This is a genomic window from Pararobbsia silviterrae (assembly GCF_003628125.1).
GTDB classification, from domain to species: domain Bacteria; phylum Pseudomonadota; class Gammaproteobacteria; order Burkholderiales; family Burkholderiaceae; genus Pararobbsia; species Pararobbsia silviterrae.
Genome location: NZ_RBZU01000007.1, coordinates 363 through 58,033, shown reverse-complemented (window position 1 = coordinate 58,033; position 57,671 = coordinate 363). Strand labels below are relative to the sequence as shown.

The following is a 57,671-nucleotide window of genomic DNA, read 5'->3' as shown; positions in this document are numbered from 1 at the left end:
CCACGGCGGTATGGAAAACCAGGCCGATCCGCGTGTGCCCCAAGCTCAGCAGATATCGCGTCAGGCTTTCATAGGCGGCGTACTGATCGAAGCCGACACACGGATGCTCGCTGCCTTCGCGCGCGCCGAACGTGATGACAAAAGGTGTCTGGCGCTGGTGCAATGTGCTGAACAACTCAGGCGGAAAATCGTCGCCAAGCAGCGCGAGCGCATCGACACCGCGCGAGAGCAGGCTGCGCGCTTGCCGATAGCCTTCGCTGGGGTCATAGCCCGAACACGAGACGAAAACCGAGAATCCGTGCTTGCCCATCTCGGCTTGGAAGGCCTGAACTTGCTGGTGAAATTTCTCGTGCATGAGCGTCGGCACGACGACGCCGACAGCGTTGGAACGGCGCGAGACGAGCGATCGCGCGGCCGCATTGGGAATCCATCCCAGTTGCTCGACGGCCGCGCGCACGCGCGCGTGCGTTTTCGCCGACACCTTGTGCGGATCGTTCAGATAGCGCGAGACCGTTGCGGTCGACACGCCCGCCGCCGCAGCGACATCAGCAAGCAGCGGCTCGCTGTTCGACGCGCCATGCTCGATATCGAGTGCGGCTTCGGGCGCTCGCCCTGCTTGATTTTTTTTTGCGACCATCACGTATCGAAGGACGCCCGGAGGCTATATCGAAAGGAAGAAATATAGCAAACGTCGCATGCCTGTTGATGTGCGTCCAAAGTGGCCCCGCCTGGACGAGTCAGGATTGAGCGCACATCCATCGCATACCCGCCCTATGACTCACCGGAGCACCGAGTTGGCACCTTTAGTTGGCACCTTTAACGCGTCCTGGTCCTGCGGCAAGGGATGGCGCACAAAGTCCAAAGGCCAGCCGCCCCTCAAATCCCGTTAGGCCGGGAGTTTGAACGAGGCAACCGACCGTACCAGTTCGCCGGCCTGGCTTTGAAGCGAACTCGCCGCGGCCGCGGCCTCTTCGACCAAGGCGGCATTCTGCTGCGTGACCTCATCCATCTGCGATACCGCAAGATTGATCTGGTCGATGCCGTTTGCCTGCTCCTGTGTCGCTGTCGAGATCTCGCTCATGATGGTCGTGACATGCCGGACGGAACGCACGACCTCCTCCATGGTCGCGCCCGCCCGTTCGGCTTGCTGCGCGCCGATTTCGACCTTGCCGACAGACTCTTCGATCAGTTGCTTGATTTCCTTGGCCGCCTGCGCGGAACGTTGCGCGAGCGTGCGCACTTCGCCGGCGACGACAGCAAATCCTCGACCCTGCGCGCCCGCGCGTGCGGATTCCACCGCGGCGTTGAGCGCCAGGATATTCGTCTGAAACGCGATCCCGTCGATCATGGAGACGATCTCCGATATTCTCGATGAACTATCGGAGATGTCGTTCATGGTCGTCACGACCTCGGACACCGCGAGGCCGCCGCGCTGCGCAATGTCCGAAGCGTTGGCGGTGAGGCGGTTGGCCTGGTTCGCATTGTCCGAGTTCTGCTTGACGGTCGCCGCCAGTTCCTCCATCGAAGCGGCGGTTTCCTCGAGGGAGGCGGCCTGCTCCTCGGTGCGTGAAGACAGATCGATGTTGCCGGCAGCGATCTGCCCGGATGCGCTCGATATCGTTTCTGCCCCCGTGCGAATCTGCGAGACCATGCCACCGAGGTGATTGTTCATGGCATTCAGCGCGTGCAGCAACTGGCCAACCTCATCAGTGGTTCGAGCTTCGATCCGACTCGTGAGATCCCCTTTCGAAATGGTCTGTGCGATCTTCACGGCTTCGTTGATCGGACGGGTAATCGATCGTGTAATCCAGACGGCAAAGCCGGCGCCCAGCAAGATGGCCAGCGCGCCCACGGCGATCATCAGGTCGCGCGCGGAGGCAATCGCCGCCTTCGTCTGACTGCCTTTCTCCTGAACCAGCTTGCCTTGCAAATCGACCAGACTCTGAAGCGACTTGGAGGCGACGTCGAGGCGAGGCAGCGTTTCGGCCAGCACAAGCTGTCTGGCCTCGTCTTGTTTGCCGTCCTTCGTCATCTGCCCGACCTCCGTGAACGACGCGACGTACTGCACGCGATCCTGCTTGAACTGGTTCAGAAGCGCCACGCCCTCCGGCAGATAGATGAGCTTCTCGAGCGTTTGTACGCTGTCGTCGATCAACGCCTTGTTTCGCGCGATGTCGCGAAAGATCTCGTCGCGCTGATTCTGATCGGTCGTGACGATTAATTCCAGCGTGCGGCGCGCATTGGACCGCATCGTGAGGTTGATTGAATTGGCGGCCTGAGCCTTGACCCAGTCGGAATCGATCAACTGCTCATTCATCGCGCCGATTCTCGTGAAGCTCGACAGACCGGCAGCGATCAGCACGACCATCAATATCATGACGAGCCCGAACCCCAATCCGAGCCGAGTACCGATCTTCAAATTTTCAGCGTTCATCTATTTCTCTTCTTATAGGTTGGATAAGACAGATCGTTCACGCTCCGTGACGAGACACTGCATGCGAGGCTTCGGCATCCATGCCGTTGCACGCGTCGACAGAACTCAACCGGCGTTGCTGACGAGCGCCGGCCGATCGATCGATTCGGGTGGCGTCGCCCATGCCATCCATGACTTGCGCAGCATGAGAAGCGCGACAAAAGCGAAAGCCGCCAGCGAACCGAACGTCGCGAATCCCATTTGATAGCTGCCCGTGCTTTGCTTCGCGAGCCCCATTGCGACCGGAAGATAAAAGCCGCCGATGCCGCCTGCCGCGCCGACGATGCCCGACATGAGGCCCGTACGGCCTCGCCATCGATGGGGAACGAGTTGAAACAGCGCGCCGTTACCCAAACCAAATGCCAGGTACAGGCCCGTCAATAGCGCGATGCCCGCAGCGACCGGCGGTATGGCCGCAGCGAAGGCAAGATCTGCGACTGCGATCGCAGCGAGCAGCACGAGCAGCGCATGCACGCCCGACACCTTGTCGGCGATCAGACCGCCGAGCGGCCGCGCCAGAGCACCCGTCGCGGCGAGGAGCGCCATCACGAATCCCGCCTCGATTGTCGAGAACTGATAGAGGTTCATGAGCAGCAGCGACACATACGACGACATGCCGACGAATCCGCCGAACGTGATGCCGTAAACAAGCATCATGACCCACGCGTCGCGTTCGATGAGCACGGCACGCGCCTGTCGCGGCAACACGGCAACCGCGAGCGCCACGCCGAATACCGGCATTAGCAGCACGCGCGCACCGCCGCCGCCCAGGAACCCGGCATCGAACAGCAAGGCGATGGCGATCAAGCCGAATAGCGTGAGCACAAGGCCCGCGAACGCCCGCGCCGCGCTTCCCGACTTCGGGCTCGCATCGCTCGACCAGACATAGAGCGCCAACGCAGACACAGCCAACACCGGAAATGCGGCGCCGACCGCGATGCGCCAGCCGAAGTGCGTCGCCAACGGCGGCAGAAAGAATCCGTCCAGCACCGCGCCGATATTGCCCGCGGCTGCGATGCCGAGCACGAGTCCCTGCACCTGCGGCGGGTAATTGCTGCCCGCCATCGGCAAGGCGACTGAAAAGCTTGCGCCGCCCACACCGAGGAGCACACCCAGCACGAGGAGTGCGCCATACGTCGGCTCGAACGGCATGAGCGGGAGAACGACGGTCGGAATCGCGCACAGCCCCACGCCGAACAACGCGATGGCCCGCCCATCCGCGGACTGGTAGAGGTTGCCGAGCGGCACGCGCAGGATCGCCGCCGAAAGCACGGGCACGGCCACGAGAAAGCCTTGTTCGGCCGCCGTCATCTTGATGGTTCTGGCAATGAACGGCGCAAGCGGCCCAAACAAGACCCACGCCGTAAAGCCGCTACCGAAGTACAGAAAGCAGGCAACCAGCGCGCGCCAGTTTCCGCTTTTAAGGGAGTCAGTCACGTCCTTCATTCGACCTCTCTAAGGCAGTGGATTTCTCGCCGACCGGACCCGTGCTCGTCGAAGCAAACTCGACGAGACACCATGATCAAGAGGCGACCAACGTTGTCGATTCCGTTTCGGCCAGAAGCTTCTTGAGTTCCGGCAGGCATGATCCGCAGTTGCTTCCCGCCTTGAGGCTGGCGGTGATCTGAGCCGCGCTCGTCAGACCCTGTTCGCGAATGGCCGCGCAGATCGTCGTGCGCCCGACACCGAAACACGCGCATACCGTCGGCCCCGTGTCGGCACCCGAGAAAAGCGGCTCGCCGACCAGCAGACCGAGCCGTTCGTCCGCGTCGAGTGCATCCTTCGCGAACAACCCCGCGAGCCATGCGCGCGAGGACGACTCCGGACGCGCCGAGATGAACACGCAACTCTCGATGCGCCCTTCGCGGACATGGACAGCCCGATAGACGCCCGCATGGCGGTCGATGTATTCCGGCAGGTCGGCATTCGGATCGTCGACGCCCAATAGCCTTCGCGCCCAGTCGCCGTAGTCGCCGATCGGTTCGCGGCCGGCCAGCTCGTACCGCACGTTTGCTTTGCCCTGGATGCGCGTCCAGTACGCGATGCCTTCGAGTGCCGGCTCGGCGCGGCTGAGCGTGAAGCCGTACCACGCGCACTCGAACGGTTCGATACGCACGGGCGTGTGCTTGAATTCGGGCTCTCCGGACACCGGGCAGACAGCGGGATTCACGACCGCGCCGACACGCGCGTCGGATGCGACCTGATCGTTCCAGTGAATCGGCACGAACACGCTGCCGCGCGACATGCCTCCGCCCATCTGAACGCGGGCGAGCATCGAGCCCCAGCGCGTGGACACACGTGCGAGTTCGCCTTCCCTTACGCCGCTTCGCGAAGCGTCGTCGGGATGCATGTCCACGAACGCTTCCGCCACATGGCTCGCGAGCGTGGCCGATTTTCCCGTTCGGCTCATCGTGTGCCATTGGTCGCGTACCCGTCCCGTGTTCAGCGTCAACGGGTAGTCGCAATCGATTGCGTAGACGGGCGAACGAGGCGCTGTCGCAATGAAACGCGCCTTGCCGTCCGGATGCGAGAATCGCAGATCGCTCAACAGGCGCTCCGTGCCGCGCGGCGTTCCATCGTCGAATGTCCGCACGGGCCACTGCACCGGTTGCAGCGCGTCGTAACCTGCGCGTCCCAAACCGATGAGGCCGGTCAGATTGAAGACGCGAGACGCGCCGTTCGCGCCGCCCCCGTCATCGCCCTCTTCGCGTGTTCCGTTGCCGCCATCGCGCTCGTGCGGCACATTGCCCCACGCGCTCAGCCTCGCATGCTCATCGAAGACGTCGAACGGGTGCGCGAAATCGAACCCGGCATAGCCCATGCGTCGAGCCACATCGCAGACGATCTGCCAGTCGGGTCGGCCTTCGCCCGGCGCATCGAGCAGCGGCCGCTGACGAGAAATACGTCGCTCGGAGTTCGTCACCGTCCCGTTCTTTTCGCCCCAACCGAGCGCGGGCAACAAGACATGCGCGAACGCATGCGTGTCGGTGTGCTCCATGCAATCCGAGCTCACGACGAGCTCGCAGCGTTGCAGGGCGCGCTTGACTTGATTGCTGTCCGGCATGCTCACGACGGGGTTCGTGCACATGATCCAGATGGCCTTGACCCGCCCGGCTTCGATGGCCTCGAAGAGCTCCACTGCCTTGAGTCCGGGCCGATCGGCGATCGTCGGTGAGCCCCAGAACCCCTGGACCAGGCTACGATGCCGCGGGTTGTCGAGTTCCATGTGCGCGGCGAGCATATTCGCGAGGCCGCCCACCTCGCGGCCACCCATGGCGTTCGGCTGCCCCGTGAACGAAAACGGCCCCATGCCGGGCTTGCCGATGCGCCCCGTCTGCAAGTGACAGTTGATGATGCTATTGACCTTGTCGGTCCCGGCGCTCGACTGATTCACGCCCATCGAATACACCGTGATCACGCGCTCGGTGCGCGCATACATGCGATAAAAGGCAAGCAAGGTCTGCGGGTCGACGTTGCATCGCCCCGCGTAATGCTCGAGGTCGAATGCACCCTGCACACCCTGCGTCCCCGATCGAGCGACTTCCAGTGCTTGCGCATGGCCGACCGTGTGGTCGTTGATGAAAGTCGCGTCAGCGACACCTCGGTCGGCAAGAAATGCGAGAAGCCCGTTGAAAAGCCAGACGTCCGTTCCCGAAGCCAGCGGCAGGTGCAGGTCGGCGAGTTCGCAGGTCGCGGTGCGACGCGGGTCGATCACGACGACCTGCAACGCCGGCCGAGCGGCCTTTGCCTTGACGATCCGCTGGAACAGAACCGGGTGGCACCACGCGGTATTCGATCCCACGAGCACGATGAGATCCGCGAGTTCAAGATCCTCGTAGCAAAGCGGCACCAGGTCCTCGCCGAAGGCTCGCTTGTGCCCCGCGACCGACGACGACATGCAAAGACGCGAATTCGTATCGATGTTGGCGCTGCCGATGTACCCCTTCATCAGCTTGTTGGCAACGTAGTAGTCTTCGGTCAGCAGTTGCCCCGAAACGTAGAACGCCACCGCGTCGGGTCCGTGTTGCTCGATGACACGGCGAAAACCGGACGCCACGGCATCGAGCGCCTCGCTCCACGAGGCAGCGTGCAAGGCGCCGCCGCCGCACGCGCGCATCTTCGGATGCAGCAGGCGCCCTTCAAGCCCGGTCGTTTCCGCGAGCGCCGATCCCTTCACGCAGAGCCGACCTCGATTGGCGGGGTGGTCTTCATCGCCGGCGATGACGATCCGACCATCGGCGGACCGAGTCGCACGCACGCCGCAACCGACGCCGCAATAAGGGCATGTGGTCCGAATGTGTTCGACGGGGCCGGGAGACGCGCGTTGGAGTGTGGGCAAGTTCACGTTCGGCTCTCGTTCACGCGGCTTTCGACTCGCACAGCGTCTGTCCGAAGAGCAGATAGCCGCGAAGCCGGGAAATGTCGGTCTGGTTCCGGATCAAGTCGGCGTACCACGCGCCGTCGTCGACGTCGCCAAAGAGCACGGCGCCGATCATGCGGTCGCGCTCGAGCACGAGGCGCTTGTAGACCGCGCGCCGCGGATCCCTGAGCACCATGTCCTCGGTACCCGGTCCTCCCTTGAAATCGCCGGCGGAGAAAAGGTTCACGCCGGTCACCTTCAGGCGAGTCGCCGTCGACTTTTGCTCATAGGGCGCGACGTCGACGCCGGCGAGCTGCGCGCCGCACACGCGGGCCTGGTCCCAGATCGGAGCCACGAGCCCAAACGTCGCCCCGCGATGTTGGACACATTCGCCGACGGCGTAGATATGCGGATCGCTGGTTTGCAAAGCGTCGTCCACGACGATCCCACGTTCGCAGTGCAGTCCGGCCTGTCGCGCAAGCTCGATGTTCGGGCGTACGCCCGCCGTCATCACCACCAGGTCGGCGGCAACTTCCCGCCCGTCTTCGAAACGCACGGCGCTCACGCGGTCATCACCGACGATCTGCGCGGTGCGCGCGCTCATCACGAAGCGTATTCCCTTCGCTTCGAGCGCCTGTTGCAGCAGTGTCGACGCGCTTTTGTCGAGTTGGCGCTCCATCAGCATGTCGATGTGGTGCACCACGCTCACCTTCATCCCCTGTTGCAGCAAGCCGTTCGCTGCCTCAAGGCCGAGCAGTCCCCCGCCGATGACCACCGCACGGCACGCCTCGCGCGCCGCGGCAATCATCCGTTCCACGTCGGAGATCGCCCGAAATGCCACGACGCCGTCGAGGGTGTGACCCGGCACGGGTAGCACGACCGGGTTCGAGCCGGTCGCGATCAGCAGCCGGTCATAACCGACCTCCGCGCCCCCTTGCGAACGGACGACGCGATGCGCGCGATCGATCGACACGACGGGATCGCCCGCGCGAAGATCGATGCCGTTGGCCGCATACCACTCCGGCGCGTGGAGCGTGATGTCGGCGATACGCTTTTCGCCGGCGAGCACCGATGACAGCAGGATGCGGTTGTAGTTGCCGTGAGGCTCGGCGCCGAACACCGTGATGTCGTAGCGCTGCGGCGCCGTCGCGAGCATCTCTTCGACCGTGCGCATGGCTGCCATGCCATTGCCGACGACGACGAGCCGAGCACGCGAATGCGGTGCGTCGGACGGATGGCCGAGGGGGGTCATGCCTGAACCTGTTTGCGCGTCCGGCCGCGCGCGCCATCCATTGAATAGTGGCGGATCGCATGCCGGATTTCGCATTCACGAGCCGCATCATCGGCCCGGCGATTCAGTCCAAAGATCTCTCGCATCGCTCGCCCCCGTGCAAACCGATCTCATCGGAGCCCTATTCACACCGATATAGGCCGATCCCATTCATTCGTGGTCGTGCGAAATGTCGATCGATGATGATTCACGCCGAGGTCCGGGCCGATCATTCAAATGCGCACTTTATTTTTAGCTCCGAAGCGACAGCAATCGGATGCCCGCAAACACTAAATCAATCGAATGTCATTTTTAAGATTCTCCTTTCGATCGATTGCAATGACAAAATCCAATCATTACAAATAATTTCAAATTCACTATTTGAAACTGACACTCCTGTTCAATGTGAAATTAATCCGCCGGGACATCAATATCGACATCAGATTCAAAAACTTTAGACACAGAAATACACCCTTGGGGATTGCAATTTTTCAGGGCTCATCTAATGGCATCAATGAATCGGACGTTCCGCCCATGGATCGAGCGCATGCGGAGCCCAATCTCGGCTTGCATCGTGATTAGTCGCTCTTGCAGCCATCCGCGGACTTCGGACACGATTCATATCGTGCGGCTGAAACCTCGTTCTCAATTATTTCGACGTCCATTCGTTTCCATCGTTGCAAATGTCGATATCGCGCGGATTTGAATCCGCCATCAGAAACTCCGAGGCTCGCTCAAGCTTCGTACGCACTGCACACGAATTGACGCGTGCGACTAAATTTGACTGAAGCGTCAACGCATCCAGATTCTCGCGTTGGGCATGCGCGACTGCGCGGAATCCGGCGGCAGTCATCGTGCCTACGCCTCAGGAATGTGCGTTTTCAAATGGACGCGTCAACGGATTTCTCACAAAGCATTCTCATCATCTTTTAGCTTGGACTCCTCCGGATTCAAATTTCCCGACGCCGCCTGACGTCGCAGGAAAATCCCGTTCAAGCAGTACGCCCCTTCATGCGCTTCACTCGCGGATGCGTATCCAACCCGAGCAAGTTCGAGCCTTCATCAAAAACCCTAGCCACCGTCTTTGAAGGTCGGCGTGGTTGCGCGGACGACGCGCGGCACGAAGGGCGACGATCGCGGATCGACGCGGATTCATCACCGAGAACATCCGAGTTCGATCGCATCGACGTCATCCTGACCGTCGCCGATCGCGGGCCGATGCCTTGGCGTGCTGCCGAGCGGCGAGTCGCCGATGGGGCGGCGGCCGCGCAGTTCAGCCATCGAACTAACGGGTTGCGGAAATTTTACATTTCGAGTTATAAATGAAAACAATTCTTATTCACAACGCCGTTCGTGTCGGATTGAAGCCGGAAAGAGTGTTCCATGACCGCCGCCCAGCTTGTCGTGCATCAGGAGGTGCACACCCTCTATCGTGATCACCACAGCTGGTTGCAAAGCTGGCTGCGCAGAAAACTCGGGAACACGTTTGATGCCGCGGATGTCGCGCAGGACACGTTTGTCAGCGTCCTGGCGGCCGGAACGGCCGCCGATATTCTCGAGCCGCGTCCCTTTCTGGTCACGATCGCGCGTCGTTTAATGGCGCATCGCCACCGTCGGCAGTTACTCGAATCGAGCTATCTGGAGATGTTGGCCGCCTTGCCGGAGGAACTGGCGCCGTCCCCGGAATCCCAACTGCTCGCCATCGAAGCTTTGCAGCAGCTGGATCGCGCGTTGGACGGCCTGCCGGCCAACGTCAAGGAAGCCTTCCTGCTCGCCCACCTGGAAGAACTGAGCTACGCCGAAATCGCCGGCCGACTGGGCGTGTCCATCAGCTCGGTCAAGCAGTACCTGGTCCGCGCCAATCGGCAGTGCCTGTTCGCGCTGGCCTGAACACCCCGCTCCCCTCGCCATGCCTTTTCCCTATGCCTCTGACGGTTTCGCGTCTGCGCCCATGGCGGGTGGCGCACCGATCAGCGAGGCCATTGCAGATGCCGCGGCGGAGTGGCTGACGCTGCTGATGTCAGGCGAGGCAACGGATGAGGAACGTCGACGCTGGCAGGCGTGGCGCGGCGCCCACGCCGATCACGAGCGCGCCTGGCTGCATATCGAATCGGTGATGGGGCGGCTCAAGTTCATGGAGCCGCAGGCGGCGTACAAGACGCTCTCGCCTTATTCCGATCTGAAATCGCCCGTGCGGCGCAAGGCCCTCAATCTACTGCTTTGGGGTGGCGTCATCGGCGCCGGCGGATTGCTGGCGTCGCACACCCGCACCTGGGAAACCGTGGCCGCCGACTATCGGACCGGGACGGGCGAGCGGCGCACGGTGATGCTCGATGACGGCACGCGGATCGTGCTCAATACCGCCACCGCCATCGACGTGCGCTTCGATGCCCGGCAACGCCTCGTGCGGCTCGCCGCGGGCGAGGTCCTGGCGGTCACCGGGCATCCCGTGGTCGGCGGCGTCGCCGATCCGCGTCCTTTCATCATCGCGACGAGAGAAGGCCGCATTCGCGCCTTGGGTACGCGTTTTACCGTGCGGCAGGACAAAGGGCGAACCGACGTCGCCGTACTGGAGAGCGCGGTGGAAATCACGACGGACGATGCCCAGGCGCAGCTCGCCGTGCTTCATGCCGGCGAACGCACGACCTTCACCCGCGAGACGATCGATGCCGCGCAGCCCGCTTCCGAGCAGGACGCGGCTTGGACGCGCGGCCAGATCGTGGCCGACAACATGCGCCTCGCCGACTTCCTTGCCGATCTGGCCCGCTACCGACCCGGCATTGTGCGCTGTGAAGCAAGCGTCGCCGATCTGCGCCTGTCCGGGGTGTTCCCGCTGAATGATCCCGACCGCATCCTGGCCACCCTCCCCACGGTCCTGCCCGTCCAGGTTCGGCTGCGCACCCGCTACTGGGTGACGGTCGAGGCCGCTTCGTAGCCCACAGCGCATCCCCTTGTCGCGCAAGTCGTCATCCGCCTCGCACGAAGGGATGGGCTCGTCCGGCGGCAGGAATGGCAGGAATGGACGGCCCGTTGCAACTTTTTTAACTTTTTTTGATTTTGGACTGCCCGATTCGGATTCTCGGGGCACCCCCGAGTAAGGACTTCAATTTCAACATCCGACTTGCGGGGAAACCATGTCGAATCCGGGGCGTCTGCCAACACTGTCCATCATCGATCACGCCGGGACTTCGCGAGGCACGGCCACGTCGTTTCGGCCGCGCCCGCTCGCTTTTGCAGTGGCCGCGGCCCTATGCGGCGCGGGGCTTCTCGCCGCGTATCCCGCGACGACCTATGCGCAGACCGCCGCGAACCAAGCAGCGCCGGCGACGGAGCAGACGTTCGACATCCCCGCGGGGCCGCTGGCCCCCGCGCTTCGAACGCTGGCGAGTTCGTTCAACGTCCTGTTGACGTTTACGCCGGATCAGACGGAAGGCAAGCGCACGGCGGGCATCAAAGGACGTTACGCCCCGCAAGCTGCGCTCGAAGCACTGCTGGCCGGCAGCGGTCTGGAGGCTGTGCGACTGAGCAACGGGGGCTATGTGTTGAAGGCCAAGCCCGTCGGATCGAACGCGTCCACCGTTGACGAGGGGGTGTTGCCGATCGTGACGGTTCGTCCGTCCGGCGAAGGATCGGACAGCGGCAATACGGCCGAGCGCCTCAATCCGTCATCCACGATTGGTTCGAAAATTCCTGTGAGTCAACGCGAGATTCCCCAATCGGTCAGCGTGATCACTCAGGAACAGATCCAACAGCAGCAGATGAACACGGTCGATGATGCACTTCGCTATGTTCCCGGCCTTAAAACTTTTGATGGTCAGTATTTCTCGAGGGGATACGAAATAACGACCGAGATGCTGGACGGTGTGCCCACGACGTTTCCGACTTCGATCTATGCCGGCGATCCCGCGCTTCTGGGGCAATACGATCGCGTCGAGATTCTGCGGGGGCCGTCCGGGCTATATAACCTGTTTGGCGGCGCGGGCGGAACGTTGAACCTGGTTCGAAAGATGCCGACCGACGATTTTCACTTTTCGGGTCAGTTGTCGGGCGGAAGCGACTCGACGGCGATTGGGCAGATGGATGTCAGCGGGCCGCTGAATTCGACGGGAACGCTGCGTGGCCGATTCGTTGCTTCCGGACTCACCGAGAATCTCGATTCGGACGGCCGGTGGAAGAATGATCAGCAGTTCTACGGTGTTGTTCAGGCGGACCTCGCCCCTCGCACGACGCTGACGCTCGGAGCAAGCTACGACCGGATGGAAGAGAAATCCGCGCTCTTCAGCGGCGTGCCGGGATATTCGGACTATCGCCTGTGGAATGTATCGCCGACGCGAAATTTATCGCCGAGCTGGAATGTTCAGCGCGCTGAAACGACCAGCGTTTTTTCGAATCTTGAAACGAAGCTCGACAACGGTTGGAAGGGCGAGATCGCATTCAATTATCAGAATCAATCGCGGATGTCGAAGTACTCATCGATCCCCGGAGCGATCGACGCAACGACGAACACGGTGGGGATTTATAGTGCGATGAATCATGTGGACGACCAGCAATATGGCGTCGACGGATTCCTGTCCGGGCCTATCGAACTCTTGGGACGTACGCACATCCTCACAGTCGGGACCACGTACAGTCGTGAAACCACCGCGACGCGAATCAACTACTGTTCGCAAGCCAGCCTGTTCTGCGCGACGACGTTGAGTTTGAATGATCTGGGACCCAACGCCATCCCGGAGCCGGATTTCGATGGTCCGGTTCTGGGTCAGCGCAGAACAACCGAGCAGTACGGTGTCTATGGCAATGCTCGGATCAGCCTGCTCGATGCATTGACGCTCGTCGTCGGAGCACGAGGGACGTGGTGGAAAACAAACCTCGGCTACGTCGCGGGAGAAAATCCGTTCGACGGCAGCTCATCCGACGGCAGCTATGACGGCAAAGTGACGCCCTATGCCGGGCTCATTTACGACATCAACAACAATCTTTCGGCGTACGTCAGTTACACGAGCGTCTTCCAGCCTCAGACTTCGTACACCTCATCCGATCAACTGCTCAAGCCTGTTGAAGGGAACCAGTACGAAATCGGGTTGAAGGGCGAGTTCTATGGCGGAAAGCTCAATACCTCTGCCGCGCTGTTCCAGATTACTCAAGAAAACCAGGCGATGCAGGACCCGAACGATCCGACCGGACAATATTCGGTGGCATCGGGTAAGTCGCGCAGCCAAGGGTTGGAATTGACCGCATCCGGTGAGGTCTTGTCCGGACTCACCTTATTTGGCGGCTATACCTATACCGATACCCAGCTTTTGGATGACAGCGGCACAGGCTTTGGGACCGAATTCAATGCGGTCGCGCCGAAGCATCTGCTCAAGCTTTGGACCGCCTATCAGTTGCCCGGACAATGGAACAAATGGACCATCGGCGCAGGCACGTATGTATCCAGCAAAATTTCATATACCGATGGCATCGGAAGCTGGGTGCAGGGTGGCTACGCGACCGTCGATGCGATGGTTTCCTATCGACTCGACAAGCGCACCACGCTCGCCCTGTCCGGAACCAATCTGTTCAATCGCACGTATTACGACACCGTTGGCGGAGATGGCAACAACCTGTTCGGCAACTTGAGGCGCGTGCTGTTTACCGTGCGGTACCAAATGTAAGCCTCTCGCCATCTGTCGAATTGACCGCTGTCGATGGTGCTTAAAAATGCCAAGGGATTTGACGAGGAGGAAGCGCGCTTGGCGATATGAGTCGACCTGCAGCCGTCAAGAGGATGACGCATCTCGCGCGACGATGATGGGGGCAGCCGCCGCCCCCATCGCGTGTCGAATCCAGTGCGTCAGAAATCCGTGCGCACAGTCAGCATCGCATTCCGCAGATCGCCAAACTGACCGAAATACGTGCCCGGAGTCCGCGCGTAATATTCGCGGTTGAATATATTGTTCAGACTCAACGTCGCGTTGACGTGCTTGTTGAACTGGTAGCCCACTTGAGCATTGAAGATCGCGTAACCGCCCTGCTCATAGATCGTGCTCAACCGGCTCGTCGCGCTTTGTGCATACATCCCGCCCCCCACCGACCATCCGCGCATCGCCCCTTGCTGGAAGCGGTAGGTCGTAAAGAGCTTGAACTGATTTTGCGGCTCCTCCAGGCCCGCCCCTTGACCGGCGGCTTCGGCACTCGCGCCGGACGTGTAGTCGAGGTTCAGCAACGTATAGCCCGCGTAGACGTTCCAGCCCGGAAGCGGCTCGCCGTTGACTTCAGCCTCCCAACCCTGACTACGTACCTGTCCGGCATCGAGGTAATAGCCCAGATTCACGGGATCGCTGATCTCGTAGTGGTCGTTATCGATGCGGAAAGCCGCGACGGTCGCATTAAGCCGCCCATTCAGGAATGTGCCCTTGAAGCCTGCCTCGTACTGCTTGCCGGATGCGGGCTGAATCCCCTGACCGCCGACGGTCGTCCCGGTCTGGGGCTCGAAAACCGCTGAATAGCTCACGTAGGCCGAGAGATTCGGGAGGATGTCGTAAACAAGACCCGCATACGGAATGAATTTGCCGTTCAGGCGTGTGTCGACGCTCCAGGGTTCACCGATACCGGATTCCGACGTCTCTTGAAACCAGACTTCCCGGCCGCCTAAGGTCACCGAAAGCGGATCGGTGATCTTGATGCGCGCCTGTCCGTACACCGCGCCCTGTTCATAGCGATACGCAGAGTAACTCTCGGCCGAATAGGGAATATCGGGCCTCGGAATGTCATTGGGATTCAGGACGTCATACGTCCCAAGCAGTGCACTACCAAACTCTTCCGACGCGTTGAGCTGACTGTAGCTCGCGCCGAAGGTCAAGGTGTGATCCCGCCCGAATACATGCACGGGCCCGGAAATATTGGTGTCCGCTCCGAACCAGCTATACGTGTCCCTTTGTGCTTCGCCCAGATACAGCTGATTGTATGGGTCGGCGCCCGTGGCCCCGAAAGGAAAAGCGTAGAGCGAGTCGGTACTGTAGTAGCGATAAAGCACCGTCGTCGTCGACTTCCAGCCGTTCTCGAACCGGTGCGTCAGATCGAGGTTGACCTCGTCGAGTATGTTGCGGTTGTAGTTCCAGTCCGGACTGAAGTTCTGCGAATAGGAAGTCGGCAAGCGTAGACCATCCTTCATACCGCCGACACCGAAATCAAGTCCGGAATCCGGATTCACTTGATGTGCCGCCGACAGCGAAACGGTGGTGCGCGGATCGATATCGTATTCGAGGATTCCATAGAATCCCGCTTCCTTGGTGCGATAGCGATCAATCGATTGATGCTCGTCGGCGCCCACGATCACAGCCCGTCCGCGCAGCGTACCGTCCTGGTTCAGCGGCCCGGTCACATCCACCACCTGCCGTACACCGCCGAAGGACGACACCTGGGTTTCCGTGTCGATATGAAACGTGTCCAGAGGGCGCTTGCGCACCATGTTCACCGTCCCGCCCGGGTTGCCCACGCCATCCGTCACCCCCGCCGGACCACGGAATATCTCGATGCGATCGTAGAAAGCCAGATCCAGTTGCGGCATGTACTGAATGCCTTGCATGACGGATATCCCGTCGAACTCGATGCCCAGTTGGTAGCCTCGCGCCGAATAGTACGCAGTATCGCCGTATGAGACGGATTCGACACCCGTCGCGTACTGCATCGCGTCCTCAAGCGTCGCCATGTTCTGGTCGTCCATGCGCTGACGCGTGATCACTGAGACGGAATTCGGAATTTCATTGAGCGCTTGTGGAACCTTGCCCGCGATCGTCGCCGCCTGCGCGCCATACGAACCCGATCCCTCAGTGGTCGCGTCGACGTCGGGCTTTGAAGTCACCGTCACCGTAGGGAGCGTCGTCGTGGTTGCCGAACCGCTATCCGAGGCGCCGTCCGCCGACACGCTCTGCGCATAAGCGCTTCCCATCCACGCAGCGGCCACGGCCATTCCAATGACGCTTCGCCTGAAGTTATTAGTTGTCCAAATTGAATGCATAGCGTGCTGGTTCTTCATCAGTCTTTCCTCTTTTTTAAAATTGGAAGCGAGGAATTCGGCCTGCCGAAATTCCCATTCCCCGCCTGGGCTAGCGATTCGAAAATTCCGCCACCTGACACATCCGCGCCCGCGTCGGCGTTCGTCATCCGAGCTCATCGCTCACGATGTCAAACGGGTCTCCTTGCGCGAATGAATGCGACTTATTTCCATTTCCACGTCTGATACCGCAATGTTTTCTTGATCCGTCGTCCAACCCGTTCGATGCGTTGCGCTATGTCCTTCGGCGCAACACCATCGCAATGAAATAGCTGCTGCCCACCAACGTCGCGATCAGGCCCGCCGGCATCGCCTCCGGATACATGATCTGGCGGCCGAACCATTCCGAGAAACCCATGAGCACGCCGCCGATCAACGCGGCGATACGCGCCTGCTTATCGGGCCTGCGCGCGCCCGACAATCTCGCAAGATGCGGGGCGATCAACCCCACGAAAGTCAAAGGCCCGGCGACCAGCGTCGACGCCGCGGTCAGCACCGAGGCAAACAGCAACACCGCAAAGCGCGCCGAAACGACCGGCACGCCGATGCCGTGCGCAAACCGGGCGCCCAATGCGAGGGCCTCCAGCCAGCGGCCCAGAAGCGGAACAAGCATCAGCGCCACAAGCGCGAGCACGGCGGCGCAATATGCCGTGGCAGGCTGAACGAAGTACGTGTTGCCGAGCATCAGATTCAACAACAACGCGGCGCGCGAATCCCCGCCGGCCATGACTGCGCCGACCACCGACTGGAAAAACGCACTCAACGCAACGCCGACGAGGACCATTCGTTCGGGTGCGAATCCCGCCCGACCTCCCAGCCAGAGCAGCAGGCCGAGCGCTGCGACGGCGCCGCCCACGCAGCCGCCGAGCAGCCCCATGGGGCTCACCTGTGTCGCGGCAAACAAGACAACGACCATGCCGAGCGCACTGCCCGAGCTGACGCCCAGCAAGTCCGGGCTCGCCATCGGATTCGCCGTCATGCGCTGAAGCAGGGTGCCGGATAGCCCCAACAATGCGCCGGCCCCCATCGCGGCAAGCGTATGCGGAAGTCCCCACGATAGAAGCAGATCGGAATGCGGGAGGATCCGCCACCCATGCAAACCGCGCGTGAATAGCAGCGATATGCCGAACGTCGCGAGCGTCAGGCCAATCCAAACTGGAACAGTCCATCGAGGTCGATGTACCGACGTGTGCGAACGATCGGCCGATGCGATGTCCGGCGCCGCGCGCAATCGAGGGAGCAACGCGATGAGAAACGGCACCCCCAGCAGTGACGTGACGGTTCCGGTCAGAATCAGATGGCCCGACAGGACATCGCTTTTCGAAACCGTCTGGACAAGCTCGTCGGTTGCCCAGAGTAGAAGCGCGCCGAGTACAGGAGCCCATACCAGCCGTTGACCGACCCGCCGCGCACCCGCGAGTCTCGCAATGACCGGCGCGGCGAGGCCGATGAAACCGATGACGCCCACTGTGGCCACGACACACGCGGCCAGCGCGACGGTGACCGCCAGCGCGACGACGCGCATCTGCTGCACGCTGATGCCCAGGCTTTGGACGGTCGCGTCACCCGCTTCGAACGCGGCAAGCGGACGACGTAACCACCACACCGGGAGCAGCATCAAGCCCACCCAGACCGCGAGCCGCGACGTCGTTCCCCAGCCGCTTTGATCGAGCGCACCGCCCCCCCAGATCAAAACGCCTCTCAGCATTTCATAGTGGGTCCACGCGATCGCCATGCTGAGCGCGCCAAACAGGAGATTCACGACCATGCCGGCGAGGATCACCGCCAGGGACGACATCCGTTGAGGCCACGCAAGCGCTAACACCACGAGTATCGCCACCGCGCCGCCGACAAGCGCGACCACTTCCCTCTGCGTGTCCAGCCACGCGGGCGCCCAGATCGCCGCCGCCGTGACGGCCAGATAGGCGCCGGGCAGCACGCCCAACGTCATGGGCTCGGCGAGCGGATTGCGCAGGACCTGCTGTGACAGGGTCCCCGCCAAGGCCAGCGCCGCCCCGCAAAGCAGCGTGACGGCGACACGGGGCAACACGCTGTCACGCACCAGGAGCTGATGGAAATCGGCCGGGTGCGGAAGCTCGATCGCAAGCCAGAAGCTCGCGCCGCGCAGTTCATCATGCACGCCGATCGCCGTCAGGGCCGCCGCCGATGCCGCGAGCAAACACAGTATCGGCACGCAGTAGTGACGCGCGGCGCGCATGTGCCCGGAGGAAATGAGTTCAGCCAAGGCCGCCTCCGCCCTCGGCAATCTGCGTCAACGCCTGCTCCACGCCCAGCGCGAAGCGCTGCATCGAAATCAGACCGCCATTCGGCGCAACGACCGGCAAGACCGCCGCACACCGCGACGTCATGGACGGCAGCGCCTGCCAGATCGCGCTCTGCGCCAACGCCGCGCGCTGCGAAGGACGAATATCGCCTGTGAGCAGCAAACTCGCCTGCGGCAACTCGAAAAGACGCTGCATCGACACGACTGCAAAACCACCCGATCCCGTTGGCCACGCCGAGGCCCCTCCACTCGGACCGATAACGTTTGTCACACCGATTGTCGACATCATCGCGTCGAACAAGCTGCCCGCTCCGTAGACACGCAGATGCCGGTCGTCGATGAGATCCGCGACAATCACGGGCCGGCGCAGGCGCTCCGCACGGCGCGCCAGACGCGCCCTCGCCTCCGCCAGCACACTGTCCGTTCGCTCCAGCACGTTCTTGCCCGCGTCACGCCGGCCGACCGCCTGCGCCATCTGCATCGTTTCGGCGCGCAATGCAGGATAGGGCTGTGCACTCGACGTATATCGTCCAAGCGTCAGCGTGGGCGCCAGCCGCTCAAGCAGCGCACGCGCGGGCGCATGACCCGGTGTAATGATCATCAGGTCCGGGGCAAGCTCGTCCAGCACGTCGTAGTTCGGCGAATACAGCAGGCCGACATTGACCACATTCGACGGCAACGGCGGCTCCACGATGACGCGCCGGTACCAGTCGGGTGCCGACACCCCAACGGGTACGACACCCAGCGCAAGCAGCGTTTCCGTGAGCGGCCAGTCCATGACGACGATCCGATCGGGTGTCTTCGATGCGGCGACCGCTTGCGGACCCGTCAGCATGCCCAAGCCCGATGCCGCTGCCGCTGCCGCCAGACAGCTCGTACGCCGTAGAAAATCGCGCCGAGCGCACACCACGCCACGTCCCGTTTCGTTGTTCATCGCGCGCAACCGATCGCGTGGCTCACGCGGCCATCGGCAGGTTTCGCAAACGCGTTCGCGTGAGGCATCGTATAGGCGACGGATGATCGAACAACCGGTCCGAGCGATCGATGGCGTACGAAAGTCGTCATGTCCAGGGCACCGGTACTCATTGCATCGCCACCGCATACGTGGGATCCGGCTGCGCCATTTCATCGACAAGGTGTCCGCTGTCCAGCTTGATCGTCCGATCCGCGAGATCGAAATACCGATCGTCATGCGTGATGACCAGCACCGCCTTACCCCGAGATTTCAGCTCCGGCAGCATCGTTCGGTAGAACACGTCCTTGAACACCGGATCCTGATCGGCTGCCCACTCGTCGAAGACATAAAACGGCCGGTCTTCCAGATAGGCGACCAACAGTGCGAGGCGCTTGCGCTGTCCCTGCGAAAGGTCGAGTGTCGAAAAGGCGCCGTTTTCGATGCGCACCTTGTGATCGAGATGAAGTTCGATCAGCAGTGCCCGCGCGGCATCCTCACTGCCTGATGGCAAGCCGAGCAACGATTCGAACAGGAAAAAATCGCTGAACACGACCGAGAACAGATGCCGGTACGATTCCCGCGCGCCTGCGTCGACAGCGCGGCCATCGAGCAGGATCCGACCGTCTTCGGGCGCATAGAGTCCGACAAGGAGTTTGGCGAGCGTCGTTTTGCCGCTCCCGTTCCCGCCGATCAGGTAGACGATCTCGCCGGGACGAAACGTGAAATCGATCGGCCCCAGCAGAAAGACGCCGTTCTCCTTCTCGCGGAAATATCGGTGCGTGACACCGTCGAGCGCGATGCTTGAAAACGTCTTGTCGGCCGCCGCTCGCGAGGCGATGTCCTGCGGCAATGCGTCGCGCAACTGGTCGATGCGTTCGAGCGCGACGCGCGCGGAACTGATGGTCGGTAACGCGGAAAGCAAGGACTCCACCGGCATGATCAGGTAGAGGAACACGAGCGTGAAACCCGACATCACGTGCGCATCGGCACCGAAGCGACGGGCCAGTACGAAGATCGTGAGACCGATGAACGCAAACAGCACCAGATTGCCCCAGCTTGCCGCGGCGGCATTCAACACATATCCGCGCGTGCGCTGTACGCGTACCGCCTCGACGTGAGGGGCCAGTTCCTGATCCACAAAGGCCTCGCGACGCGCACCGTGCAGCTTGAGCTCCTTGGCGCCGTCAAAGAGCGCCCGGAATTGCCGGATCAGGTCGTCTTCGCGTCGCCGCGAACCCCGCAGATGAAGCAGCGCGGGCCCGTTGACCATGCGAAACCCCAACGCCCCGATTCCGATCGCAATCAACGCGGACACGAGGACCGGCCACGACAGCGTGCCGAGATAGATCAGACAGCCCGCGATGACCGCACCCTGCGTCGCAATCGCCGGCAGGCTGACGAAAAACACAACGATCGTATCCAGGTCCTGCGTCAGCACGCCGAGCGGACGCGCGGCGCCGCACTTCTCGATGTCGGGATAGGTTGCCGCGACGATGCGCCGGATGGTCTGCATGCGCAGCGTCGCCTTCGTGCGCTGCCCCAGATACATGAACAGCGTTTGCGACAACACGCGTGTGACCAGAACCAGCACCCCGAGCAGGCCAAAACGCAAGCCGAGTGACGCAAGCTGTGTGGCAGGCGCATCCAACGCGGTATTGATCACGGCCACCAGCGCGGCATTACCGAAGCCGCTCGCGAGGCTGGTCACTACGGCCACAGGCAGCAGCCAGCGCGCGCTGCGCAGCAGAATCGCGATCATTCGCATGACCAGTTCCAGAAAACGTTTTGCCAAGAGATCGAGCTGAATCGGCGGAGGCACGCATCGCCTCGAACGGATCAACTCAAAATGAGAATCACTAACAGATCGGTCCGGATTTGGACGCAAGCCATTGTTCCACCGGGAGAATATCTCGCCAGTTCAACGAATGGGAGACAGCATATGCCGACTTTTGGACATCTTTTGTACGTGTGTTCGGTACAATGCCGACTTTGAGACAACATCTGCCTGCAGCCCATGAAGAACCCGTTACTCAGACGTTATGGGATCAAGGAAAGGGGACTTGCGCGGTCCATGTCGGCGTCGATCACCGATCACCAGCACGGCGAGGGATTTGGATGGCACTCGCATGCCTTCGGCCAGCTTTCCTTCCCGATTTCGGGTGTCGTGCGCGTGCTGACGCCGTCGCTCACGTGGATCATTCCGTCGAGCCGTGCGGTGTGGGTGCCCCCGCACGTCGAGCACGCGATCGTCGCGGTCGGCAAGTCCGTGATCGGCGGCGTCTATATCGAGCCGGACCGGCTTCCGTGGTCATGGCGCGAGCCCACGTTGATTGTCGTGTCGACATTCGCACGTGAGCTGGTCATGAGCCTGGCCGAAGGCGGCCACGCATACGAGGCCAATAGCGAGGCCGCGTTATCGGCCGCCTTGCTTCTCAAGGTGCTCCCGCGTATCGAGTCCGTCCATCAGGGAAGCTTGCCGTTGCCGCGCGATGACCGGCTCGTCAAGATCTGCGAGTACCTGCTGACCGATCCGACCTGCGAAGATTCGCTTGATATCTGGGGAGAAAAACTCGGCGCGAGCGGGCGAACCTTGGCGCGCCATTTCAGGGAGGAAACGGGCATGACATTCAGGGCCTGGCGTCAACAGGCCCGGGTCATCGAAGCCATCACGAGGCTCGCCCAAGGTCAATCGGTCACACGTGTTTCCGCGGATCTCGGTTACGGTAGAGCGAGCGCGTTCATTGCCATGTTCCGTCAGGTCACCGGGGAGTCGCCGCAACGCTATCTCGCGTCGAAATGACTGTGACGGTCGAGCGACTTACCCGCCCCGATCGCATCGAATGCGCGCGCCGTCGAACAATATGACGTTCAATGCAAAGCCCTCTTATGCGTTCAGGTGCCGCATTATTCGGCGAGCGCTCTCAGCAACAGACGATTAAACGCGTCGGGACTGTCTAGCGATGAAATATGCGCCGCCCCTTGTATCAGTTCGAACTCCGCATTGGGGATCGATTCGCTGATGCTGCGCACGTTCTGCACCGGGAAAAGCCGGTCCTCATCGCCCGCAACGACCAAGGTGGGCTGACGTATTTCGGCCAGCCGCTCGCTCACATCGAAATAACGCATGCCCCGCGCGATGTGACTTAACGATGCGCCGCTCGTGCGCTTGGCAAGCAACGACCAACTCTCAAAAGCCGCACGGCCAGCCGCGCTTTCCCGAAAGGCGCCATTGAGCATGGCAGGCCATGTGGCTTCGAATCGCTTGAGCGGCCCTTCAGGTTGCGCGAACAATTTGATCCATCCGTCGACCACCGACTCCAATTCCGGCATGGCAAAGCTTGCTTGAGAGTTCGCAACGATCAGCTTGTCGACACGATCGGGGTAGTCAAGCGCCAATTGCATCGCCACCATCCCGCCCAGAGACAATCCGCAGATCGCGGAACGATCGAGTTCGAGGTCATCGAGCAATGCAATCAAGTCACGGGCGAGATCTTCGACCGTCGCCACGGCAGTCGCCGGATCGGACAGTCCATGACCGCGTAAATCAGGCACGATCACACGATATCCGGCGAATGTGAGCGCGGGGATCTGTTGCATCCATGTCATGCCCGCATTGGTGAATCCGTGGATCAGCATGACTGGGCGACCTATTCCACACGTGAAATAGTGCAGCCGGACATCGTTGCAAATAAAAGAAGGCATGAAAGCTCCGTCGTTACGTTTTGATTCGCGGAATTCCCGCTAGCGCGACATCTCATACGCGTCGAGACACGCATCGCACAGCCCATCGCTATCGTGAAGCCAAGCCGGGACGCGCGCGATGCCAAGCCGTTTCACGTTGATAAGCCTCGGCGTAGCGCAACAGTTCGAATTCCGCCCACGGCCGTCCGACCAGTTGCAGGCCCACCGGCATGCCATCGTCATCGAAACCCATCGGCAAGGACAGCGCCGGTAGTCCTAGATAGTTAAAGCAGCGATTCGTACGCAAAAGAGACGAGGTGAAAGCCACCGCCTCTTCCGACTGACCGACAAGCGCGGCAATCGGCTTGGCACGCACCGTCACCGACGGACAAACGAGTACGTCATGTTCGCGGAAAACGTGCGAAACAAAACGATGCAAGCCGGGCACTCTCGCCGCGAGGGCACGCGCGTAATCCGACGGATCGACGCGACTTGCCGCAACGAGCCGCAACCGCGTTGCTGTCGAAAGTCGGTCGGGCGTATTCAACAAGCGCTCGCGATGAATCCCGTAGGCTTCGTACGATGTCAATGCGGTCGCATCGGCGTCGTACACCTCGATACCGTCAATCGGCAAGGCGTTCAGCGTGGCGCCGAGCCGTTCGAATACTCGTAGCGCAGCCGTCACACGGGCTGACAGCTCTGTCTCGCCCACGTCGAAATAAGGATGGCGCGCGACCGCAATGCGCACGCCTCGCAAAGGCCGCTCCGCGCTTACCTCACGATTTTCGCTAGATCGCTCGAACTCGCATGCCGCTTCGGCAAGCGCCTTAACGAATTCGAGCGATGCCGGGCGATGTGGCCATTCGAAGTCGTCTCCTCCAGGCATCGGTCGGCGAATCACCGCCAGCACGCGCGCACAGTCGTCTGCGCGGCGTGCCATCACGCCGACCGTATCCTGCGACGGAGATAGCGGCACCATACCGCGCGTATCGACGCTGCCGAACGTCGGCTTCAGGCCGACCACGCCACACAGCGAAGCCGGAATGCGCACCGATCCTCCCGTGTCCGTTCCGATCGAAAACGCCACCGCGCGTCCGGCTACGGCAGCCGCCGCGCCGCATGAAGAGCCGCCGGCGATTCGCGACACGTTCCACGGATTGCGCACCGGCCCCCGATGCGTGTTCACGCCCGTGGCGCCATAGCACAGTTCGTCGAGCGCGAGCTTGCCCATCGCCACGGCGCCCGCGTCGCGCAGTGCCTTCAGCACCGGGGCAACTCCTTCACCCACATGTAGGTCGTCGAATGTCGATCCGGCACGCGGCGCAACGCCGCCGTCCGAGAAAACATCCTTGTGGCCGAAAGGAACGCCCGCCAGTGACGGGACGATATTCGCCATCGGCGATTCCGCCCACACGTCTTCGACGGCGGGCGTCTTCGATACCCAGCAACGCGTCGCGTCATCTACGTGCTTTGCCTGTGCGGCAAACGCCGCGATCACGTCGCGCGTCTTCACGCGCTCCGTCAGCATCGCGGCACGCAACTCATCGATACACAGGTCGGTCAGCTCAGGCGCCGCCTCACGACACATGGGCGGAACCGTCTCAGACATGGCCGTATTGCGTCAATGCATCGGCAAGGCTGAGCCCCTGCTGCAATTTTTCTCGGATGACGCATTCCTTCTTCGTCAACGCCTCGGCTTCGTCCAGCACTTGATCGACAAGCGCCGCGGGAATCACGATGACGCCGTCCTCGTCGCCCAGAATGAAATCGCCAGGATGCACCTCGACCCATTGCGACGCCGCGCCTCGCACGCTGACAGGCACCTGCCAGCCATTGACCTTCCAGCGCCCTATCGACTGCACGGGAGTGCGATAGCGTGCAAACAAGGGAAACGCCTGCGCCGCGATCCAGCGCACGTCGCGGATACCCCCATCGATCAGCGCGCCGACGCAGCCGCGTTCCTTCATCCCGATCGCAATGAGCTCGCCGAAGTAACAGATACCTTCGCCGTCGCCGCTCCACACGGTGACTTCGCCCGGCGACACGCCGGCGCAGGCCGTCATCTTCTCCGCATCGCCGCCCTGCGGATACGGCGTCATTTGCCCGCGAATCGTATAGGCCCAACCCGCCAGCTTACCCGTATCGGCCGGGAACGGCACGAACGTGGAAGACAGCCCCTGATTCAGATAGCCAAGGCCGTCAAGCACATCCGCCACATTCGACGTGTCGACTTGCAGAAAGCGTTTGCGGATATTTTCTTTCTCATCAGGACTGCGTACTTCATGTTTCGAACTCACGGCATTCTCCTTGATTTGATACGTTAGATACTTTGAATCATCCCGCCGTCGACACGGATCACGGATCCCGTGATGAACGAAGCGCGCGCGCTGGCAAGAAACGCCACCACATCGCCGTACTCTTCGGGACTGCCGTAACGGCCAACAGGAATCGTCGCGACGCTTTGCGCGACCACGCTATCGACCGAGCGCCCTTCGCGTTGCGCACGAAGCTCGTCCAGCGAACGAATGCGCTCGGTACCGATGCGTCCGGGCAATACGACATTGACGCAGACGCCATCACGGGCCACTTCGTTGGCCAATGTCTTCGACCAACCCAGCAATGCCGCGCGCAACGTATTCGACACGCCGAGATTCGCGATCGGTGCGACGACGCCGGACGACGTACTGGTCACAATTCGCCCCCACCCTTTCGCGCGCATCGACGGCAGCACCCGGTCGGTCAGGTGCATCAACGAGAGCACCATCGAGTCGAATTGCGTGCGCCACGTTTGCGAATCCACGCCGGCCGCCGGCGAAGGCGCCGGCCCCCCGGAGTTGTTGATCAAAATATCGATGTCGCCGAGATCGCGTCGAATGGCCTCTAGCATGGAATCGAGGCTATCGAGCTGAGCGAGGTCCGCCACATAGCCTCGAACGTTTCCACCTGCGTCGCGAATCTGGTTCACGGTGCGCTCTAGCGCCGCGTGACTGCGATCGGACACCGCGACTTGCGCGCCTTCACGTGCGAGCGCCATCGCGATCGCGCCGCCCAGCCCGCCGCCGGCCGACATGACGAGCGCCGTCTTGCCTGCTATGCCTAAGTCCACATCGTCTCCTTGAGCGTAGGTTTGTTGGCTACCCTGCGCATGATTACGTACCAACCCTCAACGGACTGCGCACCTTGCGCAATGCGGCAAGCACGCTCTGCGCAGTGATGCGTCCGGTCTTCGGGTTCTCCGTGGGTATGTTCTGGATGCTCATCGAAAACGACGCGGCGTCCGAGTCGACCTCGATCAAATGCGTATTGCGCGTGAGCTCCGGGTCCGCCCAGATCTCCAGTTGCGTGTCGTCCGGCCCCACGCCGGCCAACGCAAGCGCCACCACCACATTCAGGTTGGCCGGAAATCCCTTTGCCGCCTCGCGCGCGCTGCCCGAGAAAACGCGGATGGGCTCGACCACGTCTTCGATACGAATATTGTTGTCGACCAGATACGGCGCGCCGAGCAGGCCCCGTACCGGCTTGCGCGTGATCATCCGCACGGAATGGATGGTGCCCTCGCCGGCGGCCGTCACGGCATCGAGTCCGAGCAAGGCGCCGGTCGGCACGATGATCTGTCCGCCGTGCTCGCGCGCCAAGTCGACGAGATCCATGCGATCGAGCAGCGCCCCGCAGCTCAGCACGATCAATGTCTTGCCGGCGCGCAGCACCGGCTCGGCAATCTCGGCCACAAGATGGGCGGGCGCGCACTCGATCACGATGTCGGCATGCTCGGCCAATTCGGCAAGCGTCACCAGCGGGACGGGCCGCTTGAGTGCGGCCACCGTGTCGGCGGCCTTGGCGGGATCGCGCACCGCGATCGCCGCGAGACGAAGACCGAAGATGCCGTCGTCGAGCCGTCTGGCCAACGTCTTGCCGACCGCGCCAAGCCCGGCAATCCCGACCCTGAGTTCCTGGTTGATGGGCATAGGTGCTCCTCTCTTATTGAATCGATGTTGTGTGGAAGGTCACGTTTGCCTTAAGGCATGCCGAGACCGATGAAATGGGTGGCGATGGCACCGGTCGTGGTGAGCCAGATCGCGTCGCGGTGGCCGACGATGTGTTCGAGCGCGCGACGAAAATGCTTGAGCCGGAACGGTTGTCCGATCAGGAAGGCGTGAATGGAAATGCCGAAGACCAGCGACTGCCGCGAACTTTGCGCGAGCATTTCGTCGAAGTTGTCGATGATCATGTCGGCAAAATCGGCGGCGCTGCCGTGATGCAGCGCAATCGCGGGAATGTCATTGACCTCGTGCGGATAAGGCACGCTCAGAATGCGGCCGCCACGCGTCTGAATCCAGACGGGCTGGTCGTCGATGGGCCAATCGAGCATATAGCGATAGCCGGCCTCTTGCAGCAAGTCGGGCGTGGCGTCGCTCGGATTGACACCGGGGCTTAACCATCCCTCCGGCGCGCGCCCCTCTCGGGCTTTGATCGCATCCGTCACGTCCTGAATCAAACGCCGCTCGCCGGCCTCGTCGAAATCATTCTGATGCTCGGAGTTCGTGCGGCCATGGCCGAGGATTTCATCGCCGCGCGCACGTAGCGCCGCGATCACTTCCGGACAATGGTCATAGCACTCGGAATTCAGGAGCACCGATAGCGGAATGCCTAACGTATCGCACAGTTCGATGATGCGCCACACACCGACACGATTGCCGTACTCGCGCCAGCCCCAGTTGTAGGTATTCGGATGCGGCAGTCCCGGCGAATAGGAAATGCCGAGCCCCGTGTTGTACGCGAAGTGTTCAAGATTCAGACACAGATGGACGGCAAGCCGCCGGTTGTCGGGCCACGAGAAATCAGGCCGGGACACGATGGCGGAATACGGAAAACGGTTATGCGAAGGAAGCATCGAAAGCCTCTTCAAAGCAGTGAAGCAAGGGGCGCCAAGCCATGGCGAGAACGATGCGCGGCTTGGCGCCAACTGAAAACATCATGGACGGTAAGATGCCGGTGCGCTCAGCAATGCCAAATCCACGTTCTGCAGATTCTGCGCATTGACCAAGATCGAAGGCGTCTGCACGTCGCGTTGGACCGGCTTGTGCTCGGCCGCCGAGACGGCCTGCCGCAGCGCTTCACGTCCCTGCGTGACGATCTGTTGTGTCGAGGTGCAGACCAGATCTCCGCTCTTGAGCATCTGTTGCGCGGTCTGGCTCAGATTCGACGCGCTGATCTTGACTTCGCCCCGCCGTTGCGCGCTTTTCACGGAAATGAGCGCGCCTGCGGCGGAATCGTCGACCGCGTTATAGATGCCGCCGAGATCGGGGAAGCGTTGCAGCCAATTGTCGACCAGATTGATTGCGTCATTGCGCGTGACCGCGTTGCGCGATTCGGCGACGACCTTGATGTCGGGATAATGGGCCTTCAGCGTATCAAGAAAGCCTTGGCGGCGCTGGTCGGCCCATGACTGTCCCTGTTGCTGCGAGATCATCGCCACTTCGCCTTTTCCGCCCATCGCGTTGCCCAGACACTCCGCCTGAAGGCGGCCCATGTCGTAGTGATTCGCCCCCACCGTCGATACCAGTTGCGGACTCGCCGGCAGGCTCGACAGCCCGACCACCGGAATACCCGCGGCAATCGCGTGTTCGACGACACCGCGCACAGCTTCGCCATTGGTTGCGCCCACCACCATGGCGTCGACCTTGCGCTGGGTCAAGTCCTGGATCTGCGAGATCTGCGTGCTGACGTTGGCGTCGCCGCCCGCATTGAGTTTGACGAGCTTGACGCCGAGCTTCCTGGCCTCGTCCTCCGCGCCATACGTCATCGACACCCAGAAGGATGACGAAAGGTCGGGCGTGGCATAACCGATGGTGATGTTTTCCTGAGCGTATGCGGAGCCGAAGCCACTCAGGGCGATGCTGGCGACGAGTGCGAGTTTCTGGAGTTTCACGATGATCCTCTTATGCGTTGGCGAATGCGTTATCGAGTCAGTGAGGCCAAGGACTGCTGGGCGGAACGTCACACCTTCCTTGCCGGAAATGCATGCTGGAATTGCCGAATCAAGAAATCGATGCTGCCCGAGATGACGATGATCAAACCCAGTACGCATTCGGACATGAACGGCGATGCGCCGGTCAGATTCAAGCCATTGAGCAGCGCCTGAATGAACAACGCTCCCGCGACCACTTGCCAGACGCGCGCTTGTCCGCCCATCAGCGAAATGCCTCCGATCACGCATGCCGCGATCGCCTGCAGCTCCATGCCGTTGCCGTCGACCGCAACGGCGGACCCGCTGCGAGCCAGCAACAGCACCCCGGCCACGCCCGCACAACCGCCGCAAAGAACATAGGCCGCCAGTCGAGCCCGGCGCACGGGCACCCCGACCAGCCTTGCCGCATCGGCGTGGCTGCCGATCATATAAAGCCATCGGCCCAGCGGCGTGCGCGCCGCCAGCCACCACGCGAGGAACAGCAAGGGCAACGCACAAACCATGAGGGCCGGCAGTCCGAGCCACGTGCGATAGGCAAGTGCATGAAGACCGCTGGACGAGGGAAGCAGCAGCGCATCGGCACCGCATGAGGCTGCCGTCGCAAGACCTCGAGCCACGAGCGCCGTACCCAAGGTGGCGATGATCGGTTCGATCCTGCGATAGGCAATGAGATAGCCGTTGATCGTGCCGAACGCGAGACCGGTGACAAGCGCCGCGCCGATCGCCGCCGTGTCGCCGAATCGCAGCGCTGCCTGAGCACCGACCATGGATGCGAGTACCGCGATCGATCCGACCGAGATGTCAAAACCACGCGTCACGATGACCAGCATCTGCCCAAGCGAGAGCACCAGCAAATCGGCGCTTTGCGATAACACGTTTGCCATATTGACCGGGCTGGTGAAGCTTGGCGCGATGCAGGCGAACACTACCCACAACAGCACGAGCGCCCCCACGCCGGAAAATTCACGCGGTGCCAGCGTGGTGCCCAGCCGCGGCGATGGCAGGGCCGCGATCCGGATGGCGGTCATGCCGCGCAGCAGTTTCTCGCTATTCACGTGTCCTCCCCTCCATTCATCCGATTGCGGCGACGCCGACGCGTCGTCCGTCCATCTGCCGTTGCCGCCCCAGCACCGCGCCCACGATCACCACGCCGAGCAACATGTTTTGCACGAGCGTCGGAAGATTCAGAAGAACCAAGGCGTTGACGACGATCGTCAAAATCAGCACGCCGATCAGCGCGTGAATGGCGCCGCCCTTCCCGCCTGAGAGCGGAACGCCGCCGATTGCGCATGCGGCGATGGCCTCGAACGGCATGCCCGGGTAGAGATTCGGTTGCCCCGAGCCAAGCCGCGACGTCAGAATCGCGCCCGCCGCCGCGACCAGGAGCGCATTGAGCAGATAGGCGCTGACTACGCGATAACGCACCGGAATACCCGCAAGGCGCGCCGCGGTGTCATTGCTGCCGAGCGCAAAACATTCGCGACCGAAGCGAGTGAAACGCAGCGCTATCCCGATCGTCGCGAAGCCGCCGACCGCCATCCACAAAGGCACGGGCAGACCCAAGCACGACGCTTGCACGAGTCCCGAGAAGTCGATGTCGGCGGGCGAATCAAGCGGCACGCCACCGACCATCGCACCACACAATCCGTGCACGGCGATCATCGAACCCAAGGTGACGAGAAAGGGCGGTGCTTGCAGCACGCCGACAAACACGCCGTTGACAAGTCCGACGGCCAGCACGGCCAGCGTCGCGATCGCAAAGGCGCATGCCATGCCGTAGTGCGGTGCGGTCATCACGGAGATGACGCTAAACAATGCGACCGCCGAGCCAATGGAAAAATCGATGCCGCGTACGATGATCACCACCGTCTGCCCAAGCGCGGCGAGCAGCAGAATCGAAGCGACGCGAGACACATTGGCAAGATTGCTCGCCGACCCGAAACGCGGCACTTCGATCCAGCAGATGACGAATAGCGCCACGCCGATCCAAAGTGCCGGCGGCACCCGTTCAAACCGTCGCATGATTCACCTCTTGGTTGGCGGATAGCGCGGGCATCACGGGTGCGGCGTCGGCGATGCGCGCCACAACGTCTTCGAGAGGCGTGCCACGCGGCAATTCGCCGATCGGGCGACCCGCACGCATCACGACGATGCGATGCGCCAGCGCGACGACCTCGTCGGTGTCGGTCGACGCGATCACGATGGCCACACCACGCCGCGAAGCTTCGATAAGCGCATCATGAATCGCCGCGCGCGCATGCACGTCAACGCCTCGTGTGGGCTCGATGACCACGAGCACCGACAAGCCGGGCAACACGAGATTGCGGATCAGCATCACCTTCTGCTGATTGCCACCGCTCAATGCGTCGATCGCCAATCCCGGATCGCCGGGCTTGACCCCGAGTGCATCGAACCACGGCGCCGACGCGCGTCGCTCCATGCGCCGCGTCAGCACCCGTGCACGCGAAATCGACGCGAACGTCGAGGCGGCGGCATTGGTGGCGCAACTCAGTCCGTGCAAAATGCCCTCGGCGCTACGATCGGCCGGCACGAAGCCGATGCCCGCCTGAACGAAACGCACGCGCGAAGCGCCGCCAAGCGTGCGGCCATCGACCTCGATCGTGCCCTTCGACAAGGCACGCGCGCCGGCCAGCGCCTCGCCGACCGCGATCGCGCCGGAACCCATCAGGCCCACGATGCCCACGATCTCGCAGGCGCCGACGTTGAGCGTGAGGCCTTCAAAGCGGCCATCGCATGTCGCCTGACGCACGACCATACGCGGCGCCCCGACCGTTCCAAGACTGCGGTGTTCACGCTGCGCAACGGGTCCGATCATCGCCTCGACGATCTGGCGATGCGAAAGCGTGTCGATGGGCGCCGCGTTGATGACCGTCAAGCCATCGCGCAACACGGTCACCACATCGCAAATACGCGTGATCTCGGCTAATTTGTGACTGATGAAGACGATGCCGAGTCCTGCGGCCTTGAGCGATGCGATGGCTGCAAAGAGCCGTTCAGTCTCGTGCTCGTTGAGCGCGGCAGTCGGCTCGTCGAGCACGAGTACGTCGCACCGCGCCGCCACGCCACGCGCAATTTCGAGCAATTGCCGCTCGGCCATCGACAGGGTCGAGACGGGTCGACGTACATCGACATGCAAGCCGACGCTATGTGCCGCACTGAGCAAATCGTCGCGGTGCGTCTTCAGCTCGCGACGCCCGATCGGACGGGCTTTCGCGATATCGAAGGCGCGCAGGTTCTCTTCGACGCTGAGTGCCGGAAACACCGTCGCATGCTGATAGACCGGCACGATACCGGCGGCAATCGCATCGCGCACGGACTCGAATTCACAGCGCCGGCCGCGCAGCCGGATATCGCCTGCGTCGGGCGTCAACGCCCCCACCAGCATTTTCACCAGCGTGCTCTTGCCGGCGCCGTTCTCGCCCATGAGGGCATGGACCTGTCCCGATCGGACACGCAGATCGGCGCTTCGTAACGCGTGCGTCGCCCCGAAGGATTTCGCCAACCCGCGGGCATCGAGCAAGGTCTGCGACTCATCTTTGACCGTCATCGTGGTATCCCGATTGCGCTTTGCATGAGGGCAATCTTTAGTCGCCAATGTTCGGCCGACAAACAATTTGATTGCCGTTATGCATAAGTTAAACTGATGCGTCATCTCGCCCGGGACTCTGCCGTGAGACGCGATCTTCCTAATCTGCTGTCCCTGCGTGCGTTCGAATGCGCGGCCCGTCATATGAGTTTTACGCTGGCGGCCGATGAGCTTTGCGTGACGCAAAGCGCCGTAAGCCGGCACATCAGGAATCTCGAAGTGCATTACGGCGCGCGACTATTCAACCGGCTCACGCGAGAAGTCGAGCTGACGAAGGCTGGCCTGCGCCTGTTTCGCACTGTCGAGCACGCCTTCGACGCGATTGAGTCGACCTCGCGAGAATTGGCCCCGCGCGCGGTGAAGCGCAGCCTGGTCGTGAGCATCCTGCCGACGCTGGCGTCGACGTGGCTGATGCCGCGACTTGCCAAGTTCACGCAATCGCATCAGAACATCGAGGTACGGCTGCATACGTCGATCGAGCCGGTCTCGTTCGAGCGCGATGGCATCGACGTCGCCATCCGGGTCGGCAAGCCGCCGGCACAGCGACGTCGAAAAGGCGCGCCGCGTATTGATTTGGTGATGACAGCGGAATGGAAGGGCGTGGGTTTCGACCGGCTCTTTGCCGACGTGCTTGTGCCCGTGTGTCATCCCGCGCTGCTCAAGGAGCGGAGCCAGATGAGCGCCGCAGCGCTTAAGCGGCTTCCGAAAATCCACACGGATTCACGTGCACATGCGTGGGAAGACTGGTTCGCCACGCAGGGCGTGGACTATCAGGCGGGCGCGCGCGACCTGCACTTCGGACACTTCTTCATGTCGGTGCGTGCCGCACTCGATGGCCGGGGCGTCGCATTAGTGCCGGACGTCGTCGTTCAGGATCATCTTGCATCCGGCGATCTGGTCGTGACCTCAACCGCGCGCATCGTTAGCGCCGGCGAATACTATCTGTTATATCGCAAGGAACGGGCTGACGAATCGGCCATCGCTGCGTTCCGAGAATGGATCGGCGGCGAAAGTGCCTCCATCGCCGCCGCTCAGTAAGCGACGCTCCAACACCATCGTGAGAACATAAACGGTCTGCGTTGATCGTATGCCGAAAAGATAGCATCGCGTCATCAAAAAACGGGGGCGAGCCTTGAAAATCGGGACTGGGGCGTCGGTGAAGGTCTGGATCGCGCGCCCATTACGTTGGATCTTATTCGTTCTCTTAGGCGCCGCAGCGGTGGAAGCACCGAGTGCGCAAAATCCGCCGACATCCGGTCCGAGCTTTTCATGCGAATCGACGAACACGTCCGTCGAAGCGACGATTTGTGGCGATGCCGCACTGGCTGAGCGCGATCGAACGATGGCGATCTTGTTCGCGGGATCCCGGAAGGATGTCTTCGGCATCGGCGCGTCTCGGCAGACTATGCGACAGCGAGCGTGGTTGAAAGCGCGTAACGCGCAATGTGCGCGCGGTCACACGCGCGCCTGTCTCATTGCGATGTACGACGATCGCTTGCGCGAACTTGCCGTCGCGGCACTCTTCCAGACGCCCGACGTCGCCCTCAAGGAACTGGCGCGGCAAGATCCGAAGTCGGCATCGCTATACGAAGCGATTTATCGTTATTCAACGATCGATGATCCCGTCGAACGCGCGAACATCGTGTCGAAATTAATCGATCCGGCGTTCAATGAACTTGCGGGCAAGCCTTGGGCAACACCTTTAAGGGACATCGCCGATTCGCACGAAGCGGCATCTTCAGATGAGCGCTTCGCGACATTCCTGGATGTGGCTTCAGCGAGCGATGTTGTGCTTACGATGCCTTGTGCGGCGTTGTTGCGGCGACCCGGGTTGATCGATGCGCTTAAGCCGGTATACGGCAGTGCGATGGATAGTCATCTGATCCGGAGCGATTGCCAGTCGATGACATCAAGCTTACCGGTCGTCGATCGACTGACGGAAGCGGTCGTGGCCGTTCAACCGAGTTGTCCCGGCACGATTCGATTCAGCTTGGGAAGAGCGTTCGATAAAACGCTCGTGACCATTCGATTGTACGGAGCGGACGTCGCGACCACGCAAAGACTCGATCTCGATCGGAAGCCCGAAAGCACCGACGATCCGGCGGACGATGAAGACGTCGCTCATTTCGTAGCGACGCATCGCGCGTTGATCCGCGAAGCGACCGACGAACTCACGCAGTACTATGCGGACCGTTTCGACGAAACGCCGGCACGCATCAAAGCGGAGGCCCTCGACGGCATCAGCGCAATCATTCTCGGCGCCTATGATCTTTGCGAGCGAGGGTAAGTTGTCGCCCGCCCGCGAAGTGCGCGTCGCGAACTGCCGGGCCGGCATCGAATGATACGAAGCCCGGCAGTTGGCACGCGATCAGGCTGTCGTGTCGATCGACGTCGTGGTCGTGCCGATCGTCGACGTATCGTCGGTCGAGTCCGTCGAATCTGTGGTCAGATCGGTCAATGACGTCGTCGTTGTGCCGTCGGCCGAATACGTTCCGCCACCGCCGCCGTGACGATGATGACCGCCGGCCTTATGCGTCGATTGCGCGTCTTGCGAAATGACCTGTGCTTGCGTCTGCGGCTGGCTCGACGAGGTCGACGAAATCGACGAGTTGGACGATGTCGTGCTATTCGACGTCGTCGACGACTGTTGAGCTTGGGCTTGGGCTTGTGCCTGAGCTTGGGCTTGTGCCTGAGCTTGGGCCTGTGCTTGCGCTTGGGCCTGCGCTTGCGCCGTCAAGGTCGTCAAATACAGGTTGCTCTGTGATGATGAAACGCTCGAAATACTCATGCTGATCTCCGATGCGGCACGCCTCGCGCCGCAATCCAGCGAGATCGCGGGCACAGAAACAAGCGTGTGTTGTGGGTGCCGGCTCCGAACGATGTGAAACCGCGCACACGTGCGCGTCCTCCGCTCAAAACAGGCCGATTCAACATAGCAGCGCGGTTCGGCGTTCAATCCGAAGAATAGAGATTCGAAGATTACCCGCCGTTATTTGTAAGCCGACGCGAATGGACAAGCCTTATCGATCGCGGGTTTTATATTGCAGAGCTTTCAACGCTGACATGACGCAAACACGAACGTCAGAGCGCCGGGGCATCTTCGGCCGCGAGCAGTAAGTCGTCCGCTTCGGCATGGGTGAGGTGCCGACCGTCTTCGATCAAACGCTCGATCGTCTCCGGGTCGAGGTGTTCGAGCAGCGACGGGATGGCACGGGCGATATCCCCGATGGGCGACCTATCCTCCGAGCTGCCGCGCCGCGCATGAAGCCTACGCGCGTGTCCGAGAAGCAGCGCGGCCACGCGCGGATGTCCGCACTTGGCCGCGGCGAAGACCGCGAGCTCGGCTGCCTCAAGCCCGAATCGGCGTACCCGGGCCGCCATCGTGGGCCATTCCGCGCGCGCCTCGTCGAGGCGCTCCGTGTCGAAGAGGATCCGTACCAGACGGGCGTGAAGCGTGGCGACGATCGTGTCGTCCACGTGTCTCGACGAAGCGAGAAGACCGCGCAGTCGCTGCAAGGCTTCCGCGGATCGACCGGCAAGCCATAGCGCCTCGGCAAGCTCGGAAACCGTATGGTCGACAAGGCGCGCCGAGTCGCACGATGCCGCGATATCTGCCGCTTGCCGGCGCAAGTCGAGGCAGATCGCGTAGTCGCCGCGAACGCACGCAGCCCACGCCAACGCACCTACGGCGAGCGAACGCACACGCTCGAGCCATTGCGGATGCGTGTCGACCAGCTCGCTCACGGCCCGGGCCGCGTCCTCCAATTCGGCGTCCGGACGATCCTTGCTGCGCACGAGCGCGACCAGGCTCAACAGCGCGTTCCATTCGTCGCCTGCCGCGCGGCTGCGTGCCGTCGAAAGACGCGCGAGCTCAAGCGCCCGCGGATGCCGTACCCACATCGCCTGCATCGCGAACACGCGTGCCCATTCGCGCCGCAAGGCGTCCGACACGGCGGGCTCGTCGATGAACGGCTCGCAAGCGCCCATCCATTCCAACGCCTCGTGCCGCCACGGGCCGAGGACATTGGGCAGCACCGCCCGGGTCGCCAGTTCCACGGCCCGGGCCTTGTCATGAATCGTGGCCCATTGCAGCGCCACGCGAACGTTGTCCACCTCGTTCATCGCCGGCCGGATTGCTTGGCTGCTGACGTTTTGACGCTCGCTGATCGACGCCGACGTCATCAGCCAGACCATGGCCGCCGCATGCCGCGCGCGCATCGCGGCCGCCTCGCCGTGCGCGTCGAGGACGATCAGCGCGAAGCTGCGCGTGGATTCGAGCAAGCGATAGCGCGGCGGATCCTGATGGTCGCAAGCCACCAGCGAGCGGTCGACCAGCACGGCCAATTGATCGATGACCGCCCAGCGTTCGTCGTCGGTGGGCGTCATCAGCGCCACGACGAGGTCGACCGTGAAGCCGCCGGCGAAGACACCCAGCGCTCGCAAGAGGCGTTGCTCTCCGGCGCGCAACAACCCGTAGCTCCATTCGATGGCCGCCAGCAAGGTGCGATGGCGTTCGTCGGCGTCCACATGTCGCAGGCGCAGCATCGAGAAGCGTTGCACGAGCGCGTCAAGCACGCCTTGCAAGCCCATCAGCGGCACGCGTGCGGCGGCCATCTCGAGCGCCAGCGGAAGTCCATCGAGGGCGGCGCACAGTTGACGCAGCAGCGGCAACGCCGCCTCGTCGATGGCGAACCTCGGATCGGCCGCGCGGATCCGGTCGACCAAAAAGCCGATGGCGCCGTGCGCCAGCGCCAGCTCGCCCGGCATCTCGACCGGGGCGAGCGCGAGCGGCTCGATGCGCTGAACCCGCTCGCCACGAACGCCGAGCGGAACCTGGCTCGTCACGAGCACGCGCAGACGCGGCGCGGTGACGACGAGATGCACGACCATTGTCGCCGCCTGACTCGCCACATGTTCGGCGTTGTCCAACACCAGCAGGTCGAGCTCACGCGTCGCATCCGCGACGACCTCGGCCGGATCGGTCGCCGTCATCGGCTGCCCCAGGGCACCGCACAGCGCCGGCCAGACCGGCGCGTCCGCGTGCAGCGAGGCGAGGTCGAGCCAGACGGTACGGCCCGGGAAAGTCGTCCTCAGCGCAGCCGCCAGCGTCGTCTTGCCCACGCCGCCCGGGCCGGCCAGGGTCAGGCATCCGGACGAAGACAGCGCCTGCGCGGCATCCGCCAAGTCCTGTTCCCGGCCGAACGGCAACGGGCCTGACACCTCGAATACGGTCCCCGGCGGGCGCGCGAGCGCGCCGGCCTGCAACCGGCCGGTGAAGCAATAGCCGCGGCCCGGCACGGTCGTGATCAGCCCGCCCTGCAGCACCTTGCGCAGCGCCGTGACCTGCATGGCGACGTTGTTGTCCTCGACGACCAGTCCGGGCCAGACAACGTCGAGAAGCTCGTTGCGCGTGACCACGCGTCCGGCCCGTTGGACCAGCGCCACCAACAGGTCGAACGCGCGCCCGCGCAGCACGACCGGCTGGCCGTCGCGCAGCAGCGTGCGCTGTTGGGGCAGCAGTTCGAAGCGATCGAAACGGAGGCGGTCGACGGTGTCCATCGGGGGCGAATCGCAAGTTTTATTCATTTTTATCTTATTGCAGGACTTCGATATGTCGGTCTTGCGAAAGTCTTGCCATGCACGGTTACCCAAGGAATTCCCGATGACTTCAAAGACGGCCGGCCTCCCGATCACCCCCCCGTTGCCGCTCGCCAGCGCAGTCTCCATGGGCTTTTCGCCGGAGCGCCTGGCGCGCCTGGATGGCGCGATGCAGGCCGAGATCGACGCCGGGCACTACGCCGGCATCAGCGTGATGGTGGCGCGCCGCGGCAAGCTCGTGAAATTCGGCCGCTACGGCCGGCAGACACTGGAGCGCGCCGAGCCGCTGCGCGAGGACGCGATCTTCCGCATCGCCTCGATGACCAAGCCGATCATCGCAGTCGCGATGTTGGCACTCTACGAAGAGGGCCGCTGGCAACTCGACGATCCGGTCGCCAAGTTTATTCCCGAATTCGCCGACCTCAAGGTCATCGCGAACGACGGCTCGCGGGTGCCGCTCGATCGTCCGATGCGGATGCGTCACATCATGTCGAGCTCCGCCGGCTTCGCCTTCGGCCCGCCGGTCGGCAGCACCAATCTCCACGTGGACGACCTCTATGCGGCCGCGGGCCTCTGGAACGGCACCGCCGACGACATGATCGCCCGGCTCGCGACGCTGCCGCTCGAAGCCCAGCCCGGGACGGTGTTCCGCTATGGACTTCAACAAGAGGTGCAGGGCGCGATCATCCGCCGGCTGGCAGGCGAAGACCTCGACACCTTTCTCGAACGTCGCATCTTCGCGCCATTGGGCATGAAGGACACCGGCTTCGGCGTCGCTGAGGATCAGCGCGCCCGAATCGTGCCGCGCTACACGCTGGACGCAAACCTGCAACTCCAACTGGCCGCCGACCAGTCGGCCTTCCCGACCCTGGCCGGCCACGCGGCCGGCGTGAAGCCGAAGTACCTGCTGTCGATCGCCGGCCTTTACTCGACCGCCCAGGACTACCTGCGTTTCGCACAGATGCTCGCCAACGGCGGGCAGCTCGATGGCGCGCGAATCCTCGCGCCGACTTCGGTTCGCCTGATGACCCGCAACCTGCTCGCGCCCGGCATGCCCATGCGCTTCAACGAGCCGTTCGAAGGCATCGGATACGGCATGAACGTCGGCATCGTGCTCGACCCCGCACGCGCGAACTTCAACGGCGGCGCCATCGGCACGGGCAGTTTCTTTTGGGGCGGCGTGCACGGCACGTGGTTCTGGGTCGATCCCGCCAACGACGTCGTGGTCGTCGGCATGGTGAACCAGGAGAGCGCCGGCAATCCCATGACGGGCCGCCCCTATCCCGTCACCGACCTGCGCGGACTCTCGCGATCGATCACCTATGGCGCGCTGCTCGAGCCCGAACTCTGAACGCCCGCACGACCTTCAAATGGACAAGACCATGACATCGAAACTCGAATCCGATCCGCGCATCGATCCGCGCATCAAGAAGTTCTTCGCCGGGATGACGAGCGCACCGAAGTCCGACGTCTCCAGCCGCGAGGCATTGCTGGCCCAGGAACACTCGCCCGAAGGCCGGGCCGCGTATGCGCGTCAGGTTGCGCTGTTCGACACGATGGACAGCGAAGCGATCGCGCCGTCGACCGGACTGACCGTGCGCACACTGAGTTTCACCTCGGCGCCGGACGGCAATACCGTCCGGATCCAGTACATCCGGCCCGACGGCGACGCCGTCCTGCCGTGCATCTACTACATCCACGGCGGCCGCATGCAGTTCAGCTCGTGCTACGAGGGGAACTACAAGACATGGGGACGCATGATCGCCGCCCGCGGACTGGCTGTCGCCATGGTCGACTTCCGCAATTCCGTGCACGCCGACTCGGCCGCCGAGATCGGGCCCTTCCCGGCCGGCCTCAACGACTGCATCTCGGGTCTCGAATGGGTGCACGCCAACGCTGCGTCGCTCGGCATCGATCCGACGCGGATTGTGGTCGCCGGCGAGAGCGGCGGCGGCAACCTCAGCCTCGCCGTCGGCATGAAGCTCAAGCAGACCGGCCAGCTCGGGCTGATCAAGGGTATCTACGCGCTGTGCCCGTATATCGCCGGCCAATGGCCGCAGGCGCGCTACCCGTCCTCGATCGAGAACGAAGGCATCGTCTTCCACTTCGGAGACAACCGCGCCACCGTGGCCTACGGCATCGAGGCCTTCGACGCCCGCAATTCGCTCGCATGGCCCGCGTTCGCCACGAGCGAGGATGTCGCGGGACTGCCGCCCGTGGTGATCAGCGTCAACGAGTGCGATGCACTGCGCGACGAAGGCATCGCGTTCTACCGGCTGCTGCTCGGCGCCGGCGTGGCCGCGCGCTGCCGCCAGGTCATGGGCGCGTGCCACGGCATCGAGATTCTGCCGGTCGTCTGCCCCGATATCGCCCGATCTACGGCCGCCGACATCGCCGACTTCGCGACCGCGTGACCCGCTTGCCCCGCCTTGACGACCCGATCCCTTCCTACCCCATCCCATTGGAGACGCGCATGACGACTCAAACGAGCACCCAGCACGCCAACACCGGCACCGAAGCGCTGCTGTTCAAGGACGATCCGCAATTCTGGTTCGAGATCGAGCGCCTGTTCGGCGCGGCCGAGTACGGCGGCGCGCTCTTTGGCGAAGTCATCGCGATCGCCCGGAATATCCGCTCGGGCGACTACGACAGCTGGTATGTCGCGATGAGCGACTTTGCCGACCGGCTCGCCGACGAAGCAGCGACGCAACTCAACAAAGGCCACACGATCAGCGCGCGCGACAACTACCTGCGTGCCGCCAGCTACTACCGCAGTGCCGACTTCTTTCTTCACGCGAATGCCGGCGACCCGCGCGTCAAGCGCGCCTTCGAGCTGAGCACCGCCTGCTACCGGAAGGCCGCGGCCTTGTTCGCGCCGGCGATCGAGCCCGTCGAGATCCCCTTCGAGGGGACGACGCTGACCGGCTACTTCCACCGCGTCGACGATTCCGGGACGCCGCGCAAGACGCTCCTCCTCTGCAACGGCTTCGACGGCTCGCCCGAGGAGATGCACTGGAACGGCGGTCGCGCCGCGGTCGATCGCGGCTACAACGTGCTGGTGTTCGACGGTCCCGGGCAATACTCGGCCGTGCATCGTCGCGGTTTGCATTTCCGGCCGAACTGGGAGTCGGTGGTCACGCCGGTCGTCGACTACGCGTTGACGCGCAAGGACGTCGATCCCAAGCGTATCGCCCTGCACTGCGAGAGCCTCGGCGGCTATCTCTCACCGCGCGCCGCCGCGTTCGAGCATCGTCTGGCCGCGTGCATTGCCGACGACGGCGTCTACGACCTTGGCGAGACGATGATGGCCACCTTCCCGCCGGAGACCCGCGAGGCGGTACGTGTCGCGATGCGGGCGCCGAGCGCGCCGGAACTCGATGCGGCGCTGGCGCGCACCATGCAGGAGAACAGCGTCGCGCGCTGGTACTTCACGCACGGCATGTATGCGTTCGGGGTTGAAAGCCCGCGCGCGTTCATGGCGGCGGCGATGGACTATCACCTGCGCGACGGCATCGCCGAAAGAATCCAATGCCCGACACTCGTGTGCGATGCGGAGAAGGATCTGTTCTTCCAGGGCCAGCCGCAGAAGCTCTTCGACCATCTCACCTGTCCCAAGACGATGATCAAGTTCACGGACGCCGAGGGCGCCGGCGCGCATTGCCAGATGGGTGCGAGCCGGCTGGCATACGCGCGTATCTATGACTGGCTCGACGAGACGTTGGCCGCGCTGAAGTAGCCGTCAAGCGCTGCCGACTCGCGCGGTATGTCAATGCGAGCGAGCGGCGACGGTGTCGCAAAAGACGGCACCCCCTAACGCTCCGCAGCTCCACGCGACGCGTTGCCGAACTGGACGCTGTCGCGCAGCATCTGCATGCGCAGGGCCACGTGAACTTCGAGAAAGCGCCCGCTAAGCCGCCAGTCCTTCAACAGTGGATCGATCGATTCGAGCCGCTGCCGGAGTGTGTTGACATGGATCTGCAACGCGTCGGCGGTGGCTTTGGCATTCTGCGCATGATCGAGATACGCGAGCAACGTGCCGGTCAGATCGGTGCCGCGCCGCGCGTCGTACAGAATCACTTCACCGATCGTGGACTCGATAAATCCCGCTACATCGGACGCCTGCCGGTGTTCGAACAATAACGAGTACATCGACAACATGGCCTCGGGCAGCACCTGCTGCGAGCGGCCCAGCGCGCGCAGGATATCGATGCCGCGCTTGAGCGCGCGAAAACAATCGGGCAGCGCCTCGATCTGCGACATCGATTCCGACGTGACCCCGACCACGGCAAGCCGCGTATCGGCGAGCAATGTGCTTTGCAATGCCGCGTTCAACGCCTCGAATCCCGGCTCGGGACAGATCGCGACGATAAACCCCTCGCAGGCCTCGAACAGCGTACCGCGCGCAATCGACGCACGCATGCGCCGCAGCGCGTATTCGATATCGATATCCTTGACGCTGAGTACGATCATGCGCAACGGTTGTTCGAGATCGAGCCCGAGCGGCTGGGTCCGCAGTTGAAGCATCGCAAAGGGTTCCTGCTGCCAACTCACGAGCGCACGAATCGCCGCGGCCGATTCGCCGCTGACCTCGCGCTCGCTGCGCTCCTGCGAAAGCAGCACGACGCCCGCGACCAGCGCGCCGCGCTCGAACGTGCGGATCTCGGTTGCGCTCATCGCGCGGTCCGTGAGGATCAACATCGCGCCGAGCAAGCGATCGCCGCCCATCAGCGCCGCCACGCGCAAGCGGCGTCCGGTATCGCCGTCGATTTCATAGGAGCGTCCCGAGCGCCGGCCCTCGGTCAATGCGCGATGCACGCGATCCTGCACGTCGGTGCGACTCAGCAAATCGTTCAACGCATCGGCTTGATCCGCGCGACTCGCGCTCGCGCGCTGAGTCGGTTGTTCGGCCTCGTCGAGCAACACGATATGGCCGCCGAGCATGGTCGCGGCCACGTTGAGAATATCGACCACGCCGCTGCCGCGCGCGACGAGTCGCGTCATATGTTCGTGTGCTTCGGCCGCGGTCTCGATCTCGTTGGCCTGTTGATGCAACGATTCGTTCGCCTCGCTGGCGCGCTGCAAGGCCACCTGGGCTTCCTGAAACAAACGCGCGTTTTCGATCGCGACCGCGGCCTGTGCCGCGAGCGTCGACAGCATCGCCACTTCCCACGGCGCATGGCTGCGCACCTGCCGGTCGCAAATGCAGAGCATGCCGATGCAGAGATTGCCCACCATCAGCGGCGCACCCAGCAACGATTGCACACCCTCGTCCTTGATCGCCAGATCGATGCCCTGCTCGTGCGCGAATCCATGATCGGCAAGGTAGTCGGTGCTGTGATACGGGGTCTTGTACTTGAGCACGTGACCGCAGATGCCGTGATCGGGCGGCACGCGCACATTCTTGAAGCGCTCTGAAATCGCGCCTTCCGTGGCGCGGATATAGAAGTCGTTGCGAACTCGATCGAAGCTCGTCAGGTATCCGATATCGGACGCGAAGATTTGCCGCGCGCGCCGCACGATGGCCTGCAACACGAGATCGAGATCGCGAATCGAGGTCAAGTCCTGCGCACTTTCAAGCACGACCACCAGACCGCGCTCGCGCCGCTGCTGAAGCGCTTGCTGCTCGCGAATCGCCGCCGCCGCGCGAATGCTGCCCGCCAGCAAAGAACGCTGCGCCGCATCGTGAACCGTCGCCTCGACGCGTTCGAGCATGTCGTCGAACTCAAGCGTGCTCGCATTGCGCTGAAGCATCGCGAGCAATTCGGATTGCAAGCGACTGGGCACGAGCGGCGAAGCATCCGCATGCGTGTCTTCAAGCAAGCGGGGATCGCGGCCGGCAACCGATTCCGATGTAGTCACAACACGTCTCCTGGCGCGCGCTCTATGGCGGCAAAGCTTAGTGCAAACCCTGATGCAGACGTCGTCGCGACGCCCCACATGTACGAACCCCCTATAAGGCAGCCGATCCGATGTGCGGATACGCCATAGGAGATTGCGGACGCGATCGACATGATTCATGCACTCGCACATTAACAGCGAGACATAACAGGAGACAACCCGTGAACTCGCTTGCCCGATTCGTGGCATGGGGAACAGCATTGTTCGCCGTGACTACCGCCGCCCTTGCCCAGCCTCAAGCGCCGACCGAACTCAAACTCGGCATGAGCACGTTTATGACCGGCCCCGCTTCGGCGCTCGGCGCGCCCGCCAAGGTCGCGGCCGACATGTGGATCGAAGAATTCAACGCGGCGGGCGGCATCAACGGCACGAAACTCAGCCCGACATGGATCGACGAGGGACAAGGCGCCGATAAATTTCTATCGGAGTACCGACGTATTGCGCAGGAACCCGGCGAGAAAGTCATGGTGTCGGCCATTTCAAGCGGGTATTGCAACACGCTTGCGCCGGTCGCCGAAGACCTCAAGGTCATCAATATCCTGTGGGAATGCTCGACGGAAAAAACGCTCGAAGAGCGCCCCTACAAATATGTGTTTCGCACGGATCCGAATGCGACGATGGAGATGGTCGCCGCCGTGCTCGAACTGCTCAAGGTCAAGCCCGACTTCAAGACGATTGCCGTCGTGAATCAGGACTATGCGTGGGGCCACGATTCGTGGGAGATCTTCCGCAACACGCTGCTCGCGCTCAAACCCGACGTCAAGGTCGTCGCCGAGCTGTTCCCGAAGTTCGGCGCATCGGATTTCTCGACCGAGGTCACGCGCATCCAGGCGCTGCACCCCGACGTCGTGCTGTCGACCGCATGGGGCGGCGATCTCGATACCTTCCTGCGTCAGGCGTCGCAACGCGGCCTGCTCAAGTCGTCGCAGTTCGTGCTGCCGCTTGCCGACTCGTCGCTTGAACGGCTCGGCGACGCCGTACCGCCGGGCGTGATCGTAGGCTTTGTCGGAGATGGTTATTTCGCCGACCCGGAATTCGCGAACGATCCCGAAGCCAGCGCATTTGTGAAGAAGTTCAAGGCGCGCACGGGTGCGTATCCGAACTTCGCCGTCTATCACATGATCCAGGCGCTCAAGGCGCTGACGAGCGCGTACAAGCAAGCCATTGCCGCGAACCACGGACAGTGGCCGACCACCGATCAAGTGGCCGACACGCTGCACAAGCTCGACTATCGCGGCCTGTCGCGACCGATCCATATTCGTGAAGACGGACAAGCGCTGGAAGGCCAATTGCTGGGCGTCACCGTCAAGGATCCGTCGCAGCCGTTCCCGATTGCCCGTCATCTGCTGTTCTATCCGGCCGATATCGTTGCGCCGCCCGTCGGCCAGAAATCCGCCGAGTGGGTCAAGACGCTCAAACCCGCGCTGATTCAAAACAGCGAGATCAAGCACGTCGGCGATTGAACGAATCGCGGCGACGCACGCATCCGTGACGGATAAAGCACGAACAAGGCACGAACCAAGCATCAAGCGCATATGGAACTCTCTCTTCTTCCGCTCGCCGTCGTCGACGGACTGTCGTATGCGGGTCTGCTGTTTCTGATCTCGCTCGGCCTGACGCTGATCTGCGGGGTCTTCGGCATCATCAACGTGGCCCACGGAAGCCTGTATGCATTCGGCGGCTACAGCGCGGCGACACTGTTGACCGTGTTGATGCCGCATACGTCGTCGACGTTCGTGCTCGTGGCGTCGCTGTTCGTGACGGCGGCGGTCGTGGGCGGATGCCTTGGCGCATTGCTCGAACGGGGTTTGTTGCGGTTCTTCGCCGACCGCGATCCGGTCTTGCAACTGCTCGTGACGTTCGCCGCGTTCATGGTGCTTGAAGACGTACAGCGCATGATCTGGGGCGCGACGCCAGTCAATGCGGGCGATCTCGCATCGCGCCTCGGCACGACCGATCTGCTGGGCGTGACGTTTATGAATTACCAGTTGTGGTTGATTCCCGGCGTCGCATTGGTGATCTATGGGGCACTGCAGATCCTGCTGCGACACTCGATCGCGGGTCGGCAGATCGTCGCCGTGATTCACAACCGTGAAGTGGCCACCGCACTGGGTATTCATGCCGCGCGCGTCGGCACGCTGACATTCGCGCTTGCCGGTGCGCTGGGCGCGCTCGGCGGCGCGTTGTCCGTGCCGACGACATCGTTCGTGCCGGGCCTCGGCGCCGAAATGATCGTTACCTCGTTCGCGGTCGTGGCCACCGCGGGCCTCGGGCAAATCACGGGGGCGCTGATCGCCGCGATTCTGATCGGGGTCGCGCGGTCGATGGCCGTCTATACCGTGCCTGAACTCGAAGTCGTGATGCCCTATTTGATGATGGTTCTGGTGCTGCTGATCAAGCCCAATGGCCTGTTCTCCGCCACCGCGGCACGGAGGATCTGATGCCCAAATCGATATTTCGAACAATCGGCATCCTGGCCGCATTGCTGATGTTCGGCATCGGCGCAGCGTGGCCGTGGGCGCGTGTTCCGATCATCACGTTCGTGTGCTTCGGGCTCGCCGCGTTGGGCTTGATGGTGCTGATGCGCGCGGGTCAGGTGTCGTTCGGTCATGCGATGTATGCGGCGATCGGCGGCTACGCGACGGCCTTCACGATACGGACATTCCCGGGCATCGACGGTGTCGTCGCGATCGCGGTCGGCGTGATCGTGAGTGTCGTGATCGGTGCGGTGATCGCCGCGTTCGTGACGCGTTATCGCGGCATCTTCTTCGGCATGTTGAACCTCGGCTTGTCGATGGTGGTGTTCTCGCTCGCGGGCAAGCTCTATGGCGTGACGGGCGGCACGGACGGCTTGCGTTTCGAGCGGCCGTCGCTGCTGGGCATTGCGATGGAGCGCGGTCCGTTCGAGTTGACGATGGTGGGCGTCGCGCTCGTGCTGGCCGTGATCCTGACCGGGGCCGTGCAGCGCTATTTCGAGTCGGCGTCAGGGCAGATCATGGCCGCGATTCGCACCAACGAGACACGGCTCGAATATATCGGCGTGTCGGCACGCGCCGTGTTCGCGCAAGGCTATGTGTTGTCGGCCGCGCTGGTCGGACTGGCCGGCGCGTTGCTGACGCTCGTGCAGAGTCTCGTCACCCCCGAAAGCGGCTACTGGATTCGTTCGGGCGAGTACGTGTTCATCGTGATTCTGGGCGGCTCGGCCCATGCGATCGGCGCGTTTCTCGGCGCGGCCGTCTTTGAACTGATCAAGCAGGCCGCGGCGATCTATCTGACCGATGCCTGGCAGAGCCTGCTCGGCATCACGCTGATCGCCGTGATTTTGTTTGCGCCGCAGGGCCTCGTCGGCTGGCGCAAACGCAACGTCAAGGCAACCTTGCCGCGGGAGGCACGATGAGCCTGGCGAACCCCAACGAACTGTTGCGCACCGAAAAACTCACGCTGCATTTCGGCGGAATCGCGGCTGCCGACGGGATCGATTTTTCCCTTGCCCGAGGCGAGCATCTCGCGGTGATCGGTGCGAACGGCGCGGGCAAGACGACGTTTATCAATATCTGCACCGGCTATATGAAAGCGGACAGCGGCACGGTATGGCTCGAAGGCGCCGACATCACGCGCAAGGGGCCGCGACAAATCGCTCGGCTCGGCGTGGGCCGTTCGTTTCAGTTGCCGCAGTTGTTTCTCGATCACACCGTGCGCGAGTGCCTCGAACTCGCATCGGCGAGCCGTCGCGCACGACTCTCGCGATGGCAGTCGCTGTCGTCTTGCGCGGATCAACGCGCGGTCGACGCCATGCTCGAACTCGTCGAGCTCGCACCGCATGCGAACGATCTCGCGACGGTGTTGCCCGAGGGCCGGCGCAAGCTGCTCGATGTCGGCATCGCGCTGATGCTCGAACCCAAGCTCGTGATCATGGACGAGCCCACGAGCGGCGTGTCGTCGGAAGACAAGCACGGGGTCATGCAGACCTTGATGCGCGCGCTCGAACAGCGTCGCGTCACGAGCTGGTTCGTCGAGCACGACGTCGAGATCGTGCGGCGCTATGCCACGCGCGTGGCGGCTTGGATCGACGGCCGCATTGCCGCCGACGGGACGCCGGCACAGGTGTTCGCCGATCCGCGCGTGCGGCGTGACGTGCTGGGAGAACACTGATGCTGCGCATTGAATCGATGCATGTCGACCTCGCGGGACATACGGTCTTGCGCCATGTCGATCTCCAACTCGAAGCGGGCCAGACCGTGGCGGTCGTCGGTCGTAACGGTGCGGGCAAGACCACGCTGCTGCGCTCGATCATGGGGCTGGCCCCCGCGCGCACGGGACGCCTGCTGCTCGATGGCGAGGACATCACGCGCAAACCTGCGCACCGGCGCGCGGCCGATGGTTTTGGTTATGCGCCCGAGGATCGCGTGCTGTTGCCCACGCTGAGCGTGATGCAGAACATCGTGCTGCCCTGCGAGGTATTGCGCGTACCACGTCACGAGATTCGTCAGCGTATCGACGCCGTGCTGGTCAGCCTGCCGCAACTCGAACCGATGCTCGCGCGTTCGGGTGCCGCGCTATCGGGCGGTCAGGGAAAGATCGTCGCGCTGGCCCGTGCCTTGATGGTGGGCGTGCGCTTCGTGCTCCTCGATGAACCTTTTCAGGGACTCGCGCCCGCGCTTGCCCGCCAGTACGGCGATGCGCTGCGCGCCTTGCGGGTGTCGCATCCGCAACTCTGCGTGATCGTCACGGAATCGAATGCGTCGCTGCTCGATGCGGTACAGAGCCGCACGCTGCATATCGAACGCGGCGCGGTTCGAGAAGAAACAGGGGGTGCGGTTCGGGCAAGCGAGCCTGAACCCAGTGCCTCGCATCACGGCTGACCGCCGTCGATGGATTGAACGGAGAAAGACAAGTGATTGATGAAACGATGCAGTTGCCGCTCGGCGAGGGTCCCTTGCGCGGATTGGTGGTGATCGACGTGACGCGCGTGGTCGCCGGTCCCTACTGCACGATGATGCTGGCCGATCTGGGTGCGACGGTGATCAAGGTCGAGAATCCGGCCGAGCCCGATTACGTGCGCACGTTTCCGCCGTTCGTACAGGGCGATAACGGCCGCGCCAGCGCGTTTTTCGCGCAATACAACCGCCATAAGCTCGGTGTGAGTCTGGATCTGAAGTCGGAACAAGGGCGCGAGCTATTGCGTGAGCTTGTGGGCAAGGCCGATATGCTGGTTGAAAATTTCCGGCCCGGCACGATGGAGCGCATGGGACTCGGTTACGAAACGCTCAAGTCATGCAATCCACGTTTGATCTATGTCTCGATCAGCGGCTTCGGACAAACGGGACCCAATTCGCGCCGCCCTGCCTATGACAACAGTGCGCAGTCGACAGGCGGGCTGTGGTCGATCAACGGAGAGAAGGGACAGCCGCCACTGCGCGTGGGCACCATCATCGGCGATCTGTCGGCGTCGTTCTATGCGGCGATCGCTGCGCTCTCGGCCGTGATTCACGCGCGCAACACGGGCGAAGGTCAATGGGTCGACGTGGCGCAGCAAGACTCGGTCGTGACGTTGACCGAACATGCCGTGGTCAACTACACGGTCGCCGGAGAAGTCGGTGCGCCGCTCGGCAACGATCATCCGTTCGTGCGTCCCTATGGTCAGTACGCGTGCAAGGATGGATTCGTTTTCTTCGGTGCCTACACCGACAAGTTCTGGCGTGAAGCCTGCAAGATTTTCGGCGAGCCGTCGCTGATCGACGATCCCGAGATCGATACGATGGAAAAGCGCTTCGATCCGCAGATCTATGCGCGTCGCGTGAAGCCGATCGTGCAGGACTGGTGCGCACGGCATACCAAGGCCGAACTCGAAGCGATGGCCGGCGACACGATTCCGATGACGCCGATCAAGACGATTGCCGAGGTGGTCGACGATCCGCATCTGCAGGCGCGCGAGATGTTCGTTCAGACCGAGGTCGACGGACAGCAGGTGAAGGCGTTCGGAAGTCCGATGAAACTGTCGGGCACACCCGTGCGCGCGGTGGGCAGCGCGCCGGGGTTCGGCGAGCATAACGAAGTCGTGCTCAAGGGATGGTTGCAAGTCGCCGCGTCGGACTACGCGCGCTACGTGGCTGACGGAGTGATCTGATGGGCATTTCATACACCGTCGATGCGGATGGCATCGCGCATATTCGCTTCGATCGACCTGAAAAGCTCAATGCACTGACGCTCGCCATGTACGACGATCTGGCACGGTGTTTTGTCAGCGCGAATGACGATCCGCGGGTGCGCGTGATTCTGCTCGGTGCGAACGGCGATCGAGCATTCTGCGTGGGCGCCGATCTCAACGAGTCGATTCCGGCGCTCGCCGAAGGACGCTTCGATATCTCCGAATGGGATGGCGCGCATATCAAGCAGCCGGGGTTCTATAAGCCCGTGGTCGCGGCGATCAACGGGCTTTGCATGGGCGGCGGATTCGAAATCATGCTGGCCGCCGATATTCGTATCGCGTCGGAGTCGGCGGTGTTCGCACTGCCCGAGGCGTCGCTGGGTTTCACGCCCGCAGGCGGCACGCTCGTACGGCTCGTGCGTCAGATTCCCTATGCATTCGCCATGGAGCTGATGTTGACGGCCGAACGTTTTCCGGCGCGGAGGCTGGCCGAGATGGGCTTGCTGAATCGCGTGGTGCCGCCCGACGAACTCGCTGGCGTGGCACTGGCATATGCGCGCGGGATCGCGAAGAAAGGTCGTGTCGCCGTCCAGGTGATCAAGGAGGCGGCGCTGACGCTTGGGCATTTGCCGTTCGACGAAGCATTTGCGCGCGAAGCCGTGCTTGGACAACGTGCTTTTACAAGCGACGAAGCGCGCGAAGGGCTCAGCCGGTTTGCTTCGCGTGAACGCGCCAAGCCGGACTAAAAGGACGTCGGAATCTTAGGGGCGAATGTCTGCCTTCGCGTTGGTCAGCGGGTACGACCCGTGATACTCCCGCTACGAGGTGCGCCGCAATGCGACTATCGCGGCTAATGCGGGTCCATCAACACGGGCGATCGCAACCGCACCACAAAGGACGGTAATTTACTACGCGGCAAGCCATTTTTAAGCACGACCTGGATTGAAAAATTGGCCAAATCCGCCCGGTCTTCGTCGATCGATGCCTGATGCTCCTGAAGTAGCGCAGCGACTTCTTCGGATGGCGCCTCCCCAGCGGGCGGCTGAATTCTCTGTATTTCCCGCTCCGTCGCCTTTATCCGACCTTCCAGCTCCGACTTGCAACGCCCCTGATACGACCTCACCTCATTCATGACCGCTTCCGTAAATTCGGGCAATCTTGCCAGGTATTCGTCGAGTACGTTCGGGTCGGAAGCCACTTCAAACAGAAGATCGGACAAAAGCGCCAGCGTCTCCGCATTCGTTAAAGGATTTCTGCGCTCCACGCCCGCAGCATATTGAATTCCCTTGAAAACCAACGCAGAAATATCGACTCGCCCATCGCTCAGCCAATCGGCCGAGTCGATAGCGTAACGCCGATACGCACGCTCATTCCCCCATACAACCAGATCGACCGTGGGCTCCCTTGTTAAATGAGATAATTCATGAACAAGCGTCGAGCGTAGATATCGATTAAAATCCGATCGATCAGAGAGCTTACGACGAATGGCTAAAAGTGCGTTCGGATTGGCGGCCATCACGGCATCCCGCGTTGCGCCGTCGGCTAGCCCGCGCGCTTGGGAGCGAAATGGCGTTGTATTGGGCAAAGTTTCATCAAATTTAAGGTGCGCATCGATGTCAAATATATTCGATATCTCGAACAATTGATCCAATGCCGCCCTTATTTCCATCCTGACGTTGATCGCTTGACCCTCCACTTTTCCCACAAGCAAACTGAATAACTGATCAATTTTTGCAGACATATTGGGATTTTCGAGAACACCGACCATCACGGATCGCATTAAATCGAGGTCTCTCTTGACGTCCATCAGACTATTTTTAAGCTCTCGTTGCTCCAGAACCGAAGCAACGCCCGGAATCCATTCTTTGGCGAAGGCGCTGCACCTTGCCTTGAGCGCCGTCAACACTGGGGCGCGCACGACGCGGGAGGGAAAACAAAGCGTCAACATCTCTTCCATACTCCAGAAGTGACTATTGGTGCTCGGCACCAATTCCCATCTTTGCGTAGTTTTGTTCCGCCGTATTTCGATGACAGATTTCGTATCCCCCGGCTTAACTACCTTCGCTGCCCTTTGCGTAGATCCAACTGGGTTCACGGCATAAAGCTCACCTTCGATATTAACAACATATTCGCCAAGAATTTTGGATAAATAAACCGTATCCATTCTCGTCGGATCTGAATCGACACCCACTCGACAGTCAGATAGCGCGCGCCTCAAGAATGCATTCGATTCAATCGTATTCGCATCTCGACCTGTCAGACGTACGTATTTCCCTTTTTTCCAACGAATATAAAACCCGAAGCCCCCCAAAACGCCATCGCGCGACACGATCACGCCCGCGGTGAAATCATCCTTCAATGGAATAAATTTATAAAAGCGACCATCAATTGAAATGGATTTGGGATGATATGGATCGCCCGGGAGCTCGTGAGTCGACTCGGTAGCGAAAGAATAGATTCCCTTTTCGGAATCAAGCTGGGCGCGATCCTCGATCTTCATATCAAGAGGCTCGATCCAATCATCGATATCCTCCGCAGTCAATCCGAATATTTTCGCTTGCCGTTGCCCTCCTTTCACCTTTAATAATTTCCCTCTGTCTCGAACGACGTAACTCCCTTCCGTCCTTTCAGCCAATTCCGACGAAAAAAATTCGGCTCGGCTCATGACATGCCAATCGCCATCATCAAAAGCAACAGGAATTAGCACTCCCCGATTAAGTGCGGCATTGACCTGCCGGGGCTGACGAATCAAGCCGATTTTATTATTTGACATTAAATCGATACCGTAATATCGCCCCCGAAATGAAATTACCGCATCAATCGTCGACACGTCAATAACAATCTTCGATTTATGTAATTCATCACTCCCTGCTGCCCGAAAGGCATCTCTCGCGCCGTTCGCGATTTCCCCTGACAGCTGAATGTCTTCAGCGTAAGGCGGCACATAAGACTGCAGGACGAGATCAGACATTCCCAACAAACTGCGGTTCGAATCTGAAGACGTCGCCGCACCGATATCGCTTAGCGATATTTTTCCGAAATCCAACAAGAATCCCGGAATACTTTTTTTATCGACTCCCGCCGCCAAATTGACATCGCGCGTATTGGAATTTTTTAAACTCTCCAACCGATTTATTTCGTTCGTTATTTTCGACTTCGCCTTGGGGCTCATGGCGGGGTTTGCGGTTTTTTCGGCTTGCAATATTTTAATTTCTTTTTCTAAAACGGAATTTCTAATACTGACATTTTCATCCAACAGCGAACTCAATCTCACTTCAAATTTGGCGTTCGAAGCCTTGAGCTCATTAATAATTGCCGGATTCTTTTTACCTGCGAGCATGAGTCGCGCGAACTACGCACGCACCTCTGCGCTGAGGATCGGATCGCGCACGGCGCCCACGCTATATTGACGACCAAGTAACACAAGGCGCGATAGATCTATCGTCGCCCACTCATTCACGTAGGCGGAAGTCGCAGAAATACGTGTATTTCGTTGCGCCGAACTCGACAAATTTACATAGTTCAAAGCTGCATCCTCAGACTCGCGTTGTTCAGCGAGACGTGAAGCTTGCTTTAGCAAACTCGCGGATAAAGCGTGGATGTATTCGTCTTCCCCCAATTCCTGATACAGAAGATCGGCTTTGTTTTGTATATACTCAAGCCCTCCCAGATTACCCGCCTTCTTCGGAACGACGCGACCTAACGCCGGATCGTTGGAACCTTTCCGAATGATTATATTTTTATCTATGTCCAAGATCTCAAGGTTGGCATAATCTTTCAAGAGTATGTCTTTTATTTCCTTGATACGAGCCGTATCGCACGTGCCACCCAGAAAAAGCCGACAACACACATCAAGCAATACTTGATCACCCTCTACATTGGAGTCAAATATTGACCGAAGTTCGCTCTTTGTTTCGAGAAGATTTTTTTTAGCCCGATGAAGATCGAGCCGCAACACATCTTCCGTTCGAGCACTACGAAGCCCGCCTATCGATAACTCCTTTGAAACATCCAATCGCTCGATCGATCGTGGAACATCAAGCCAATCCGTACGATATTGCTTCTCAATCCAATCCGGGTCCACGATCCATTCGTTTGAATACATGTCCCTCCTCACTAAAACCTTCCCTTCCCCTTTAGCCAAATCATATATTTCAAACGTTTCAGGAGACTCCGATACTTTCCTGACTGGAACGGACTCCCCCCCCAAACGCAGCCAATTTTTTTTCGTCGATTCATCCCACGTCACCACATTTTCATCGAGTATTTTTCCGAAAAATTGTCGGTGGGGATAAATAATTTCTTCCGTCAATATCGAGTTTCGCACCTTGACAAGATCCGCGCCTCGCATGAGCTCATATGTTTTTCCGTTCCATTGAACAAACGCCAGCGGGTCATTAAAAGTCATAAGTGAAGCAGAATTCACAGAAGAAATTAAACCTTTCGAACCGTCATTTTTCAAATAGGTGAAATTATAAAATTTATTATTAATCTGTACGGCGGCGTGCACTCTCGACGGCAAGTCGTGCGCTTCGCTTTCATCACTTATGAACCAAAGGCCTTTCTTAGCATCGAGAACCACGTCCGTCTTCACAGAAGCGCCGTGAGGCCTAGTCCACAAATCAAGATAATCCTGCAGCCGATCATAATTAGCAGAATCGGCAGGTATTTTGACGGGATCACGATTGAGCGCAGCAAATTCGTAGCGCCCCGCGCGCTGCGCAACGGCATATCGAACGCCACCCGATTCGACGCCATCAATCCAGCCGCTCGATAAATCGTCTGCGGTCGGCGTAAATCGATACAACTCACCGTCAACATCAATAGCAAAATCAAAGCGATCCGTGGTTGAACCCTTATTCACGATGAATCGGATGTCACCTGGAACGGTCACTGCAACCGAATCGACGGTCGATTTCGAATATGCCGTGATAAATATGGGCATCTCCACCGCCGCACCATAGCCTTTCGTGATTTCGTCAACTTTTTTGCGTAAATCATCGATGCTTACTTTTCTTGGAGTAAATCCATACTGCGCGATTCTCGAAGTGCCCACCTCAAATTTATTTGTCAATTTTTTTGCAAAATTATATAGATTTGACCACGGCAACGCCTTTTCCGATATTTGATGCGACGTCGCAGAATATTTCGCCTTTGAAAATTTTTCCATCGCGGCGCCAGCGGTTGCTCTCGTCATAAACATCTGACTTCCAACTTTCGCATGATAAAGAAATCGAAAGCCGGTTTGCCTAACCACATTCGACCAGATTCCGTGTTTTGATATTTCCGCAATCTGCTTTCGCGCCAAAATCATTCCAATTTGCCCAACCCGTGCGACCAAAACAACGGCATCGACTAACGGCTTCAACGCAATCAGTGTCACATCTGCGGCACACATAGTCGCGCCTAACAGTTCTCGACTGCCTTCCGATGTACATCCGTAGAACGGCAACCAGGTTTTGATGGCCTGCCATACGCTACCCGGATCATCGGGGCCCATCGCATTGAGTTTTTTCAAAAAATTGTCCCGTCGATATTCGGAGATGGCTTCCGATAAAACGTGAGGCTGATCGTCGGCACGGCATTTGACGCCAGTTAATTTCAGCTTGACGCGCACGGAGATGGGATCTCCTGTTATTTTTACGGTGTGATATTGGTTGTCAATGCGCACATTTCTTCCCCGCAGAATCATTTCGTTGGCGTTTTTTATCTCATATCCCCTAGAGGTCGCGAAGATTTCGAACAAATAATTTTTACCACCTACTGTTAAATATAAAAGGACCAGATCGTGACGACTCATAAACTCTGCGACAGCGGGCTCTTCTGCATTGCCTATCGCCAACATCTCGATGGCCGCCTCCTCCATTAGCTTTCTGTAGAAATCGGGAGCATTGGAAAAAAAGTAATCCCACATAATTGTATCGGTAATGGCTAATTTTTTAACCAATTCCTCATTCTGAGCCCGAAACTGTGCTCTGGCGTCAATTGACAAATCGACGACTACGCGATCCTGCTCACTGAAGCCCGGACGTTTGCACGTTTGACCACCCCTCGCCCATTTTTTCTCGGAATTCGGCGCGCATTCGCCGTTTCGGATTTCCTCTTGGAGCGCTGCGTCGGCGAAACTTTCATAATTACGGAAGGAATTCAGCGCATTCTCGGCGTCTTTTACCGGATCGTTGATATCTTGCGCATCAAGAATTTTCTCCATGAACCTCGAAATCACGGCGTTGGGTGTAATCGCATAGCTTTGCTTCAATTTGTTTTTCGTGACAAATTCCAATTTGGCGGGAAATTCAATTGCACCGGCTACCCAATTAATCATTTCTTTATCTGTGAGACCCAATACCACGACTGCCTGCCCCGTCGCCCTGATGCTCGCCTCGCTCATCGAGACTAGATCCCAACCCGCATCAATTGCCGCCTTCGCTCCGATATGCAATTCATAATAGTCATTGGACTTGATGTTTATTTTTTGCATGTTTGCCAATCGAGAAAGCGGAAATTTATTTTCTATAATGCGCCCAATATTTTCTCGCTCGCCTTCAGATATATTCGAGAGCGCGCCCGTTTTCGAATTTCTAACATCCTTAATTTGACCCAAAGTTAGCGCGCTCCCGACAGGTAGATCAACCGTCCAATCGCACACATAGCCTTCCAATCCCCCGGATCCAAAAATTCTTTGATCGGCTATATTTTCGATAATTCGACTTCGATCGTATGCCGATAACGATTCCTCGATTTTATTGTCGCCATTAAGAAGCGCATGAATAAAATCCATCTGCGATTGTTGCTCGGCGCCTGGCTTGAGCAGATCGGTAAACATTTCCGCGGGCGATAGATCTCGATACCTCGCTCTCAAAACCTCGTACATATCCGCACTCGGATCCGCAGCGCCTTGCGCGGATGTCGCCGTAGCGGCGAAGTCGGATGGGGCCGTGGCGGATGCCAAGGCCGCGGGATAATCGGCGACGGGTTGATCGCCTTGCATCTCTTCATCATTCGAAACGCCGGTAAGGGGTATGAATGAGGGTGTCGGCGTCGCCCCTGCCCAAGTCCGCGTCACGTCGGCAACAGCGCCCGCCGAGCGCGTAATCGCGTGCTCTATGCCATAGGTGTGCGACAAGATTTCCGTCGTCGATACAACGCGAGTCGTATCCGAGGCGCCTTGCGTGGATGTCATCGTAGCGGCTGAATCGGATGGGACTGTAATGGATGCCGAAGCCGCGGGGCGATCGGCAACGGGTTGATCGTCCCACATCGCTTCATCGTTCGAAACGTCGGCATGCGATGTGAACGAGGGTGTCTGCGTCGCCTCTGCCCCAGTTCGCATGACGTCGTCAACACTGCCCGCCGATTGCGTCGTCACGCGCTGTGTAGTCGTGAGCTTCGCC

At 61.0% G+C, this 57,671-nt stretch carries 40 protein-coding genes (1 of these 40 only partly in view); 16 read left to right on the top strand and 24 right to left on the bottom strand.

Going from position 1 to position 57,671, the window contains the following annotated elements; translation table 11 throughout:
* The 5 genes from D7S86_RS16270 to D7S86_RS16250 form a co-directional block, all read right to left on the bottom strand.
* Positions 1–637, bottom strand: the 5' portion of a protein-coding gene (locus D7S86_RS16270) for a LacI family DNA-binding transcriptional regulator (RefSeq protein WP_121087913.1). 464 nt of this gene lie to the left of the window's left edge; only the first 637 of its 1,101 coding nucleotides appear in the window; it begins with the start codon at positions 635–637; the stop codon falls past the left edge of the window.
* 249 nt (positions 638–886) lie between these two features.
* The gene (locus D7S86_RS16265) at positions 887–2,434 is read right to left on the bottom strand and encodes a methyl-accepting chemotaxis protein (protein ID WP_121087912.1); all 1,548 of its coding nucleotides are present in this window, start codon (positions 2,432–2,434) and stop codon (positions 887–889) included.
* A gap of 105 nt (positions 2,435–2,539) precedes the next feature.
* The gene (locus tag D7S86_RS16260) at positions 2,540–3,919 is read right to left on the bottom strand and encodes an MFS transporter (protein WP_121087911.1); all 1,380 of its coding nucleotides are present in this window, start codon (positions 3,917–3,919) and stop codon (positions 2,540–2,542) included.
* A gap of 76 nt (positions 3,920–3,995) precedes the next feature.
* A complete protein-coding gene (locus D7S86_RS16255) occupies positions 3,996–6,818 on the bottom strand; it encodes a nitrate reductase (protein WP_240648221.1) in 2,823 nt (940 codons plus the stop codon).
* A gap of 13 nt (positions 6,819–6,831) precedes the next feature.
* The gene (locus D7S86_RS16250; RefSeq protein ID WP_121087910.1) at positions 6,832–8,085 is read right to left on the bottom strand and encodes an NAD(P)/FAD-dependent oxidoreductase; all 1,254 of its coding nucleotides are present in this window, start codon (positions 8,083–8,085) and stop codon (positions 6,832–6,834) included.
* Positions 8,086–9,486: 1,401 nt separating this feature from the next.
* Between D7S86_RS16250 and D7S86_RS16240 the strand changes: the two genes are divergently transcribed.
* The 3 genes from D7S86_RS16240 to D7S86_RS16230 all read left to right on the top strand — a co-directional run bounded on the left by D7S86_RS16240 (position 9,487) and on the right by D7S86_RS16230 (position 13,757).
* Entirely contained in the window at positions 9,487–9,993 is a 507-nt protein-coding gene (locus tag D7S86_RS16240) for a sigma-70 family RNA polymerase sigma factor (RefSeq protein ID WP_121087908.1), read from the top strand.
* A gap of 19 nt (positions 9,994–10,012) precedes the next feature.
* Positions 10,013–11,038, top strand: a complete 1,026-nt coding sequence (locus D7S86_RS16235) for a FecR domain-containing protein (RefSeq protein WP_240648220.1) — start codon at positions 10,013–10,015, stop codon at positions 11,036–11,038.
* A gap of 199 nt (positions 11,039–11,237) precedes the next feature.
* Entirely contained in the window at positions 11,238–13,757 is a 2,520-nt protein-coding gene (locus tag D7S86_RS16230; RefSeq protein WP_121087906.1) for a TonB-dependent siderophore receptor, read from the top strand.
* A gap of 179 nt (positions 13,758–13,936) precedes the next feature.
* Here D7S86_RS16230 and D7S86_RS16225 read toward each other — a convergent pair whose 3' ends face one another.
* The 4 genes from D7S86_RS16225 to D7S86_RS16210 all read right to left on the bottom strand — a co-directional run bounded on the left by D7S86_RS16225 (position 13,937) and on the right by D7S86_RS16210 (position 21,142).
* Entirely contained in the window at positions 13,937–16,120 is a 2,184-nt protein-coding gene (locus D7S86_RS16225; RefSeq protein ID WP_158601992.1) for a TonB-dependent siderophore receptor, read from the bottom strand.
* A 253-nt stretch (positions 16,121–16,373) separates the two neighbouring features.
* Positions 16,374–18,383, bottom strand: coding sequence for a Fe(3+)-hydroxamate ABC transporter permease FhuB (fhuB, locus tag D7S86_RS16220; RefSeq protein WP_240648219.1), 2,010 nt, complete (start codon positions 18,381–18,383; stop codon positions 16,374–16,376).
* The gene (locus D7S86_RS16215; protein WP_121087903.1) at positions 18,376–19,356 is read right to left on the bottom strand and encodes an ABC transporter substrate-binding protein; all 981 of its coding nucleotides are present in this window, start codon (positions 19,354–19,356) and stop codon (positions 18,376–18,378) included. Before D7S86_RS16215 ends, fhuB begins: the two co-directional genes overlap by 8 nt.
* Before the next feature lie 148 nt (positions 19,357–19,504).
* The gene (locus D7S86_RS16210) at positions 19,505–21,142 is read right to left on the bottom strand and encodes a cyclic peptide export ABC transporter (protein ID WP_121088113.1); all 1,638 of its coding nucleotides are present in this window, start codon (positions 21,140–21,142) and stop codon (positions 19,505–19,507) included.
* A gap of 306 nt (positions 21,143–21,448) precedes the next feature.
* Here D7S86_RS16210 and D7S86_RS16205 point away from each other — a divergent pair, with 306 nt between their 5' ends.
* A complete protein-coding gene (locus D7S86_RS16205; protein ID WP_240648218.1) occupies positions 21,449–22,177 on the top strand; it encodes an AraC family transcriptional regulator in 729 nt (242 codons plus the stop codon).
* Positions 22,178–22,281: 104 nt separating this feature from the next.
* Here D7S86_RS16205 and D7S86_RS16200 read toward each other — a convergent pair whose 3' ends face one another.
* The 10 genes from D7S86_RS16200 to D7S86_RS16155 form a co-directional block, all read right to left on the bottom strand.
* Positions 22,282–23,079, bottom strand: coding sequence for an alpha/beta fold hydrolase (locus D7S86_RS16200; protein ID WP_121087901.1), 798 nt, complete (start codon positions 23,077–23,079; stop codon positions 22,282–22,284).
* A gap of 88 nt (positions 23,080–23,167) precedes the next feature.
* Positions 23,168–24,667 (bottom strand): amidase, encoded by a 1,500-nt coding sequence (locus tag D7S86_RS16195; RefSeq protein ID WP_121087900.1) that lies wholly within the window; start codon positions 24,665–24,667, stop codon positions 23,168–23,170.
* Positions 24,660–25,355: an RraA family protein gene (locus D7S86_RS16190; RefSeq protein ID WP_121087899.1), complete on the bottom strand. Its 696-nt coding sequence runs from the start codon at positions 25,353–25,355 to the stop codon at positions 24,660–24,662. Before D7S86_RS16190 ends, D7S86_RS16195 begins: the two co-directional genes overlap by 8 nt.
* Before the next feature lie 23 nt (positions 25,356–25,378).
* Positions 25,379–26,164 (bottom strand): SDR family oxidoreductase, encoded by a 786-nt coding sequence (locus D7S86_RS16185; RefSeq protein ID WP_121087898.1) that lies wholly within the window; start codon positions 26,162–26,164, stop codon positions 25,379–25,381.
* Positions 26,165–26,207: 43 nt separating this feature from the next.
* Positions 26,208–27,023: an aspartate dehydrogenase gene (locus D7S86_RS16180; RefSeq protein ID WP_121087897.1), complete on the bottom strand. Its 816-nt coding sequence runs from the start codon at positions 27,021–27,023 to the stop codon at positions 26,208–26,210.
* A 50-nt stretch (positions 27,024–27,073) separates the two neighbouring features.
* The gene (locus D7S86_RS16175) at positions 27,074–27,949 is read right to left on the bottom strand and encodes a polysaccharide deacetylase family protein (protein ID WP_121087896.1); all 876 of its coding nucleotides are present in this window, start codon (positions 27,947–27,949) and stop codon (positions 27,074–27,076) included.
* Between the two features lie 81 nt (positions 27,950–28,030).
* Entirely contained in the window at positions 28,031–29,059 is a 1,029-nt protein-coding gene (locus D7S86_RS16170; RefSeq protein WP_240648217.1) for a TMAO reductase system protein TorT, read from the bottom strand.
* Positions 29,056–30,081, bottom strand: coding sequence for an ABC transporter permease (locus tag D7S86_RS16165; protein ID WP_121087894.1), 1,026 nt, complete (start codon positions 30,079–30,081; stop codon positions 29,056–29,058). Before D7S86_RS16165 ends, D7S86_RS16170 begins: the two co-directional genes overlap by 4 nt.
* Positions 30,082–30,097: 16 nt before the next feature.
* Entirely contained in the window at positions 30,098–31,048 is a 951-nt protein-coding gene (locus D7S86_RS16160; protein WP_121087893.1) for an ABC transporter permease, read from the bottom strand.
* Positions 31,035–32,594: a sugar ABC transporter ATP-binding protein gene (locus tag D7S86_RS16155; RefSeq protein ID WP_158601991.1), complete on the bottom strand. Its 1,560-nt coding sequence runs from the start codon at positions 32,592–32,594 to the stop codon at positions 31,035–31,037. The genes D7S86_RS16160 and D7S86_RS16155 overlap by 14 nt, the downstream gene beginning before the upstream one ends.
* 96 nt (positions 32,595–32,690) lie before the next feature.
* Here D7S86_RS16155 and D7S86_RS29170 point away from each other — a divergent pair, with 96 nt between their 5' ends.
* Positions 32,691–33,671 carry a LysR substrate-binding domain-containing protein gene (locus D7S86_RS29170; protein WP_147432361.1) on the top strand — a complete coding sequence of 327 codons (981 nt, stop codon included), beginning with the start codon at positions 32,691–32,693 and terminating at the stop codon, positions 33,669–33,671.
* 118 nt (positions 33,672–33,789) lie between these two features.
* Positions 33,790–34,920, top strand: coding sequence for a lysozyme inhibitor LprI family protein (locus tag D7S86_RS16140; RefSeq protein WP_158601989.1), 1,131 nt, complete (start codon positions 33,790–33,792; stop codon positions 34,918–34,920).
* 81 nt (positions 34,921–35,001) lie between these two features.
* On the opposite strand, the gene D7S86_RS16135 is transcribed toward D7S86_RS16140, so the two are convergent.
* The gene (locus D7S86_RS16135) at positions 35,002–35,421 is read right to left on the bottom strand and encodes a hypothetical protein (protein WP_147432360.1); all 420 of its coding nucleotides are present in this window, start codon (positions 35,419–35,421) and stop codon (positions 35,002–35,004) included.
* 293 nt (positions 35,422–35,714) lie between these two features.
* Positions 35,715–38,192 (bottom strand): ATP-binding protein, encoded by a 2,478-nt coding sequence (locus D7S86_RS16130; RefSeq protein WP_158601988.1) that lies wholly within the window; start codon positions 38,190–38,192, stop codon positions 35,715–35,717.
* Between the two features lie 103 nt (positions 38,193–38,295).
* Between D7S86_RS16130 and D7S86_RS16125 the strand changes: the two genes are divergently transcribed.
* From D7S86_RS16125 to D7S86_RS16115, 3 genes are read left to right on the top strand one after another with little or no spacing between them, the layout of a single operon-like run.
* On the top strand, positions 38,296–39,582 hold the full coding sequence (locus tag D7S86_RS16125; RefSeq protein ID WP_158601987.1) for a serine hydrolase domain-containing protein: 1,287 nt from the start codon (positions 38,296–38,298) through the stop codon (positions 39,580–39,582).
* A gap of 31 nt (positions 39,583–39,613) precedes the next feature.
* Positions 39,614–40,645 carry an alpha/beta hydrolase gene (locus D7S86_RS16120; RefSeq protein WP_121088111.1) on the top strand — a complete coding sequence of 344 codons (1,032 nt, stop codon included), beginning with the start codon at positions 39,614–39,616 and terminating at the stop codon, positions 40,643–40,645.
* A 59-nt stretch (positions 40,646–40,704) separates the two neighbouring features.
* Positions 40,705–41,967 carry an alpha/beta hydrolase family protein gene (locus D7S86_RS16115; protein ID WP_121088110.1) on the top strand — a complete coding sequence of 421 codons (1,263 nt, stop codon included), beginning with the start codon at positions 40,705–40,707 and terminating at the stop codon, positions 41,965–41,967.
* 74 nt (positions 41,968–42,041) lie between these two features.
* Here D7S86_RS16115 and D7S86_RS16110 read toward each other — a convergent pair whose 3' ends face one another.
* Entirely contained in the window at positions 42,042–44,090 is a 2,049-nt protein-coding gene (locus D7S86_RS16110) for a helix-turn-helix domain-containing protein (protein WP_158601986.1), read from the bottom strand.
* A 248-nt stretch (positions 44,091–44,338) separates the two neighbouring features.
* On the opposite strand from D7S86_RS16110, the gene D7S86_RS16105 reads away from it, so the two are divergent.
* The 7 genes from D7S86_RS16105 to D7S86_RS16075 all read left to right on the top strand — a co-directional run bounded on the left by D7S86_RS16105 (position 44,339) and on the right by D7S86_RS16075 (position 51,023).
* Positions 44,339–45,592 (top strand): ABC transporter substrate-binding protein, encoded by a 1,254-nt coding sequence (locus D7S86_RS16105; RefSeq protein ID WP_240648216.1) that lies wholly within the window; start codon positions 44,339–44,341, stop codon positions 45,590–45,592.
* 72 nt (positions 45,593–45,664) lie between these two features.
* Positions 45,665–46,570: a branched-chain amino acid ABC transporter permease gene (locus D7S86_RS16100; protein WP_121087886.1), complete on the top strand. Its 906-nt coding sequence runs from the start codon at positions 45,665–45,667 to the stop codon at positions 46,568–46,570.
* Positions 46,570–47,526: a branched-chain amino acid ABC transporter permease gene (locus tag D7S86_RS16095; protein WP_121087885.1), complete on the top strand. Its 957-nt coding sequence runs from the start codon at positions 46,570–46,572 to the stop codon at positions 47,524–47,526. Before D7S86_RS16100 ends, D7S86_RS16095 begins: the two co-directional genes overlap by 1 nt.
* Positions 47,523–48,281 (top strand): ABC transporter ATP-binding protein, encoded by a 759-nt coding sequence (locus D7S86_RS16090; protein ID WP_121087884.1) that lies wholly within the window; start codon positions 47,523–47,525, stop codon positions 48,279–48,281. The genes D7S86_RS16095 and D7S86_RS16090 overlap by 4 nt, the downstream gene beginning before the upstream one ends.
* Positions 48,281–48,991, top strand: coding sequence for an ABC transporter ATP-binding protein (locus D7S86_RS16085; protein ID WP_121087883.1), 711 nt, complete (start codon positions 48,281–48,283; stop codon positions 48,989–48,991). The genes D7S86_RS16090 and D7S86_RS16085 overlap by 1 nt, the downstream gene beginning before the upstream one ends.
* 32 nt (positions 48,992–49,023) lie before the next feature.
* Entirely contained in the window at positions 49,024–50,256 is a 1,233-nt protein-coding gene (locus D7S86_RS16080; protein ID WP_240648215.1) for a CaiB/BaiF CoA transferase family protein, read from the top strand.
* Positions 50,256–51,023 carry an enoyl-CoA hydratase/isomerase family protein gene (locus D7S86_RS16075; RefSeq protein WP_121087882.1) on the top strand — a complete coding sequence of 256 codons (768 nt, stop codon included), beginning with the start codon at positions 50,256–50,258 and terminating at the stop codon, positions 51,021–51,023. Before D7S86_RS16080 ends, D7S86_RS16075 begins: the two co-directional genes overlap by 1 nt.
* Before the next feature lie 104 nt (positions 51,024–51,127).
* Here the strand turns inward: D7S86_RS16075 and D7S86_RS29165 are convergent, their stop codons facing one another.
* Both D7S86_RS29165 and D7S86_RS16060 read right to left on the bottom strand, forming a co-directional pair.
* Positions 51,128–53,617, bottom strand: coding sequence for an SPX domain-containing protein (locus D7S86_RS29165; protein ID WP_147432359.1), 2,490 nt, complete (start codon positions 53,615–53,617; stop codon positions 51,128–51,130).
* A 12-nt stretch (positions 53,618–53,629) separates the two neighbouring features.
* Positions 53,630–57,538: a hypothetical protein gene (locus D7S86_RS16060; RefSeq protein ID WP_147432358.1), complete on the bottom strand. Its 3,909-nt coding sequence runs from the start codon at positions 57,536–57,538 to the stop codon at positions 53,630–53,632.
* Between the last annotated feature and the right edge of the window lie 133 nt (positions 57,539–57,671).

Excerpts from the sequence above, each read along its gene's own strand:
- D7S86_RS16265 (WP_121087912.1), bottom strand. The coding sequence starts at position 2,434 with ATGAACGCTGAAAATTTGAAGATCGGTACTCGGCTCGGATTGGGGTTC.
- D7S86_RS16260 (WP_121087911.1), bottom strand. The coding sequence starts at position 3,919 with ATGAAGGACGTGACTGACTCCCTTAAAAGCGGAAACTGGCGCGCGCTG.
- D7S86_RS16250 (WP_121087910.1), bottom strand. The coding sequence starts at position 8,085 with ATGACCCCCCTCGGCCATCCGTCCGACGCACCGCATTCGCGTGCTCGG.
- D7S86_RS16240 (WP_121087908.1), top strand. The coding sequence starts at position 9,487 with ATGACCGCCGCCCAGCTTGTCGTGCATCAGGAGGTGCACACCCTCTAT.
- D7S86_RS16235 (WP_240648220.1), top strand. The coding sequence starts at position 10,013 with ATGCCTTTTCCCTATGCCTCTGACGGTTTCGCGTCTGCGCCCATGGCG.
- D7S86_RS16230 (WP_121087906.1), top strand. The coding sequence starts at position 11,238 with ATGTCGAATCCGGGGCGTCTGCCAACACTGTCCATCATCGATCACGCC.
- D7S86_RS16225 (WP_158601992.1), bottom strand. The coding sequence starts at position 16,120 with ATGAAGAACCAGCACGCTATGCATTCAATTTGGACAACTAATAACTTC.
- D7S86_RS16215 (WP_121087903.1), bottom strand. The coding sequence starts at position 19,356 with ATGAACAACGAAACGGGACGTGGCGTGGTGTGCGCTCGGCGCGATTTT.
- D7S86_RS16210 (WP_121088113.1), bottom strand. The coding sequence starts at position 21,142 with ATGCGAATGATCGCGATTCTGCTGCGCAGCGCGCGCTGGCTGCTGCCT.
- D7S86_RS16205 (WP_240648218.1), top strand. The coding sequence starts at position 21,449 with ATGTCGGCGTCGATCACCGATCACCAGCACGGCGAGGGATTTGGATGG.
- D7S86_RS16200 (WP_121087901.1), bottom strand. The coding sequence starts at position 23,079 with ATGCCTTCTTTTATTTGCAACGATGTCCGGCTGCACTATTTCACGTGT.
- D7S86_RS16195 (WP_121087900.1), bottom strand. The coding sequence starts at position 24,667 with ATGTCTGAGACGGTTCCGCCCATGTGTCGTGAGGCGGCGCCTGAGCTG.
- D7S86_RS16180 (WP_121087897.1), bottom strand. The coding sequence starts at position 27,023 with ATGCCCATCAACCAGGAACTCAGGGTCGGGATTGCCGGGCTTGGCGCG.
- D7S86_RS16175 (WP_121087896.1), bottom strand. The coding sequence starts at position 27,949 with ATGCTTCCTTCGCATAACCGTTTTCCGTATTCCGCCATCGTGTCCCGG.
- D7S86_RS16160 (WP_121087893.1), bottom strand. The coding sequence starts at position 31,048 with ATGCGACGGTTTGAACGGGTGCCGCCGGCACTTTGGATCGGCGTGGCG.
- D7S86_RS16155 (WP_158601991.1), bottom strand. The coding sequence starts at position 32,594 with ATGACGGTCAAAGATGAGTCGCAGACCTTGCTCGATGCCCGCGGGTTG.
- D7S86_RS29170 (WP_147432361.1), top strand. The coding sequence starts at position 32,691 with ATGCGTCATCTCGCCCGGGACTCTGCCGTGAGACGCGATCTTCCTAAT.
- D7S86_RS16135 (WP_147432360.1), bottom strand. The coding sequence starts at position 35,421 with ATGAGTATTTCGAGCGTTTCATCATCACAGAGCAACCTGTATTTGACG.
- D7S86_RS16130 (WP_158601988.1), bottom strand. The coding sequence starts at position 38,192 with ATGGACACCGTCGACCGCCTCCGTTTCGATCGCTTCGAACTGCTGCCC.
- D7S86_RS16125 (WP_158601987.1), top strand. The coding sequence starts at position 38,296 with ATGACTTCAAAGACGGCCGGCCTCCCGATCACCCCCCCGTTGCCGCTC.
- D7S86_RS16120 (WP_121088111.1), top strand. The coding sequence starts at position 39,614 with ATGACATCGAAACTCGAATCCGATCCGCGCATCGATCCGCGCATCAAG.
- D7S86_RS16115 (WP_121088110.1), top strand. The coding sequence starts at position 40,705 with ATGACGACTCAAACGAGCACCCAGCACGCCAACACCGGCACCGAAGCG.
- D7S86_RS16100 (WP_121087886.1), top strand. The coding sequence starts at position 45,665 with ATGGAACTCTCTCTTCTTCCGCTCGCCGTCGTCGACGGACTGTCGTAT.
- D7S86_RS16095 (WP_121087885.1), top strand. The coding sequence starts at position 46,570 with ATGCCCAAATCGATATTTCGAACAATCGGCATCCTGGCCGCATTGCTG.
- D7S86_RS16090 (WP_121087884.1), top strand. The coding sequence starts at position 47,523 with ATGAGCCTGGCGAACCCCAACGAACTGTTGCGCACCGAAAAACTCACG.
- D7S86_RS16085 (WP_121087883.1), top strand. The coding sequence starts at position 48,281 with ATGCTGCGCATTGAATCGATGCATGTCGACCTCGCGGGACATACGGTC.
- D7S86_RS16075 (WP_121087882.1), top strand. The coding sequence starts at position 50,256 with ATGGGCATTTCATACACCGTCGATGCGGATGGCATCGCGCATATTCGC.
- D7S86_RS29165 (WP_147432359.1), bottom strand. The coding sequence starts at position 53,617 with ATGCTCGCAGGTAAAAAGAATCCGGCAATTATTAATGAGCTCAAGGCT.
- D7S86_RS16060 (WP_147432358.1), bottom strand. The coding sequence starts at position 57,538 with ATGTGGGACGATCAACCCGTTGCCGATCGCCCCGCGGCTTCGGCATCC.